The 57,671-nt window shown below is 64.8% G+C and carries 46 protein-coding genes and 7 pseudogenes (1 of these 53 cut by a window edge); 33 read left to right on the forward strand and 20 right to left on the reverse strand.

Annotation, left to right across the window (positions count from 1 at the left end):
* Positions 1-10 precede the first annotated feature (10 nt).
* Both ACVWW1_RS44020 and ACVWW1_RS44025 read right to left on the reverse strand, forming a co-directional pair.
* Entirely contained in the window at positions 11-1,261 is a 1,251-nt protein-coding gene (locus ACVWW1_RS44020; protein WP_456660198.1) for an allantoate amidohydrolase, read from the reverse strand.
* Between the two features lie 122 nt (positions 1,262-1,383).
* Positions 1,384-2,301: a LysR family transcriptional regulator gene (locus ACVWW1_RS44025; protein ID WP_176532654.1), complete on the reverse strand. Its 918-nt coding sequence runs from the start codon at positions 2,299-2,301 to the stop codon at positions 1,384-1,386.
* Positions 2,302-2,421: 120 nt separating this feature from the next.
* Between ACVWW1_RS44025 and ACVWW1_RS44030 the strand changes: the two genes are divergently transcribed.
* From ACVWW1_RS44030 to ACVWW1_RS44055, 6 genes are all read left to right on the forward strand, one after another.
* Positions 2,422-3,240 carry a putative hydro-lyase gene (locus ACVWW1_RS44030; protein ID WP_456660199.1) on the forward strand — a complete coding sequence of 273 codons (819 nt, stop codon included), beginning with the start codon at positions 2,422-2,424 and terminating at the stop codon, positions 3,238-3,240.
* 87 nt (positions 3,241-3,327) lie between these two features.
* The gene (locus ACVWW1_RS44035; protein ID WP_456660200.1) at positions 3,328-4,575 is read left to right on the forward strand and encodes an ABC transporter substrate-binding protein; all 1,248 of its coding nucleotides are present in this window, start codon (positions 3,328-3,330) and stop codon (positions 4,573-4,575) included.
* Between the two features lie 97 nt (positions 4,576-4,672).
* Positions 4,673-5,551, forward strand: a complete 879-nt coding sequence (locus ACVWW1_RS44040; protein WP_173641657.1) for a branched-chain amino acid ABC transporter permease — start codon at positions 4,673-4,675, stop codon at positions 5,549-5,551.
* Positions 5,551-6,537, forward strand: a complete 987-nt coding sequence (locus ACVWW1_RS44045) for a branched-chain amino acid ABC transporter permease (RefSeq protein ID WP_456660201.1) — start codon at positions 5,551-5,553, stop codon at positions 6,535-6,537. The genes ACVWW1_RS44040 and ACVWW1_RS44045 overlap by 1 nt, the downstream gene beginning before the upstream one ends.
* Positions 6,534-7,280 (forward strand): ABC transporter ATP-binding protein, encoded by a 747-nt coding sequence (locus tag ACVWW1_RS44050; protein WP_342710448.1) that lies wholly within the window; start codon positions 6,534-6,536, stop codon positions 7,278-7,280. The genes ACVWW1_RS44045 and ACVWW1_RS44050 overlap by 4 nt, the downstream gene beginning before the upstream one ends.
* Positions 7,264-7,968, forward strand: coding sequence for an ABC transporter ATP-binding protein (locus tag ACVWW1_RS44055; protein WP_456660202.1), 705 nt, complete (start codon positions 7,264-7,266; stop codon positions 7,966-7,968). Before ACVWW1_RS44050 ends, ACVWW1_RS44055 begins: the two co-directional genes overlap by 17 nt.
* A 185-nt stretch (positions 7,969-8,153) precedes the next feature.
* Here ACVWW1_RS44055 and ACVWW1_RS44060 read toward each other — a convergent pair whose 3' ends face one another.
* Positions 8,154-8,435, reverse strand: coding sequence for a hypothetical protein (locus ACVWW1_RS44060; protein WP_207836313.1), 282 nt, complete (start codon positions 8,433-8,435; stop codon positions 8,154-8,156).
* A gap of 33 nt (positions 8,436-8,468) precedes the next feature.
* Positions 8,469-9,125, reverse strand: a complete 657-nt coding sequence (otnC, locus tag ACVWW1_RS44065) for a 3-oxo-tetronate 4-phosphate decarboxylase (RefSeq protein ID WP_456660203.1) — start codon at positions 9,123-9,125, stop codon at positions 8,469-8,471.
* Positions 9,126-9,317: 192 nt separating this feature from the next.
* Between otnC and ltnD the strand changes: the two genes are divergently transcribed.
* The 7 genes from ltnD to ACVWW1_RS44100 all read left to right on the forward strand — a co-directional run bounded on the left by ltnD (position 9,318) and on the right by ACVWW1_RS44100 (position 19,103).
* A complete protein-coding gene (ltnD, locus tag ACVWW1_RS44070) occupies positions 9,318-10,229 on the forward strand; it encodes an L-threonate dehydrogenase (protein ID WP_456660204.1) in 912 nt (303 codons plus the stop codon).
* Positions 10,230-10,241: 12 nt separating this feature from the next.
* Positions 10,242-11,024, forward strand: a complete 783-nt coding sequence (otnI, locus tag ACVWW1_RS44075) for a 2-oxo-tetronate isomerase (RefSeq protein WP_456660205.1) — start codon at positions 10,242-10,244, stop codon at positions 11,022-11,024.
* Positions 11,021-12,298: a 3-oxo-tetronate kinase gene (otnK, locus tag ACVWW1_RS44080; RefSeq protein ID WP_456660206.1), complete on the forward strand. Its 1,278-nt coding sequence runs from the start codon at positions 11,021-11,023 to the stop codon at positions 12,296-12,298. The genes otnI and otnK overlap by 4 nt, the downstream gene beginning before the upstream one ends.
* Before the next feature lie 170 nt (positions 12,299-12,468).
* Positions 12,469-14,160: a methyl-accepting chemotaxis protein gene (locus ACVWW1_RS44085; RefSeq protein WP_456660207.1), complete on the forward strand. Its 1,692-nt coding sequence runs from the start codon at positions 12,469-12,471 to the stop codon at positions 14,158-14,160.
* A gap of 61 nt (positions 14,161-14,221) precedes the next feature.
* A complete protein-coding gene (locus ACVWW1_RS44090; RefSeq protein WP_456660208.1) occupies positions 14,222-14,344 on the forward strand; it encodes a hypothetical protein in 123 nt (40 codons plus the stop codon).
* Positions 14,345-14,731: 387 nt separating this feature from the next.
* Complete coding sequence (locus ACVWW1_RS44095) at positions 14,732-17,914, forward strand: efflux RND transporter permease subunit (protein WP_456660209.1); 3,183 nt, start codon at positions 14,732-14,734, stop codon at positions 17,912-17,914.
* Entirely contained in the window at positions 17,901-19,103 is a 1,203-nt protein-coding gene (locus tag ACVWW1_RS44100; protein WP_456660210.1) for an efflux RND transporter periplasmic adaptor subunit, read from the forward strand. The genes ACVWW1_RS44095 and ACVWW1_RS44100 overlap by 14 nt, the downstream gene beginning before the upstream one ends.
* Positions 19,104-19,275: 172 nt before the next feature.
* Here ACVWW1_RS44100 and ACVWW1_RS44105 read toward each other — a convergent pair.
* Together ACVWW1_RS44105 and ACVWW1_RS44110 are read right to left on the reverse strand one after the other, a co-directional pair.
* Positions 19,276-20,788: pseudogene (locus tag ACVWW1_RS44105) on the reverse strand (acetyl-CoA acetyltransferase).
* 145 nt (positions 20,789-20,933) lie between these two features.
* Entirely contained in the window at positions 20,934-22,067 is a 1,134-nt protein-coding gene (locus ACVWW1_RS44110; RefSeq protein WP_456660211.1) for a nitronate monooxygenase, read from the reverse strand.
* Positions 22,068-22,345: 278 nt separating this feature from the next.
* Here ACVWW1_RS44110 and yghU point away from each other — a divergent pair, with 278 nt between their 5' ends.
* A complete protein-coding gene (gene yghU, locus ACVWW1_RS44115) occupies positions 22,346-23,224 on the forward strand; it encodes a glutathione-dependent disulfide-bond oxidoreductase (RefSeq protein WP_456660212.1) in 879 nt (292 codons plus the stop codon).
* Between the two features lie 100 nt (positions 23,225-23,324).
* Here the strand turns inward: yghU and ACVWW1_RS44120 are convergent, their stop codons facing one another.
* The 4 genes from ACVWW1_RS44120 to ACVWW1_RS44135 form a co-directional block, all read right to left on the reverse strand.
* Positions 23,325-23,600 (reverse strand): GNAT family N-acetyltransferase, encoded by a 276-nt coding sequence (locus tag ACVWW1_RS44120; RefSeq protein ID WP_176532638.1) that lies wholly within the window; start codon positions 23,598-23,600, stop codon positions 23,325-23,327.
* A 9-nt stretch (positions 23,601-23,609) separates the two neighbouring features.
* Positions 23,610-24,227, reverse strand: coding sequence for a flavin reductase family protein (locus ACVWW1_RS44125; RefSeq protein WP_456660213.1), 618 nt, complete (start codon positions 24,225-24,227; stop codon positions 23,610-23,612).
* A gap of 144 nt (positions 24,228-24,371) precedes the next feature.
* Positions 24,372-25,646, reverse strand: a complete 1,275-nt coding sequence (locus tag ACVWW1_RS44130) for an acyl-CoA dehydrogenase family protein (protein ID WP_207836333.1) — start codon at positions 25,644-25,646, stop codon at positions 24,372-24,374.
* 175 nt (positions 25,647-25,821) lie between these two features.
* Positions 25,822-26,199 carry a VOC family protein gene (locus ACVWW1_RS44135; protein WP_207840799.1) on the reverse strand — a complete coding sequence of 126 codons (378 nt, stop codon included), beginning with the start codon at positions 26,197-26,199 and terminating at the stop codon, positions 25,822-25,824.
* Positions 26,200-26,693: 494 nt separating this feature from the next.
* On the opposite strand from ACVWW1_RS44135, the pseudogene ACVWW1_RS44140 reads away from it, so the two are divergent.
* Positions 26,694-27,735: pseudogene (locus tag ACVWW1_RS44140) on the forward strand (IS110 family RNA-guided transposase).
* Positions 27,736-28,047: 312 nt separating this feature from the next.
* On the opposite strand, the gene ACVWW1_RS44145 reads toward ACVWW1_RS44140, so the two are convergent.
* The gene (locus tag ACVWW1_RS44145) at positions 28,048-28,830 is read right to left on the reverse strand and encodes an SDR family NAD(P)-dependent oxidoreductase (protein ID WP_456660214.1); all 783 of its coding nucleotides are present in this window, start codon (positions 28,828-28,830) and stop codon (positions 28,048-28,050) included.
* A 163-nt stretch (positions 28,831-28,993) separates the two neighbouring features.
* Between ACVWW1_RS44145 and ACVWW1_RS44150 the strand changes: the two genes are divergently transcribed.
* Genes ACVWW1_RS44150 through ACVWW1_RS44160 form a run of 3 tightly spaced genes read left to right on the forward strand, consistent with a single transcriptional unit; the run spans position 28,994 to position 31,144 of the window.
* Entirely contained in the window at positions 28,994-29,788 is a 795-nt protein-coding gene (locus ACVWW1_RS44150; protein ID WP_207836337.1) for an enoyl-CoA hydratase/isomerase, read from the forward strand.
* A complete protein-coding gene (locus tag ACVWW1_RS44155; RefSeq protein ID WP_456660215.1) occupies positions 29,785-30,771 on the forward strand; it encodes a phosphotransferase family protein in 987 nt (328 codons plus the stop codon). The genes ACVWW1_RS44150 and ACVWW1_RS44155 overlap by 4 nt, the downstream gene beginning before the upstream one ends.
* 1 nt (position 30,772) lies before the next feature.
* Entirely contained in the window at positions 30,773-31,144 is a 372-nt protein-coding gene (locus ACVWW1_RS44160; protein ID WP_456660216.1) for a DUF6285 domain-containing protein, read from the forward strand.
* Positions 31,145-31,236: 92 nt separating this feature from the next.
* Here the strand turns inward: ACVWW1_RS44160 and ACVWW1_RS44165 are convergent, their stop codons facing one another.
* On the reverse strand, positions 31,237-32,016 hold the full coding sequence (locus ACVWW1_RS44165; RefSeq protein WP_097670526.1) for an enoyl-CoA hydratase-related protein: 780 nt from the start codon (positions 32,014-32,016) through the stop codon (positions 31,237-31,239).
* Between the two features lie 220 nt (positions 32,017-32,236).
* Here ACVWW1_RS44165 and ACVWW1_RS44170 point away from each other — a divergent pair, with 220 nt between their 5' ends.
* The gene (locus ACVWW1_RS44170) at positions 32,237-33,511 is read left to right on the forward strand and encodes an acyl-CoA dehydrogenase family protein (RefSeq protein WP_456660217.1); all 1,275 of its coding nucleotides are present in this window, start codon (positions 32,237-32,239) and stop codon (positions 33,509-33,511) included.
* 26 nt (positions 33,512-33,537) lie between these two features.
* Positions 33,538-34,011 carry a GFA family protein gene (locus ACVWW1_RS44175; protein ID WP_456660218.1) on the forward strand — a complete coding sequence of 158 codons (474 nt, stop codon included), beginning with the start codon at positions 33,538-33,540 and terminating at the stop codon, positions 34,009-34,011.
* 53 nt (positions 34,012-34,064) lie between these two features.
* On the opposite strand, the gene ACVWW1_RS44180 is transcribed toward ACVWW1_RS44175, so the two are convergent.
* Both ACVWW1_RS44180 and ACVWW1_RS44185 read right to left on the reverse strand, forming a co-directional pair.
* Positions 34,065-35,645 (reverse strand): fatty acid--CoA ligase, encoded by a 1,581-nt coding sequence (locus ACVWW1_RS44180; protein ID WP_456660219.1) that lies wholly within the window; start codon positions 35,643-35,645, stop codon positions 34,065-34,067.
* 243 nt (positions 35,646-35,888) lie between these two features.
* Positions 35,889-36,770: an SDR family oxidoreductase gene (locus tag ACVWW1_RS44185; protein WP_456660220.1), complete on the reverse strand. Its 882-nt coding sequence runs from the start codon at positions 36,768-36,770 to the stop codon at positions 35,889-35,891.
* 101 nt (positions 36,771-36,871) lie between these two features.
* On the opposite strand from ACVWW1_RS44185, the pseudogene ACVWW1_RS44190 reads away from it, so the two are divergent.
* The 3 genes and pseudogenes from ACVWW1_RS44190 (at position 36,872) to ppc (ending at position 42,400) form a co-directional block, all read left to right on the forward strand.
* Positions 36,872-37,685 (forward strand): annotated as a pseudogene (locus ACVWW1_RS44190) (crotonase/enoyl-CoA hydratase family protein).
* A gap of 124 nt (positions 37,686-37,809) precedes the next feature.
* Complete coding sequence (locus tag ACVWW1_RS44195; RefSeq protein WP_456660221.1) at positions 37,810-39,354, forward strand: acyl-CoA synthetase; 1,545 nt, start codon at positions 37,810-37,812, stop codon at positions 39,352-39,354.
* 238 nt (positions 39,355-39,592) lie between these two features.
* Complete coding sequence (ppc, locus tag ACVWW1_RS44200; RefSeq protein WP_456660222.1) at positions 39,593-42,400, forward strand: phosphoenolpyruvate carboxylase; 2,808 nt, start codon at positions 39,593-39,595, stop codon at positions 42,398-42,400.
* 45 nt (positions 42,401-42,445) lie between these two features.
* On the opposite strand, the gene ACVWW1_RS44205 is transcribed toward ppc, so the two are convergent.
* The 4 genes and pseudogenes from ACVWW1_RS44205 to ACVWW1_RS44220 all read right to left on the reverse strand — a co-directional run bounded on the left by ACVWW1_RS44205 (position 42,446) and on the right by ACVWW1_RS44220 (position 46,370).
* Positions 42,446-43,495: an SMP-30/gluconolactonase/LRE family protein gene (locus tag ACVWW1_RS44205; RefSeq protein WP_456660813.1), complete on the reverse strand. Its 1,050-nt coding sequence runs from the start codon at positions 43,493-43,495 to the stop codon at positions 42,446-42,448.
* A gap of 225 nt (positions 43,496-43,720) precedes the next feature.
* Positions 43,721-44,637 (reverse strand): annotated as a pseudogene (locus ACVWW1_RS44210) (SDR family oxidoreductase).
* Positions 44,638-44,812: 175 nt separating this feature from the next.
* Positions 44,813-45,952, reverse strand: a complete 1,140-nt coding sequence (locus tag ACVWW1_RS44215) for a thiolase C-terminal domain-containing protein (protein ID WP_456660223.1) — start codon at positions 45,950-45,952, stop codon at positions 44,813-44,815.
* Between the two features lie 4 nt (positions 45,953-45,956).
* The gene (locus tag ACVWW1_RS44220; protein ID WP_021079894.1) at positions 45,957-46,370 is read right to left on the reverse strand and encodes a Zn-ribbon domain-containing OB-fold protein; all 414 of its coding nucleotides are present in this window, start codon (positions 46,368-46,370) and stop codon (positions 45,957-45,959) included.
* Positions 46,371-46,614: 244 nt separating this feature from the next.
* On the opposite strand from ACVWW1_RS44220, the gene ACVWW1_RS44225 reads away from it, so the two are divergent.
* From ACVWW1_RS44225 to ACVWW1_RS44255, 7 genes and pseudogenes are all read left to right on the forward strand, one after another.
* A complete protein-coding gene (locus ACVWW1_RS44225; RefSeq protein ID WP_456660224.1) occupies positions 46,615-47,862 on the forward strand; it encodes an amino acid ABC transporter substrate-binding protein in 1,248 nt (415 codons plus the stop codon).
* Between the two features lie 45 nt (positions 47,863-47,907).
* Entirely contained in the window at positions 47,908-48,831 is a 924-nt protein-coding gene (locus ACVWW1_RS44230; protein ID WP_106319791.1) for a branched-chain amino acid ABC transporter permease, read from the forward strand.
* A complete protein-coding gene (locus ACVWW1_RS44235) occupies positions 48,824-49,744 on the forward strand; it encodes a branched-chain amino acid ABC transporter permease (protein WP_298369898.1) in 921 nt (306 codons plus the stop codon). Before ACVWW1_RS44230 ends, ACVWW1_RS44235 begins: the two co-directional genes overlap by 8 nt.
* The gene (locus tag ACVWW1_RS44240; RefSeq protein ID WP_456660225.1) at positions 49,734-50,465 is read left to right on the forward strand and encodes an ABC transporter ATP-binding protein; all 732 of its coding nucleotides are present in this window, start codon (positions 49,734-49,736) and stop codon (positions 50,463-50,465) included. Before ACVWW1_RS44235 ends, ACVWW1_RS44240 begins: the two co-directional genes overlap by 11 nt.
* A gap of 51 nt (positions 50,466-50,516) precedes the next feature.
* Positions 50,517-51,176 (forward strand): ABC transporter ATP-binding protein, encoded by a 660-nt coding sequence (locus ACVWW1_RS44245; protein ID WP_456660226.1) that lies wholly within the window; start codon positions 50,517-50,519, stop codon positions 51,174-51,176.
* 110 nt (positions 51,177-51,286) lie between these two features.
* Positions 51,287-52,637: pseudogene (locus ACVWW1_RS44250) on the forward strand (amidase).
* On the forward strand, positions 52,630-53,316 hold the full coding sequence (locus ACVWW1_RS44255; protein WP_456660227.1) for a DUF2848 domain-containing protein: 687 nt from the start codon (positions 52,630-52,632) through the stop codon (positions 53,314-53,316). Before ACVWW1_RS44250 ends, ACVWW1_RS44255 begins: the two are co-directional and overlap by 8 nt.
* Positions 53,317-53,396: 80 nt before the next feature.
* On the opposite strand, the pseudogene ACVWW1_RS44260 reads toward ACVWW1_RS44255, so the two are convergent.
* A pseudogene (locus ACVWW1_RS44260) lies at positions 53,397-54,401 on the reverse strand (IS30 family transposase).
* A gap of 221 nt (positions 54,402-54,622) precedes the next feature.
* On the opposite strand from ACVWW1_RS44260, the gene ACVWW1_RS44265 reads away from it, so the two are divergent.
* The 3 genes and pseudogenes from ACVWW1_RS44265 to ACVWW1_RS44275 all read left to right on the forward strand — a co-directional run bounded on the left by ACVWW1_RS44265 (position 54,623) and on the right by ACVWW1_RS44275 (position 57,291).
* The gene (locus tag ACVWW1_RS44265; RefSeq protein ID WP_456660228.1) at positions 54,623-55,366 is read left to right on the forward strand and encodes a 2OG-Fe(II) oxygenase; all 744 of its coding nucleotides are present in this window, start codon (positions 54,623-54,625) and stop codon (positions 55,364-55,366) included.
* A 13-nt stretch (positions 55,367-55,379) separates the two neighbouring features.
* Positions 55,380-56,034: pseudogene (gene alkB, locus ACVWW1_RS44270) on the forward strand (DNA oxidative demethylase AlkB).
* 42 nt (positions 56,035-56,076) lie between these two features.
* Positions 56,077-57,291, forward strand: coding sequence for an MFS transporter (locus ACVWW1_RS44275; protein ID WP_456660229.1), 1,215 nt, complete (start codon positions 56,077-56,079; stop codon positions 57,289-57,291).
* Between the two features lie 96 nt (positions 57,292-57,387).
* On the opposite strand, the gene ACVWW1_RS44280 is transcribed toward ACVWW1_RS44275, so the two are convergent.
* On the reverse strand, positions 57,388-57,671 hold the 3' portion of the coding sequence (locus ACVWW1_RS44280) for a thiamine pyrophosphate-dependent enzyme (RefSeq protein ID WP_456660230.1). The gene runs 1,345 nt beyond the window's last position; only the last 284 of its 1,629 coding nucleotides appear in the window; the start codon falls outside the window, past its right edge — the gene reads right to left on this strand; it ends in the stop codon at positions 57,388-57,390.

Below are 57,671 nucleotides of genomic sequence, written 5' to 3' on the forward strand. Positions count from 1 at the left end.
GATGTGATGATCAGGATGCGACGCCGGCGAGCGCCAGCACCGTATGCATCAGGACGTTGGCGCCGGCGGCGCAATCGGTCTGCGTGGCGTCTTCCAGCTCGTTATGGCTGATGCCGTCCTTGCAGGGCACGAACACCATTGCCGCCGGCATCACCGTGTTGAGGTTGCAGGCGTCGTGGCCGGCGCCGGAGGTGATGCGGCGGTGCGAATAGCCGAGCTGCTGGGCCGCGTTCTCCACGGCGTCGACCAGCTTCGGATCGAAATGCGTCGGCGCCTTGCGCCAGACCAAATCGAGCTGGACCTCTACCTTGCGCCGCGCGGCGATCTCGATAACGGCTGTACGCAGGTCGTGATCCAGCGCGTCCATGATCGCGGCGTCGGCGCTGCGGCAATCCACCGTGAAGGCGATCTCGCCGGGAATGACGTTGCGCGAGGGGCTCGCGATCACCGCCTCGCCGATGGTGCCGACCGCCTTCGGGCCATGCTTCCTGGCGATGCTTTCCATCGCCAGCACGATCTCCGACAGCGTCGCCAGCGCATCGCGGCGCAGCGGCATCGGGGTCGATCCGGCATGGCTCTCGAAGCCCGTGATCTTGCCGTCGTACCACAGCACGCCCTGGCCTGAATCGACCACGCCGATGGTCTTGCCCTCGGCTTCCAGGATCGGGCCCTGCTCGATATGCAGCTCGACGAAGCTGGTGAACTTCTGGCGGCCGACCGGGGCATCGCCGCGATAACCAATCGAGTCCAGCGCCTGCGCCACCGTGATGCCCTCGGCGTCCTTGCGCGACAGAATGTCGTCAGTGGTGAAGTCGCCGACATAAGCGGCCGAGGCCATCATCGCCGGCGCAAAGCGCGAGCCTTCCTCGTTGGTCCAGTTGCAGATGCAGATCGGCAGCTCGGTCTCGATGCCGGCATCGTTGAGCGTGCGCACCATCTCGAGCGCGGCCAGCGTGCCGAGGATACCGTCATATTTGCCGCCGGTCGGCTGGGTGTCGAGATGCGAGCCGACGCCGATCGGCGGCTTCGACATATCCCGCCCTTTCCGCAAGCCGAACATCGAGCCGAGCGCATCGACCTGCACCTCGAGGCCGGCGTTCTCGCACGCCTTGCGGAACCAGTCGCGCACCTGCTTGTCTTCGGCGCTGAGGGTCAGCCGCCGCACGCCGCCCTTTGGCGTTGCACCGAACTGCGCGGTTTCGTGAATGGTGCCCCAGAGGCGGGCGGAATCGATCTGCAGGTTGGTCGCGGCTCGGCTCATGTCATCAGTCCATTTCAGCTGTCTTTCCGGGGCGATGCGTCAGCATCGAACCCGGAATCTCGAGATTCCGGGTTCGGCTCTTCGAGCCGCCCCGGAATGACGTTTGATTATCCGGCACTGGTTCAATGGCGCGCCGCTTCCATCGCGTCAACCGCCACGCTCGCCTGCGCGATCTGCCTGGCGAGATGGGCGACACGCTCGATGGCGACCGCGTCGGGAGAGGCGAGCCAGCTCGCGGTGAAGGTGAGGGGCGGCAGCTTGAGGTCGGTATCGAGCAATTGCAAGCGGCCGTCGGCGAGTTCGTTCTCGACGATCGCCGACGGAATCACCGCAATGCCAAGGCCTTCATTGGCCATGTGGATCACGGTCGCGAGCGAGGTCGAGGCGTGCAGCCGGATCGGCGGCAGGTCAGGGGCGTTGAACAGCGCGCGCACGGTCTCATAGGGCTGGGTCTTGCGCGGAAATGTGATGATCGGAAACCGCGCCAGATCCCGCCGCGCCACCGGGCCGGAGCCGAGGCCTAGCGAGGGGCTCGCCAGGAAACCGATCGGGTAATCGCACAGCACATGATTGTGCGCGCCGGATGCCGAGACCGGTCCGAGCACGAAGGCGAGCTCGATCTCCTGCGCCAGCAGTCGCGGGGTCAGGTTCGGCGTGATGTCGACCTCGATCTCCAGCGACAGGTTCGGGTAGATCTCGTTGACGCTCTTGACCAGCCGCGGCAGCCAGGTGTGCACGATGGTCTCCGCGACACCGAGCCGCAGCGCGCCGCGCATCGCCGAACGGTCGCCGACCTCCGCCATCATCTCCGAGCGCAGGCCGATCAGCTTCTCGGCGTAGGTCATCATCAGCCGTCCGCTCGGCGTCGGCGAGGCCACCCGGTGATCGCGGTTCAACAGCTTGACGCCCATCTCGCGCTCGAGCTGGGCAATGCGCTGCGAGATCGCCGGCTGGGTGGTGTTGAGCCGCTGGGCGGCGCCGCGGAAGCTGCCGAGCTTGACGACCCAGAGGAACGTTTCGATCGAGCGGAAGTCCGTCATTGGAAGCATATCCCCGATCGATAAATTATATTTATCGATTTTGATTAGAAAGGACGATTAGACATTATATCACGCTTGGTGTTGGTTTGTCCTTGTCGAGATTATGGGCAGGAGAATCCCATGACTGTTTTTGCGGCAGTGCAGCGATCTCAGGGGGAGCCAGTGCTGGCGAGCGTCGAAGCGCGGCGCGCCTGTCGTAACGGCATGGCCACGGCCACCACGGCCGGGCTCGCCAACGGTTTCGTTCAGGGCAATCTGGCGATTCTGCCGGAGAAGCTCGCCGGCGCCTTCCACCGCTTCTGCCAGCTCAATCCGAAGCCGTGCCCGATCATCGGCATGTCCGACGTCGGCGATCCCAGAATCCCCGCGCTCGGCCTCGACCTCGACATCCGCACCGACGTGCCGCGTTACCGGGTCTGGCGCGACGGCGAGGTGGCCGACGAGCCGACCGACATCACCAAATACTGGCGCGACGATCTCGTCACCTTCGTGCTCGGCTGCTCCTATTCGTTCGAGGAGGCGCTGCTGGAGGACGGGCTGCCGATCCGTCACATCGAACGCAACCTGCGTGTGCCAATGTACCGGACCAACATCGCCTGCCAGCCGTCGGGGCCGTTCGCGGGACCGATGGTGGTGTCGATGCGCCCATTCAAGCCGGCGGATGCGATCCGCGCGGTGCAGATCACATCGCGTTTCCCGTCGGTGCATGGCGCACCGGTTCATCTCGGCCACCCGCATGCGATCGGCATCAAGGATATCGCCAAGCCCGACTATGGCGATCCGGTGCCGGTGGCCGATGACGAGATCCCGGTGTTCTGGGCCTGTGGCGTCACGCCGCAATCGGTGATCGCAAGTGCGAAGCTGCCGTTCGCGATCACGCATTCGCCGGGCCTGATGCTGGTGACCGATCTCAGGAACAAGCAGCTGGCTGTGCTCTGAATAGGCAATTCGTGCAATTCATTGAGGCTTTACTGCGCGCTACAAGCATCACATCGATAATAACAAGCTGACCTAAGGGGAATTTCGATGACGATCTCTCGCCGTAACGTGTTGCTGGGTGCCACTGCCGCCGCTGCGCTCGGTCCGATGGCCGCGCGCGCGCAGACAAGCGAAGTTGCAGTCGGCGTGATCTATCCGCTGTCCGGCTCCAGCGCCGCGATCGGCGTCGACGCGCAGCATGCCTTCAATACCGCGGCCGAGATCATCAACAAGAACTATGATTTCGCGCTGCCGCTCGCCAAGGGCGAAGGCCTCTCCGGCCTCGGCGGCGCCAAGGTTCGCCTCGTGTTCGCCGACCACCAGGCCGATCCGCAGAAGGGCCGCGCCGAGACCGAGCGCCTGATCACGCAGGAGAAGGTCTGTGCCGTCGTCGGCACCTATCAGAGCGCGGTTGCCGTCACCGTCAGTCAGACCTGCGAGCGCTACGGCGTCCCGTTCATCTCGGCCGACAACTCCTCGCCGAGCCTGCATCGCCGCGGTTTGAAATACTATTTCCGCGCCTCGCCGCACGACGAGATGTTCTCGGCGGCGATGTTCGACTTCTTCGATGCGATGAAGAAGAAGGGCCAGAAGATCGAGACCCTGGCGCTGTTCCACGAGGACACCATCTTCGGCACCGATTCGGCGAACGCGCAGACCAAGCTCGCCGGCGAGCGCGGCTACAAGATCGTGGCCGACATCAAGTACCGCGCCAACTCGCCGTCGCTGACCGCCGAGGTGCAGCAGCTCAAGGCCGCGAATGCCGACGTGCTGATGCCGTCGAGCTACACCACCGACTCGATCCTGCTGGTCAAGACCATGGCGGAGCTCGGCTACAAGCCGAAGAACATCATGGCGCAGGATGCCGGCTTCTCGGAGAAGGCGACCTATGATGCGGTCGGCGACAAGCTCGAGGGGGTGATCTCGCGCGGCAGCTTCTCGCTCGACCTGGCGCAGAAGCGGCCGATGGTCGGTCTCATCAACGAGATGTACCGCGCCAAGTCGGGCAAGGACTTCAACGACTACACCTCGCGCCAGTTCATGGGCCTGATCGTGATGGCCGACGCCATCAATCGCGCCAAGTCGACCGACGGCGAGAAGATCCGCGAGGCGCTGGTCGCCACCGACATGCCAGGCGACGTCACCATCATGCCGTGGCGGCGCGTGAAGTTCGACGAGATGGGGCAGAACAATTTCGCCGATCCGGTGCTGCTGCAATATACCGCGAAGAACTTCGTGACGATCTTCCCGGAACAGGCCGCCGTCTCCGAGGCGATCTGGCCGATGAACAGCTGATCGTTCGGGCACTTTCTCACCGTCGTCCCGGGCAAGCGAAGCGCGACCCGGGACCCATTACCACAGGCAGGCGTTTTGCGATGATTGGGGCGCAGCGGTGACAGCCGAGACCATTATCCAGAGTTTGGCGAGCGGCCTCCTGATGGGGCTGCTCTACGGACTGATCGCCGCCGGCCTCGCATTGATCTTCGGATTGATGGACGTCGTGAATTTCGCGCACGGCGAGTTCCTGATGATCGCGATGTACGCGACCTTCTTCCTGTTCGCGTTCTTCGCGATCGACCCCTTGCTTGCGGCGCCGTTGGTCGCCGCGGCATTGTTCGTGTTCGGCGCGGTGGTCTACCTCTTGGTGGTCCGCTTCGCGATGCGCGCCAAGGCCAATGCCGGCATGGTGCAGATTTTCTCCACCTTCGGCCTTGCGATCGTGATGCGGGGCCTCGCCCAGTTCTTCTTCACGCCCGACTACCGCAGCGTCACCAACTCCTGGGTCGGCGGCAAGACGATCTCGATCGCCGGCATCTATCTGCCGGAGCCGCAGCTGATCGGCGCGATGCTGTCGATCGCGGCCTTCGTCGCGCTCTACTTCTTCATCAATCGCACCGATTTCGGACGCGCGCTCGAGGCAACGCGCGAGGACGCCGGCGCGGTGGCGCTGGTCGGCATCGACAAGAACCGGGTGTTCGCGCTCGGCTGGGGCCTTGGTGCCGCGCTGGTCGGACTTGCCGGCGCCATCATGGCGATCTTCTTCTACGTCTATCCCGACGTCGGCGCGTCGTTTGCGCTGATCGCCTACGTCACCGTGGCGCTCGGCGGCTTCGGCAGCGTGTTCGGCGCCTTTGCCGGCGGCATCATCGTCGGCCTGGTCGAGGCGACCACCGCGCTGATCCTGCCGCCGTCGCTGAAATCGGTCGGCATCTACGCCGTCTATCTCCTGGTCGTCTTCATCCGCCCGCGTGGCCTGTTCGGATCGATGTGATGGACACCCACTTCGCCCAACGCCGCAGGCGTGACTTGATCGTGGCGGCCTGCCTTGCGGTGATCGCAGCGCTGGTGCCGCTGTTCGTCAAGGACGTCTACGTCCAGAACATCATGGTCCTGACCCTGATGTATGCCGCGCTGTCGCAAAGCTGGAACATCCTGTCCGGCTATTGCGGACAGATCTCGCTGGGACATGCGCTCTATTTCGGGCTTGGCGCCTACACCACCGCGCTGCTGTTCACCAAGTTCGGCGTGCTGCCGTGGTTCGGCATGCTGGCGGGCGGGGCGATCTCCGCCGTGATCGCGATGGCGCTCGGCTATCCCTGCTTCCGCCTGCGCGGGCATTATTTCGTGATCGCGACCATCGTGATCGCCGAGATCGCGCTGCTGCTGATCCAGAACTGGGATTGGGCCGGCGCCGCTCTCGGCATCGATATCCCGGTGCGCGGCGACAGCTGGCTGAAATTCCAGTTCACCCGCTCCAAGCTGCCGTACTTCTATTTCGCGCTGGTGCTGGCCTGCATTGCCTGGCTCGTCACCTGGTGGCTGGAAGATTCCAAATGGGGCTATTGGTGGCGGGCGGTGAAGGACAATCCGGATGCTGCCGAGAGCCTCGGCGTCGTCGTGTTCAATTCCAAGATGGGCGCGGCGGCGGTCTCCGCCTTCCTCGTCGCGGTCGGCGGCGGCTTCTACGCCCAGTTCGTCTCCTATATCGACCCCGAAAGCGTGATGGGCTTCCAGTTCTCGTTGTTGATGGCGCTGCCCGCGGTGTTAGGAGGCATCGGCACGCTGTGGGGGCCGGTGCTCGGCGCGGTGATCCTGATCCCGCTCACCGAACTGACGCGGTCCTTTGTCGGCGGTTCCGGCCGCGGCGTCGACCTCATCGTCTACGGCGCGCTGATCGTCGCGATCTCGCTGGCACTGCCGAAGGGGCTCGTCAGCGTGTTCAGCATGCTCTCCGGGCGCAAGGAGGCCGCGCGATGACGGCGCTCTTGGAGACCCCGCTCTTGGAAACCCGCGGCGTCTGGCAGCGCTTCGGCGGCCTCGTCGCCAACAGCGACGTCTCGATCTCGGTCGGCCGCGGCGAGATCGTCGGCCTGATCGGCCCGAACGGCGCCGGCAAATCGACGCTGTTCAATTTGATTGCGGGCGTGCTGCCTCCCACGCAAGGCTCGATCATGTTCGACGGCGAGGACGTGACAAAGCTGCCGGCGGCGGAGCGCTGCCAGCGCGGCGTCGGGCGCACCTTCCAGGTGGTCAAGAGCTTCGAGACCATGACCGTGATCGACAACGTCATCGTCGGCGCGCTGATCCGTAACACCAAGATGCGTATCGCGCGGCAGAAGGCCTATGAGGTCCTGGAGTTCTGCGGACTTGCGGCGCGCGCCGACAAGCTTGCCGCCGATCTCGTCCCGTCGGAGAAGCGCCGGCTCGAAGTCGCCCGTGCGCTCGCCACCGAACCGAAGCTGCTGCTGCTCGATGAAGTGCTGACCGGACTGACGCCGGTCGAGGCGCAGACCGGCGTCGAGCTGGTGCGCAAGGTGCGGGCCACCGGCGTCACCGTGCTGATGGTCGAGCATGTGATGGAGATCGTGATGCCGCTGGTCGACCGCGCCATCGTGCTCAATCTCGGCAAGGTGCTGGTCGAGGGCAAGCCGACCGAGGTCGTCCGCAATCCAGAAGTCATTTCTGCCTATCTCGGGGATCGTCATGCTGTCGGTGCGTGAAGTCACCACCGCCTATCAGGGCCTGGTTGCGATCTCTTCGGTGTCGATCGACGTCACCAAGGGCGAGATCGTCTGCGTCGCCGGCGCCAATGGTGCGGGCAAGTCGACGCTGCTGAAATCGATCGCCGGCGCCGAGCGGCCGCGCGCGGGCACCGTCACCTTCGACGGCAAGCGGATCGATGGCCAGCCGCAGCACGTCATCACTGCTGATGGCATCGCCTTCGTGCCGGAGAACCGCCGGCTGTTTCCGCGGCTCTCGGTGCGCGACAATCTGCGGCTCGGCAGCTATCTCTATCGCAGCAAGTCCGACCGCGACGCGCCGCTCGATCTGGTGTTCCAGCTGTTCCCGCGGCTCGGCGAGCGGCTCGAGCAGCGCGCGGAGACCTTGTCCGGCGGCGAGCAGCAGATGCTCGCGATCGGCCGCGCACTGATGACGCGACCGCGACTTCTGATGCTCGACGAGCCGTCGCAGGGCATCATGCCGAAACTGGTCGACGAGATCTTCCAGGCCGTGAAGCGCATCCGCGACGCCGGCATGACGGTCCTGATCGTCGAGCAGCGCATGGCCGAGTGCCTCGAGATCGCCGACCGCGCCTACATCCTGCAAACCGGCCGCGTGCTGATGCAGGGCACCGCCGCCGAGATCACCGGCAATCCCGACGTGCGCAAGGCGTATCTGGGGCTGTAGAAGCAGCAGTGGTTCTACTTGCGACGGCGTTATCCTGAGGTGCGAGCTCGGCGGCGCGGCGCGCCGCTGGCGAGCCTCGAAGGATGGGCCACAGGCGCTTGTGGCCATCCTTCGAGGCTCGCTCCGCTCGCACCTCAGCATGACGGCGGCGTGCGTGGCGCGCGACATCTAGCTCGTAGCCCGGACTACTTGTCCTTGCCCTCTTCGACCTTCTCGACCTTCGCGGCGAGATCCGGCACGCGGCTGACGCGGTAGGTCGCGTTGCTGCAGGTCAGCGTCCAGGCCTCGTTGTCGGGCTTCGAGAGCTTGTCGTCCCGTTCGGCCTTGAGCGGCTTGTCGCAGGCATAGCCTTGCGCGCGCAGCTGTACCGCCAGCAGGTCGGGCAGGGTCTGCTCGGCCTGTGCCGTCGATCCTGCCAGGCCGCCGACGAGCAGCGCAGTGAATGCCAATCCCGTGAACCTCATCATGACCGTTCTCCGCATATCTCACCTTTGCTTGATCTAGTGAGGGTGATCCGGCAGCACGAGCCCGAACGTCCTGGTTAAATCCGCCACCTGTTCGGGCGAGAGATAGCGCGGGTTCAGCCCGCGCAGCAGCAGATAGAGTTTGGCGGTTTCCTCCAGTTCCTCGGTCGCGAACACCGCCGCTTCCAGCGTGTCGCCGGAGACGACGGGGCCGTGATTGGCAAGCAGCACCGATGAATATTTCCCGGCCAGCCCCCTGATTGCATCGGCAACGGCGGGGTCGCCGGGGCGATAATAGGGCACCAGCGCGGTCTGGCCGCATTTCATGACGTAATAGGCCGTCATCGCCGGCAGCGCGGCGCGCGGGTCGATCTCGGGCAGCATCGAAAGCGCGACCGAATGGGTCGAGTGCAGATGCACCACCGCGCCGGCGCTGGCGCGGGTCTGGTAGAGTGCGGTGTGCAGCGGCACTTCCTTGGTCGGGGCATCGCCGGAGACGAGGCGGCCATTGCCGTCGAGCCGCGACATCTTCGCCGGATCGAGGAAACCGAGCGAAGCGTTGGTCGGCGTCACCAGCCAGCCGCCGTCGTCGAGCCGGACGCTGATATTGCCTGAGGAGCCCGGCGTCAGCCCGCGCTCGAACAGCGAGCGGCCGAAGCGGCAGATGTCCTCACGAAGCTTTGTATCGCTCACTTGGTTTCGCCCGCCTGATGTCGTCCACCTAGTTTCGTCCGCCTCATTTGGCCTTGGCGCTATCCGTTTTCCGCTTTGTCTCATGCTTTGGCAGCGCGGCCAAGCCGTGATAGGCAAGCTGTAAGCGCGCATGATCCGGAAAGATGGGAAACCGTTCTATGCGCAATCAAGTAAAAATTTGAGGATCGCCGCATGTCCAGTTCCGCAACACCGCACGTCGCCGTCATCGGGCTGGGCTCGATGGGATACGGCATGGCGACCTCGCTCAAGCGCGCCGGTTTGGTTGTGACCGGCTGCGACGTCTCGGCCGATGCCGTCGCGCGCTTCGCGGCCGACGGCGGCAAGGGCGCGAAAACGCCGGCCGAAGCGGCCAGGGATGCCGACATCGTCGTCAGCGTCGTCGTCAATGCGGCGCAGACCGAAGCCATCCTGTTCGGCAAGGACGGCGCCGCCGAGACCCTGGCCAAGGACGCGGTCTTCATATCGTCGGCGACCATGGACCCCGATATCGCGCGGCGCCTTGCGAAACAACTCGAGGCGACCGGCCGGCATTATCTCGATGCGCCGATCTCCGGCGGCGCGCAGCGCGCGGCGCAGGGTGAATTGACGATCCTCGCCTCCGGCAGCGCGGCGGCGTTCGCGAAGGCGCGGCCGGCGCTGGATGCGATGGCGGCAAAGCTCTACGAGCTCGGCGATGCCGCAGGGCAGGGCGCCGCGTTCAAGATGATCAACCAGCTGCTGGCCGGTGTGCATATTGCCGCTGCCTCCGAGGCGATCGCCTTTGCCGCCAAGCAGGGCCTCGACATCAGGAAGGTCTATGAGGTGATCACGGCCTCCGCCGGCAATTCCTGGATGTTCGAGAACCGCATGCCGCATGTGCTCGACGGCGATTATGCGCCGCGCAGCGCGGTCGAGATTTTCGTCAAGGACCTCGGCATCATCCAGGACATGGCGCGCAATGCGCGCTTCCCGGTGCCGATCTCGGCCGCGGCGCTGCAGATGTTCCTGATGACATCGGCCGCCGGCATGGGCCGCGACGACGATGCGTCGGTGGCGCGGATGTATGCGCAGGTCACCGGCACCAAGCTTCCCGGCGCGAAATAAGAGGATTCTGCCATGCCCCGCTTTGCCGCCAATCTCACCATGATGTTCAACGAGGTCCCGTTCCTCGACCGCTTCGAGGCGGCGGCGAAAGCGGGCTTCACCGCGGTCGAGTTCCTGTTTCCCTACGACCATCCGGCCGAGGAGGTCGGCAAGCGGCTGAAAGCCGCCGGGCTGACACAGGCACTGTTCAACCTGCCGCCGGGCGACTGGAACGCCGGCGAGAAGGGCTTTGCTGCGCTGCCGGATCGCTTCGCCGATTTGCAGCAGAGCCTGAAGACCGCGCTGCCCTATGCGCAAGCGACCGGCGTCAAGCGCGTGCATCTGATGGCCGGGATCGCCGACCGCAGTGATCGACGCGCAGTCGAAGCCTTCTACAAATCCGTCGCGAACGCCGCGGAGTTCTTCGCGCCGCACGACCTCGACGTCGTGATCGAGCCGATCAATCCGCGCAATGTGCCCGGCTATTTCCTCAATGATTTCAACTTCGCGTGCGACCTGATCAGCGAGCTGAAGATCCCGAACCTGAAATTGCAGTTCGACATCTATCACTGCCAGATCATCCATGGCGACGTCACGATGCGGCTGCGCGAGATGATGCCGATCATTGGCCACATCCAGATCGCCTCGATCCCCTCGCGCAACGAGCCCGACGGCGAGGAGCTGAACTATCCGTTCCTGTTCGACGAGCTCGACCGGCTCGGTTACGCCGGCTTCGTCGGCTGCGAATACAATCCGCGCGGCAAGACCACCGACGGTCTCGCCTGGTTCAAGCCCTATGCCGGAGTGAAGCCGTGACACTCGCACTCGGTTGCATCGCCGACGATTATACCGGCGCCTCCGACCTCGCCAACACGCTGACCCGTGCCGGCTTGCGCACGGTGCAGACCATCGGCGTGCCCGCCGACGATCTCGCGCTGCCGGAGGTCGACGCCGTCGTGGTGTCGCTGAAGAGTCGTTCGATCGAGGCCGGCCTTGCCGTGACGCGTTCGCGCGCCGCGGAGGCCTGGCTGCGCTACCGCGGCGCTCAGCATATCCTGTTCAAGATCTGCTCGACCTTCGATTCCACCGATGCCGGCAATATCGGTCCGGTGATGGACGCGCTGCGCGCCGATTCCGGGGACAGCATCGTGCTGGTGACGCCGGCGTTCCCGGAAACCGGCCGCACCGTCTATCAGGGCAATCTGTTCGTCGGCTCGGTGCCGCTGAACGAGAGCCCGCTGAAGGACCATCCGCTCAACCCGATGCATGATTCCAATCTGGTCCGCGTGCTGGCGCGCCAGAGCGCCACCAAGGTCGGCCTGGTCGATCTGGCGACGCTGAGCCGCGGCACCGAGGCCGTTCGGGCAAAGCTCGCCGAGCTTGCGCGCAGCGGCATCGGCGCTGCGATCGTCGACGCGGTGTTCGACCGCGACCTCGAAACCATTGGGCAGGCGGCGCTGGATCACGGTCTCTCGGTCGGCGCCTCCGGCATCGGGCTTGGATTGGCGCGGGCGCTGGTCGCCGCAGGCAAGGCCAAATCGGCTGCCGTGAATGCCGTGACCAGCGCAGCGATCGGCGGGCCGGCCGCCTGCCTCGCCGGCAGTTGCTCGCAGGCGACCCTGCGCCAGATCGCCAGCGCCGAGAAGGTGATGCCGGTCCTGCACTTGGACCCCGAGCGGGTGATCGCCGGCAAGGACGAGGCGCAGCGCGCGCTCGCCTGGGCCAAAGAGCGGCTCGGTACGGGTCCAATCCTGATCGCCAGCAGCTCGACTCCGGAGGAGGTGGCTGCTCTACAATCCCGTCATGGCCGTGGTGCAGCCGGACATGCGATCGAGCAGGCGATGGCCGACCTCGCGGAGGGGCTGGTGCGGTCGGGTGTGCACAGGCTGGTGGTCGCCGGTGGTGAAACTTCAGGCGCCGTGGTCGATCGCCTGGGTATCCCGGGATTCCTGGTCGGGGCGGAAATCGCTGCGGGCGTGCCGGTTCTGCGCGCGGTCGGCGCTGGAAAGGGCGAGATGGTGCTTGCCCTGAAATCAGGCAATTTCGGCGGGCCGGAGTTCTTCTCGGACGCGCTGGCATTGATGCCTTGATGCGCCTCTCGCGCACCATGTCAGTCTGATGACTGATATCTCCGTAGTTCAACGGTGAACCAAATTAACCCTACTTAAGGAGGGGGGCTGGCTTTGATGTCTACGGCGTTCCGCCGCGCCCCCAGCCATTCGATCGGGCCTCGCGAGCCCGATATCCAAGAGACCTCAAGATGTTCGCCAAATTCTCGATCCGCGCCAAGATCATTGCCGTGGTGTCCTTCCTGCTTGTCGCAATGGCGGGCATGGGCCTGCTGTCGGTCACGAGCATGCGGTCGATCAATGCCAACACGGTGGATATCACGAAGAACTGGCTGCCGAGCGTGCGTGCGCTTGGGGATCTGCGCGCCGGCGTCATCACCTACCGCAACGTGATCCGCGAGCACATGCTGGTCGAGACGCTGGAGGAGAAGCTCGCGCAGGAGAAGACCCTGGCGTCGGTGGTCGAAGCCAACACCAAGGTCCGCGCGATCTACGAGCCGATGATCACCTCGCCGGAAGAGCGGACGCTCTACAATCAATGGGTCGACACCTGGACTCGCTACAAGAAGGGCACCGAGGAGGTGATGGCGCTGTCGCGCAAGGAGGTCGGCAAGGTCCCGCACGAAGCGCATGAGCTGAACGCCAAGACCGTGAACAAGATCGGCCTCGAGGCGGACGAGATCCTGCGCAAGGATATCGACCTCAACAACGCCGGTGCCGACAAGGCGGCGCAGGACGCTGCGAACAGCTACGCATCGGCGTTCATGCTGCTTGCGATCATGCTCGGTGCCGTCATCATCGTGGGCGCCGGTATCGGCTTCCTGATGATCCGCGACGTGACGTCCGGCATCGCCTCGATCGTGAGCCCGATGCAGGCGCTCGGCCGCGGCGACCTCACCGCAATCGTGCCGCACCAGGGCGAGAAGACCGAGATCGGCGCGATGGCCGACACGCTGCAGGTGTTCAAGGAAGCCCTGGTTGCCAAGAAGGCCGCCGATGAGGCCGCGGCCGCCGATGCCGAGGCCAAGATCGAGCGCGGCCGCCGGGTCGATACCATCACCCGCAATTTCGAACAGATGATCGGTGAGATCGTGCAGACCGTGTCGTCGGCCTCGACCCAGCTCGAAGCCTCGGCCAGCACGCTGTCGTCGACCGCACGGCGGTCGCAGGAACTGACCACCTCGGTTGCCGCTGCGTCCGAGGAGGCCTCGACCAACGTGCAGTCGGTGGCGTCGGCGACCGAAGAGCTGTCGTCGTCGGTGACCGAGATCAGCCGCCAGGTCCAGGAGTCGGCGCGGATGGCGGGCGATGCCGTCGGCCAGGCGCGCACCACCAACGATCGGGTCAGCGAGCTGTCGAAGGCAGCCGCGCGGATCGGCGACGTTGTCGAACTGATCAACACGATTGCCGGTCAGACCAACCTGCTGGCGCTGAACGCCACCATCGAGGCGGCGCGCGCCGGTGAAGCCGGCCGTGGCTTCGCGGTCGTGGCCTCCGAGGTGAAGGCGCTGGCCGAGCAGACCGCGAAGGCGACCGGCGAGATCGGCCAGCAGATCGCCGGCATCCAGACCGCAACCCAGGAGTCGGTCGGCGCGATCAAGGAGATCTCGTCGACCATCGAGCGGCTGTCGGAGATCTCCTCAACCATCGCCGCCGCGGTCGAGGAGCAGGGCGCGGCGACGCAGGAGATTTCCCGCAACGTGCAGCAGGCGGCGCAGGGCACCCAGCAGGTCTCGGCCAACATCACCGACGTGCAGCACGGCGCCAACGAAACCGGCTCGGCTTCGACCCAGGTGCTCTCGGCGGCGCAGTCGCTCTCGGGTGACAGCAACCGCCTCAAGCTTGAGTTCGGCAAATTCCTCGACGCCGTTCGCGCGGCCTGAGGCCGGGCGCGCCTTTGATCATCGAAAATGCCCGGCCGACAGGCCGGGCATTTTTCTTTGCGTGGATACGGTGACCGGCTCGGCGTCGAGCCAGGTGCTGTCGGTGGCGCAGTCGCTCTCGGGCGACAGCAGCTGCCTCAAGCTCGAAGTCGGCAAGTTCCTCAACGCGGTTCGCGCCGCCTGATCCGGCGCCGCCGGTTCGGCCATACAGGCATCGTTGTCGGGGCAACCGATCCCGGTGTGGTGAGCCGGCCGGCTCACCACACTTTACATTTTCGCAGAGCAGCGATGCGCTAGCCTCGTGACGGCCGAAACAGCGTGCTCGGCCGGCGCATATTCGCAGCAGAGCCGTCTCTTTTTTGACGATGATACGAGCGCGATCGGCGGCACTGCGTCTGGCGTACCCGATCGGAGCGCACGGCTTCACGTACTATGCCAAGGAAGTGAAGGCCGCCGCGGCTCCGCAGGTTGGCGTTTTGCCCGTCATCGGGTAAATCGGCCGCTGCGGAACGGCTTTTGCAATGTCGATTCCTCTGCCCGGGGCGGGCTTCATTTCGGGAATGCTGCTTTTATGATCGCACTGGTCCGTATCGCGCTGAGCCGGCCATATACTTTCGTCGTGCTCGCGATCCTGCTCTTGATTATCGGACCGCTGGCCGCACTGCGCACGCCGACCGACATCTTTCCCGACATCCGTATCCCCGTGATCGGCGTGGTCTGGCAATACACCGGCTTGCCGCCCGACCAGATGGCCGGCCGCATCACTTCGCCGTTCCAGCGCGCGCTGACCACGACGGTCAACGACATCGAGCACATCACGGCCAACTCGTATAACGGGTTCGGCATCATCAAGATATTCTTCCAGCCCAATGTCGACATCCGCACCGCCAACGCGCAGGTCACCGCGATCTCGCAGACCCTGCTCAAGCAGATGCCGCCGGGCGCGACGCCGCCGCTGATCCTGAACTACAGCGCCTCGACGGTTCCGATCATCCAGGTCGCATTGTCGGGCGACGGCCTGACCGAGCAGAACCTCGCCGACATCGGCATCAACCAGCTGCGCACGCCGCTGGTCACGGTGCCTGGCGCTGCGATCCCGTATCCGTTCGGCGGCAAGCAGCGTCAGGTCCAGATCGATCTCAATTCGACCGCGCTGCAGGCGCGTGGCCTGTCCGGCCAGGACGTCGCCAACACGCTCGCGGCACAAAACCTCATCACGCCGGTCGGCACGCAGAAGATCGGCAATTTCGAATACACCGTAAACCTGAACAACTCGCCGCTCCGGATGGAGGAACTCGGCGACCTGCCGATCAAGCAGGTCAACGGCGCAATGGTCTATGTGCGTGACGTCGCCACCGTCCGCGACGGCAATCCGCCGCAGACCAACATCGTCCATGTCGACGGCAACCGCTCGGTGCTGATGATGGTGCTGAAAGCCGGCGCCACTTCGACGCTCGATATCATCTCCGGCATCAAGCAGAAGGTGATCGACGTCAAGGACCAGATGCCGGACGCGCTGAAGATCGGCTTCATCGGCGACCAGTCGGTATTCGTCCGCGGTGCAATCACCGGCGTCGCCTTCGAGGGCGTGATCGCCGCGCTGCTCACCAGTGTGATGATCCTGCTGTTCCTCGGCAGCTGGCGCTCGACCGTCATCATCGCGGTGTCGATCCCGCTGTCGGTGCTCGGGGCCATCATCATGCTGTCCCTGATCGGCGAGACGCTGAACATCATGACGCTCGGCGGCCTTGCGCTCGCGGTCGGCATCCTGGTCGACGACGCCACGGTGACGATCGAGAACATCAACTACCATCTCGAGCAGGGCAAACCGGTCGAGCAATCGATCCTGGACGGCGCCAACCAGATCGTGACGCCGGCCTTCGTCTCGCTGCTCTGTATCTGCATCGTGTTCGTGCCGATGTTCTTCCTGACCGGCGTCGCGCGCTTCCTGTTCGTGCCGATGGCCGAAGCGGTCATGTTCGCGATGATCTGGTCGTTCATCCTGTCGCGTACTTTGGTGCCGACCATGGCGAACTATTTGCTGCAGGCGCATGTCCATCACGAGGGCACGCCGCCGAAGTCGCGCAATCCGCTGGTCTGGTTCCAGCGCGGCTTCGAGGCGCGGTTCGAGGGCATCCGTGGCGGCTATCGCGGCCTGCTCGAGATGGCGCTCGGCCACCGCAAGGTGTTCGTCGGCGGCTTCCTCGCGGTGGTTGCCGCGTCGTTCGTGCTGGTGCCGTTTCTCGGCCGCAACTTCTTCCCGTCGGTCGATGCCGGCAACATCCTGATGCATGTCCGCACTCAGGTCGGTACCCGTGTCGAGGAGACCGCCAACCAGCTCGCCGACATCCAGAAGGCGATCCGCAAGCTGGTCCCTGGCGAGATCGAGACCATGACCGACAACATCGGCATGCCGATCTCCGGCATCAACATGACCTACAACAACACCGGCGTGATCGGTCCGCAGGACGGCGACATCCAGATCCGCCTCAAGGAAGGCCACAAGCCGACCGAGCAGCATGTTCGCGCGCTGCGTGAGCAGTTGCCGCGGCTGTTTCCGGGCACCAGCTTCGCGTTCCTGCCGGCCGACATCGTCAGCCAGATCCTGAACTTCGGCGCGCCGGCGCCGATCGACCTGCAGATCCGCGGCGCCAACCTCGACGCCAACTTCGCCTACGCCAACAAGCTATTGGCCAAGATCAAGCGCATCCCCGGCATTGCCGACGCGCGGATCCAGCAGTCGCCGAACAATCCGACCTTCAATATCGATGTCGATCGTACCCGCGCGCAATATGTCGGCCTGACCGAGCGCGACGTCACCAACTCGCTCGTCGTCAACCTTGCCGGCTCCTCGCAGGTCGCGCCGACCTACTATCTCAATCCCGACAACGGCGTGTCCTACTCGATCGTGATGCAGACGCCGCAATATCAGATCGACTCGCTGAGCGCGCTGCAGACGCTGCCGATCACCGCGACCGGCAACACCCAGGCGCCGATCCTCGGCGGCATCGCAGACATCAAGCGCGCAACCTCGAGCGCGGTGGTGTCGCAATACGACATCCAGTCGCTGGTGCAGATCTACGCCACGACGCAAGGCCGCGATCTCGGCGGCGTCGCAACCGACGTGCGCCAGCTCATTGCCGACACCGCAAAGGAAGTGCCGAAGGGCTCGTCAGTGGTGCTGCTCGGCCAGGTGCAGACCATGAACTCGGCCTTCACCGGCCTGCTGTTCGGCCTGCTCGGCGCGGTCGTGCTGATCTACTTCCTGATCGTGGTGAACTTCCAGTCCTGGTCGGACCCGTTCGTGATCATCACGGCGTTGCCCGCAGCTACACTCGCCGGCATCGTCTGGATGCTGTTCACGACCCAGACCACGCTGTCGGTTCCGGCGCTTACCGGCGCCATCATGTGCATGGGCGTTGCGACCGCCAACAGCGTGCTCGTGATCAGCTTTGCCCGCGAGCGCTATGAGGAACTTGGCGATCCCGTCGCGGCCGCGCTGGAGGCCGGATTTGTCCGCTTCCGCCCGGTGCTGATGACCGCGCTCGCCATGATCATCGGCATGGCACCGATGGCGCTGGGGCTTGGCGAGGGCGGCGAGCAGAACGCCCCGCTGGGCCGCGCCGTGATCGGCGGCCTGATCTTTGCAACCTTCGCGACGCTGATGTTTGTTCCCGTGGTATTCAGTATGGTACACAAGAAGCAAGGCGCCAAAGCCGCCGCCTCATCGGAGATTCCGCATGCAGCCCACTGAACAGCGCCCACCGGTGTCCGGCCGGAGATTGGGCATATTCGGCGTGGTTGCACTGGTCGGCGCGGGGCTGATCGTCGGCACCGGCATCCGCGCCCGCGAGGAGCAGGACACCAGGCTGAAGGAGTGGACCGACGACCAGGCCATTCCGACCGTCGCCGTGGCGCTGCCGAACGCCAAGGCGCTGAGCCCCACGATCGACCTGCCGGGCCGGCTCGAGGCCTATTCCCGCGCACCGATCTTCGCGCGGGTGTCCGGCTATCTCAAGAATTGGGACGCCGACATCGGCGCCCGCGTCAAGGCCGGCCAGGTGATCGCCGAGATCGAGGCGCCCGACCTTGACCAGCAATTGTTGCAGGCGCGCGCCGATCTCGCCAGCGCCCAGGCCTCAGCCAAGCTCTCCGAGGCGACGCTGACCCGGCGCAAGACGCTGGTCGCCTCGAACTTCGTCTCCGCCCAGGAGATCGACGAGCGCACCGCCGATCTCTCCAACAAGAACGGTGCGGTCAGGTCGGGCCAGGCCAATGTCGAGCGGCTGGAAGCGCTCGCCGGTTACAAGAAGATCACGGCGCCGTTCGACGGCGTGGTGACCTCGCGCGACACCGACGTCGGCGCGCTGATCAATGCCGGCGGCAACTCGGGTCCCGCGATGTTCACGATCTCGGACATCACCAAGCTGCGCGTCTACGTCAACGTGCCGCAGAACTACGTCCCGGCGATCAAGATCGGCGCCAAGGCCTCCTTGGTGTTGCCGGATTACCCGAACCGCACGTTCCAGGCGACGGTGGAAGCCTCCTCGCAGGCGGTCGATGTCGCCTCCGGCACCACGCGGATGCAACTCGGGCTCGACAACTCCTCCGGCGAGCTGATGCCGGGCAGTTATGCCAGCGTGAAGCTCAATTTGCAGCGCGAGGCCGCGCCGCTCAGCATTCCCGCCAGCGCGCTGATCTTCAACGGCAACGGCCTGCGGGTCGCGACCGTCAGCCCCGATGACAAGGTGCTGTTCAAGACCGTGAAGATCGGCCGCGACCTCGGCAAGGAGATCGAGATCGCCTCGGGCCTCGCCCCCGACGACCGCATCATCACCGCTCCGCCGGACGGCCTCGCCGACGGCGATCATGTGCGCGTGACCGGTGTCGGCGCCAAGGGCAAGCCGACGACGGCGTCTGAAAAGCAGGACGTGAAGGGGTAGGGCGCGCAGCGCTTCGCCTCTAACCCCGCCCCGCTTGCGGGGAGAGGTCGGATCGCATCGTCAGATGCGATCCGGGTGAGGGGGTACAGGTCTCACGGCGAGCAGAACTCGCGGAAGCGGCCCCTCACCCCAACCCTCTCCCCGCAAGAGCGGGGCGAGGGAGCTTAGAGGCCTAGCCCACCCGCCATTCCCGCACGCCGTCACTGGCCGTGACGATGTTGCCCGTGGTACCGACCGGCGTGCGGTCGAGGTTCTGCAGATACGTCAGCGTTGCCGTGTCGCTCGCCGGGACGCGGCCGAGCGTGCGGCGGCCGTCCTCGGTGCGCAGCATGGTGACGCCGTGCTCGACCTCGCCGTTGGCGCGATAGATCACGGTGAAGGCCTCGACCTCTGCCTTTTCCTGTCGCCTCGGCGGTGAAGTCGGGCACGTTGCGGCGGTTGCGGTCGGCTTCCGCCTGCACGCTGGTGTCCTGCTCGAGCGCGGCCTTCGGCGCGGCGCGCGACAGCACGAGGCCATGATGCTTGGTGACGAAGCCGCCCTGGCCGTAAAGCAGGCCGAGCGTGCCGCCGCCGCGCAGCTTGCGCACCATCGCGCAGGCCGAATGCGTCATGTAGGTGTTGAGCGGCGCGCCGAAGAACGTCAGCCCACCCGTCACGGTCGGCTGCACGTCGGCGCCGAGGCCGAGCGTCCGGCGCGCCATCTTCGGCACGCAGGGGAAGCAGCTATAGAGTTCGACCGCGTCGAACTTCCTGCCGTCGCCGCCGACGAGGTCCATCGCCGCCTTCAGCACCGCATTCTGTGCGTGGCTCTCGACAAACTGGTCGCGGATCAGATAGTCGCGCGGTTCTTCCGCCGAGGCGCCGCCGAGCGGATAGATCAGTTTGTCCCCGGGCACGCCGGCGGCGCGCGCTTTCGCCAGGCTGGTCAGGATCAGCGCGCCGCCCATGTTCACCGTCGGGTTTGCCACCATCAGTTTTGTATACGGCCAGGCGATCATCCGGTTATCGGGCGTCGCGGTGGTGATCTCGTCGCCGGTGAAGCGCTTCTTCAGCCAGGAGTTCGGATTATCGGCGGCAACCTGCGCATAGGTCGACCACAACTCGCCGGACTCCTTCAGCGCCTCGCGCGGCGTCTGGCCCCAATGCGCTGAGGTCGCGGACTCATAGAGCGGATAGACCGTGATCGGCCGGAACACGCCGAGCGCAACCGCAAGCGGCTTCTGGAATGCGGCGCCGCGCTTCGGCTCCTCCACGTCATGCGCGAACGGCGTCCACGGCAATGCGACGCCGGCGCGCTGCGCCTTGGTCGCGGTCGACTGCGCCTCCGCGCCACAGACCGCGGCAACGCTGCATTCGCCGCGCGCGATGCGCTGCGCCGCTTCGTGCAGGTACCGGATCGGGCTCTCGCCGCCGACCGGACCGTAATAGAGATGCGCCGGCGCGATGCCGAGCCGCTGCGCCAGCTGCTTCTCGGGATCGCGGTAGCGCCAGCTCAGGAAGTTGACGATGTCGAGCGACTGCACATCGGAGAGCAGTTTTGCGCCGCTGTCGGCCTCGGCGCGCTTCAGCGCCTCTTCCAGCAAAGTGAGCGGCTCGAGGCCGGCGGCGATGTCCTTTGGACGATCGACGATCTCGCCGACGCCGACGATGACGGGAATGCGGTCTTCGGGGATGCTGTTCGACATTCTTGTTGCTTCACTCTGGGATATTGGGCTCGATGGTTGTTCTAGGCGTCATTGCGAGCGAAGCGAAGCAATCCATGTCTCGACTCGGGGAATGGGTGGATTGCCTCGTCGCTCCGCTCCTCGCAATGACGGTTGTGCTCTTGTGCTACTCCGCCACCAGCGCGTTCATGTGCTCGACGGCCTCGACGAAACCTTCCTTGAACTCCTGCACCACGGCGCCGGCAGATTTGACGCTGTCGACCAGGCCGACACCCTGGCCGACGAAGTAGCTGACGAGATCGCGCGCCTTCTCGTTGCCGGCCGCAGCTGCGCGGTCGATCGCGTTGAACGCGTCGCGACTGATGATGCTTTGCAGCGGCATCGGCAGCGCGCCGGGGCTGTCCGGCGAGCGGTCCCAGGCGTCGGTCCACACCGAGCGGAGCTGCCGCGCCGGCTTGCCGGTTCGGCCCTTCGAGCGGATGGCGTCGCGCGAGGAGGCCGCGATCATCTTCTCGCGGAAGATCTCCGAGGTCTCCGACTCCACGGTGGCAAGCCACACCGAGCCGGTCCAGGCGCCGGCCGCGCCCATCGCCATGCAGGCCGCCATCTGGCTTCCGGTCATGATGCCGCCGGCGGCGAGCACCGGCACGTCGCGAATCTTCCTGACCGCCTTGATCACCTCGGGCACCAGCACCATGGTCGAGACTTCGCCGCAATGGCCGCCGGCCTCGGTGCCCTGCGCGACCAGGATATCGACCCCGGCTGCGACCTGGCGCAGTGCATGTTCCTTGGAGCCGACCAGTGCCGCCACCGGCACGCCGTGCTTGCGGCCCATCTCGATCATCGCCTTCGGCGGCACGCCGAGCGCGTTGGCGATCAGCCTGATCGGATGGCGGAACGAGACGTCAAGCAGTTGAAGCGCGGTCTCGGCATCGAACGGTTGCGGCTGGTTGTCGGCGACGTTCCGGCTGGTCAACTCGATGTCGTATTTCTTCAGCAAATTGCGGGTGAAGTCGCGATGCTCCTGCGAGACGCGCGCCTCGAGGCTCTTCCAGGTGACGTTCTTCTCGCCCGCGGTCGAAATGTTTTCCGGGATTAGCACGTCGATGCCGTAGGGCTTGCCGTCGACATGCGCGTCGATCCATTTCAGCTCCTGCTCCAGCGTCTCCGGCGAATGCGCGGTCGCGCCAAGCACGCCGAAGCCGCCGGCGCGGCTGACCGCCGCCACCACGTCGCGGCAATGGCTGAAGGCGAGCAGGGGGAAGTCGATTCCCAGCATGTCGCAGATCGGTGATTTCATGGACTGGTTCTCTCCCGGCGGCTGCTTGTTGTGCTTGTTGGCATCAGCCTCTGCGACGCTAGCGCATGACGGTCGGCGAAGCCAAGCGGGTTTCGGCTACGGCGATCTTGCGTGCAGGCGCTGCTCCGGCTGCATCCCTCGCGACGCATTCCGCAAGGTAGAAAATGCGATCGCGCGGGGTGGGCAAAGCGCAGTGTGCGCACCATCTAGTGCGGACATGGGATGGGCCCGGCGGCCGCCGCGCCACCTTGGAAGAACACGAACCGGGAGCCAACGACGTGACTGACACCTCTGCCTACGAGCCGCCGAAATTCTGGACCTGGAACAAGGAGAGCGGCGGACGCTTCGCCAGCATCAACCGGCCGATCGCGGGGCCCACCCACGACAAGGAGCTGCCGGTCGGCCGTCATCCGCTGCAGCTCTACTCGCTGGCGACACCGAACGGCGTCAAGGTCACCGTGATGCTGGAGGAGCTGCTTGCGGCGGGCCACAGGGGCGCGGAATACGACGCCTGGCTGATCAAGATCGACGGCAACCAGTTCGGCAGCGGCTTCGTTGCGGTCAATCCGAACTCGAAGATCCCGGCGCTGATGGACCGCAGCGGGCCCGAGCCGATCCGGGTGTTCGAGTCGGGGTCGATCCTGGTCTATCTCGCGGAAAAGTTCGGCGCGTTCCTGCCCACTGACGTGAAGACCCGCGCGGAAACCTTCTCGTGGTTGTTCTGGCAGATGGGCTCGGCGCCTTATCTCGGCGGCGGCTTCGGGCACTTCTATGCCTATGCGCCGACCAAGATCGAATACGCCATCGATCGTTTTGCGATGGAGGTGAAGCGCCAGCTCGACGTGCTCGACCGCAGGCTCGCCGACAACGAATATCTCGCGGGCGATGTCTACACCATCGCCGACATGGCGGTGTGGCCGTGGTACGGCAGCCTTGCCAAGGGCCTGCTCTATGGCGGCGGCGAATTCCTCTCGGTGCAGGATTACAAGAACGTGCAGCGCTGGACCGACGCGATCGCGGCACGGCCCGCGGTGAAGCGCGGCCGCATGGTCAACCGCACGTGGGGCGAGCCGTCGAGCCAGCTCCACGAGCGCCATGACGCCGGCGATTTCGAAACCAGGACGCAGGACAAGATCGGCGAGCCGGCGGCCTCGTAGCGCCGCAGCTTGTGGGGCGGATTACCCAAGCGTAATCCGCCGTCATGCCCCGACAGATCGGCGGGTTACGCTGCGCTAACCCGCTCTGCGCATCGGCGCGTCACCCCAGCAGATCGTCATACTCCGGATGCTTCTTCATGAAGCCCTGGATGAACTCGCACTTCACGACGAGCTTGATGCCCTGAGCGCGGACCGCATCGAGCGTCGCGCGGGCGAGTTTTGAGCCGATGCCGCGGCCGCCGAGCTCCGGGGGCACCTCGGTGTGAACCAGTGTGATCGTATCCGGCGTCTTGCGGTAGACCACGAAGGCGGTAGCGCCATCGACTTCGAGTTCGAACCGGCTCTGTGCCGGATTGTCGCGGAATGCTTCGCTCATTGTCTTGTCCTATTTGTTCTTTGCGCCCTCGGCCGCGGGAAACACCACGCGGTCGTCGGTGCGGCAGTAGCGGTCCGCGAACATGCGGCCGATCGGATGGTAGCGCTCCATGTGGACGCGCATCGCGTCACGGTCCCACAATTCGTCGCGGATGTGGAAATGGATGCCTTCGCCCATGATCAGCTGGCGATCGCCGTTGACGTCGATCAGCTTCCAGGTCTTGCACTCCATCGCGAAAGGCGCGTCGGCAAGCCGGGGCACCGCGATCCTGCTGGAGGGCGCGAGCTTCAGGCCGAGATAGTCGGGCTCGCCGATCTCGGGCGGGAAATCGCCCGAAGTCTCGTGCATCGCGCGCGCCAGTGGTTCGTCGGCGAGATTGACCACGAACTCGCCCAGGCGCTGGATATTGACCAGCGTGTCCTTCTCGCGGCCGTCGGGCCTTCGGTTGACCGCGAACATGCAGAGCGGCGGGTCCTCGCAGAACACGTTGAAGAACGAGAACGGCGCCGCGTTGACCACGCCTTCCGTGCCGAGGCTCGTCACCCAGGCGATCGGCCGCGGCAGCACGAAGGAGGTCAGCACCTTGTAGCGTTCGCGCTGGCTGAGGTCGCTTGGGGAATATTCCATGGGATGTCCGAAAACGTAGGGCGGGTTAGCGAAGCGTAATCCGCCGCGAGCGGACAAGAAAGTAAAAGGCGGGTTACGCTTGCGCTAACCCGCCTTACGATTTCACTTGTTCGTCTCCCCGCACGCGGGGAGGAGACGACAAGCTTACGTCATGCTCAGCTCGTGGCGGCCGACCACCATCCAGTGCACCTCGTCCGGACCGTCGGCGAAGCGCAGATGGCGGACGTCCTGGTACATTTCGCCGAGCGGGGACCATTGCGAGATGCCGGTGGCGCCGTGCATCTGGATCGCCTGGTCGATCACCTTGCAGGCGCGCTCGGGCACCATGGCCTTGACCATCGAGACCCAGACGCGGGCTTCCTTGTTGCCGAGCACGTCCATCGCCTTGGCGGCCTTCAGCACCATCAGCCGCATCGCCTCGATCTCGCAGCGCGCCTGGGCGATGATCTGCATGTTGCCGCCGAGATGGGCGATCTTCTTGCCGAACGCTTCGCGGGTGAGACCGCGCTGCACCATCATGTCGAGTGCCTTCTCGGCCTTGCCGATGGTGCGCATGCAGTGATGGATGCGGCCCGGGCCGAGGCGGACCTGCGAGATCTCGAAGCCGCGGCCTTCGCCGAGCAGCATGTTCTCCTTCGGCACCTTCACATTGTTGAAGCGCAGATGCATGTGGCCGCGCGGCGCGTGGTCATGGCCGAACACGTGCATCGGGCCCAGAATCTCGACGCCGGGGGTGTCGATCGGCACCAGGATCTGCGACTGCTGCTTGCTCGGCGCCGCGTCGGGATTGGTCTTCACCATCACGATCATGATCTTGCAGCGCGGATCGCCGGCGCCGGAGATGTAATACTTCTCGCCGTTGATCACCCACTCGTCGCCGACCAGCTTTGCGGTGGTCGAGATGTTCTTGGCATCGGAGGAGGCGACGTTCGGCTCGGTCATCGCATAGGCCGACCGGATCTCGCCGTTCAGCAGCGGCTTCAACCACTTCTCCTTCTGCGCCTTGGTGCCAACCCGCTCCAGCACCTCCATGTTGCCGGTGTCGGGCGCCGAGCAGTTCATGGTCTCGGAGGCCAGCGGGCTCTTGCCGAGCTCGGCGGCGATATAGGCGTAGTCGAGGTTGTTGAGGCCGTCGCCGGTTTCGGCGTCGGGCAGGAAGAAGTTCCAGAGACCGACTTCCTTCGCCTTGTCCTTGGCCTTCTGCAGGATCGCGAGCTGCTCGTCCGTGAAGCTCCAGCGGTCGGTCTTCTTCTCGCCGGCGCGATAGAACTCGACTGACATCGGGTCGACCGTGTCGCGGATGAACTGCTTCACATGGTCGTAGAGCGGACGGACCTTTTCCGACATGCGGAGGTCGTTGAGCTCGTCGCCAGGATTGAGCGTGTAGTTCGTGGTGCGCGGCACATAGGCATGCTTCATTGTCGTTTCTCCCGTCGCGAAGGCGCGTTTCGCGGCGGACAATAAACGCGTGCGACGCGAAGCGCGAGCACCGATTTTCCGATCATCCCTACCGCATCGCGGAATATCGCGACGGCGTTTCAAACGTTGTTTGAACGCCGCCGCGTACAGCGTGAAAGATTCCGGCGGATGCCGGTTAGGTCATCCGATGCATTGCGCAGATCTTGTTGCCGTCGAGGTCGCGCAGATAGGCGAGGTAGAGCTTGATGCCGCTGCCTTCCCGCACGCCCGGCGGGTCCTCGCAGGTCTTGCCGCCATTGGCGATGCCGGCCGCGTGCCAAGCCTCGACCTGCTCCGGCGAAGAGCAGGCAAAGCCGATCGTGCCGCCATTCGCGTGCGTCGCCGGTTCGCCGTTGATCGGCTTGGAAACCATGAAAATGCCGGCCTTGGTGAGGTACATAATGCGGTGACCGTCGACCCGGGCCGGCCGGACATCGAGCGTGCCGAGCAGCGCATCATAAAACGCCTTGGCCTTGTCCAGATCGTTGGTGCCAACCATCACGTGTGAAAACATCTGAAATATCCTCCCTGTTGTTGACCAAAGCCGCGTTGTTGCGTGCTTGCCGCTCGAACGCTTAGCAGCAGTTTTGCCGCGACGGAAGCGACGCTGCATCGCGCCGCGCACTCTCCTTTCGTCATTCCGGGGCGTGCGAAGCACGAGCCCGAAATCCATTCATCCACCTTTTGCTCGGGGCCCATGGGTGCGATCGGCGCCCGGCATTCCCTGCGCCCTCTGTTCAATCAGAGGAGTAAGTTAACGCAAGACTCGGACGCGCCAGTGCCGCGAGGATGCGGATGTATGATTCAATCTGGCACCACATATTCGATGTCGTCCCGGCAAGCGCAGCGCGACCCGGAGCCCATAACCACCGTTGCTCATTGCGTTACGACGCTGTGGCCCCAGCTTGCTTCAACAACGGCGTCCTGTGGTTGATGGTGTGGACGGCCCCCTACGGCATCAGTGTGCCAGAATGAGGTTGTTGTAAATCTCAGACAAGGAGACCGTCCGTGAGAGAGATTATCCGTATTGGGATGGATACGTCGAAGCATATTTTTGTGCTGCATGGAGTTGACGCGGCGGAACAGCCGGTGTTGCGCAAGAAGCTGTCGCGCAAGCAGGTGCTTGAGTTTTTTGCCAAGCTTCCGCCGACGGTGATCGGGATGGAGGCCTGCGGGGCGTCGCAATATTGGGCGCGCGAGCTTTCCAAGCTCGGTCACGAGGTGAAGCTGATGGCGCCGCAATTGGTTAAACCCTACGTGATGCGGAACAAGAATGACGGGCGTGATGCAGAAGGCCTGTGTGAGGCGGATGAGCCGGCCGAGCATGCGCTTTGTGCCGGTGAAGACGGCCGAGCAGCAGGCTGCGCTGATGCTGATGGGGGTCCGCGACGGACTGATCGCCCGGCGCACCCAATTGACCAACACGATCCGCGGCCATGCGGCGGAGTATGGCCTGATCGCGCCCAAGGGACTGGAGGCGATCGAACCACTGCTGGCGCGGATCGCGCAGGACGAGACGCTTCCCGCTCTGGCGCGCGAGCTGTTTGTCGTGCTGGGCCGGGAGTGCGTCAGGCTCGAGGGCGAGTTGGAGGTGGTTGAGGCCAGGCTGATGGCCTGGCACCGCGGCGATGCCACGGGCCGGCGCCTGGCTCAGATCCCCTCGGTCGGTCCGATCATTGCAACGATGCTGGTGATGAAGACACCTGATCCGGGCGCGTTCCGCTCCGGTCGTCACTTTGCGGCTTGGCTGGGATTGACACCCAAGGACCATTCCACCGCAGGCAAGACCAGGCTCGGCAAGATTACCCGGGCGGGCGATGAGGACCTGCGCCGTCTGCTGGTCGTCGGGGCCACGGCGGTGATCCAGCAGGCCAGGCGGGGGCGCGGTCATCACTCGCGCTGGCTGCTGGCGCTGATCAAGCGTAAGCCGCCGAAGCTTGCGGCCGTAGCGCTCGCCAACAAGGTGGCGCGCATCGTCTGGAAGCTGATGGTGACGGGTGAGAGTTATGACGCCGCACGGCTGAATGCCGCGACGACGGGTACCGCTTAACAGATTGGCCGGCTGGCGGGCTCGCTCGTCAGCCGACCCGGAGCTGCAAGAGCAGATGGAGCGATCGATCGAGCAACGATGCGAGACAATCCGTGGGACCCATCGGCCGTCAACAGGTCGCGTGGTTGTTTGGAACTCGCATCGCGCAAACCATCTTGGCCAGCGATCCATTCGATCGCACTCAACAGGCCGGACATATGGATGCAAGCGATCCGATCAATCCCAGAAAGCTCTTGTGCCACGGGGGCCGTCCACATATGGGTCCCGGCCTTTCGCCGGGACGACGGCGGTGAATGTGGCGGCCGCAGAAACTCAAAACGCCGTGTACCCGCCGTCGATCACGAAGCAGTCCGTCGTATGATAGGACGACGCCTTGCTCATGAGGTAGACGGCGATGCCGCCGAAATCGCTCGGCTCGCCGAAGCGGCGTACCGGGATGCGCGGCATCACATTGGCGACGAACTTGTCGTTGGCCATGATGCCGGCGGTCATGTCGCTCTTGATCCAGCCGGGCAGGATCGCATTCGCGGTGACGCCGTGGCGGGCAAGCTCGACGCCGAGTGCACGGCACAGCGCATTCAGCGCGGCCTTGGTGCCGGCATAGTGCTCGTTGCGGGCGGTGCCGAACAGCGAGGCAAGGCTCGAGGTCGCGACCAGCCTGCCGAACTTGTCGCCGGCCTCGGCGCGCTCCGTCATGTGGCGTGCCGCAGCCTGGAATACGTGAAACACGCCGTCGAGATTGGTCGCGAACATCTTGCGCCATTCCTCCTCGGTGCGGTCGATGAAGGAGCGGCGTCCGCCGCCGCCGATGCCGGCATTGGCGAAGCAGCCGTCGACGCGGCCGAAGGTGTCGAGCGTCGCCTTCATCGCGGTCTTGACCGAGCCGGGATCGGTGACGTCGCAGAATTGGGTTGCGACCTTGCCGGGCCCGGCCTTCATCGAGGCTGCGGCGTTGGCGTTTTTTTCCGCGTTGCGGCCCCAGATCGCGACGTTGCAGCCGGCGGCGTTCAGCGCCTGCGCGATGCCGAGGCCGATGCCGCCATTGCCGCCGGTGATGACAGCGACGCGGCCGGTGAGATCGAAGATGCCACTCATTGGGGTTTCCATTTGGTTTGGTGCGCGCTAATCACGCGTTCACGGATGGGCTTGCTGCCGACCATGGACAAGCCCGGCACAAAAATCAAATATGGGTCCAAATATAGGTCGACCCATCGACCTACTGCGGTACCAACCGCCGCAGCAACGTAAAGAGGAAACCATGCAGTTCAAGCACGTCACGCTCGACTTCGACGGATCGGTCGCGATCCTCAAGCTCGACCATCAGGAAGTCATGAACGCGGTCTCGATCGACATGCTGGGCGGCCTTGCCGAGGCGCTCGATGCGATCGACGACAAGCGCGACGAGGTGCGCTGCCTGGTGATCACCGGTGTGGGCCGCGCCTTCTGCACCGGCGCCAATCTGCAGGGCCGCAACCAGCAGCAGAAGCCCGGCAAGAGCAACGCCGGCGCAGCACTGGAGACCGCGTTCCACCCGTTCCTGCGCCGATTGCGTAAGCTGCACTGTCCGATCGTGACCGCGGTGAACGGTCCGGCCGCCGGCGCCGGCATGAGCTTCGCCTTGATGGGCGACCTCATCCTGTGCGCGCGCTCGTCCTATTTCCTGCAGGCTTTCCGCCGCATCGGCCTGGTGCCGGATTGCGGCTCGACCTGGCTGCTGCCGCGGCTGATCGGCAAGGCGCGCTCGGTCGAGCTGTCGCTACTCGGCGAGCGGCTGCCGGCCGAGAAGGCGCTGGAATGGGGTCTCGTCAACCGCGTCTATGACGATGGCGCGCTGATGGAGGAGACCATGAAGCTCGCGCACGATCTCGCCAATGGTCCGACGGTCGCGCTGTCGCTGATCCGCAAGCTCTATTGGGACAGTCCGGAAAACACCCTCGAGGATCAGCTCAATCTTGAATTCGAGTCGCAGCGGATCGCTGGCCGCGCCGAGGACTTCAAGGAAGGTGTCACCGCATTCCTCGAGAAGCGGCCGGCGAAGTTCAAGGGCAAATGATCGAGACCGAACTCACCCGCTGCGTTGCCGCGTTTCATCCGGGTGCGACCGGCGTCACCGGCGCCGCGAAGCTCTCCGGCGGCGCCAGCCAGGAGACCTGGACGTTCGACATCGTGCACCCGAACGGCACTATCGGCGCGATCCTGCGCCGCGCGCCGCCGGGTTACGGTGCCGCGCCGGGCCGCGCCGCCGGCCTCGATGCCGAGGCCACGCTGATGCAGCTCGCACATGACGCGGGCCTGCCGTCGCCGAAGGTGATGCATGTGCTGAGGCCGGAGGACGGCCTTGGCCGCGGCTTCATCATGGCTCGTGTCGAGGGCGAGACCATCGCGCGGAAAATTTTGCGCGACGAGGAATTTGCCAAGGCGCGGCCGATGCTGGCGCGCCAGCTCGGTCGCGTCATCGCCGGCATCCACAGCCTGCCGCAGGCCAAGCTGCCGAAGCTGCGCGGCCTGACGGCGACCAGGGAAATCGAGGATCTCGCCCGCGAGTATCACAGCTTCAACTGGCCGCGGCCGGTGTTCGAGCTGGCGCTGCGCTGGCTGCGCGATCACGATCCCGGTCCGTCGTCCGAGATGACGCTGGTGCATGGCGATTTTCGCCACGGCAATCTGATCATCGGCCCCGACGGGGTGCGCGCGGTGCTCGACTGGGAGCTTGCGCATACCGGCGATCCCATGGAGGATCTCGGCTGGATCTGCGTCAACTCGTGGCGCTTCGGCGAGATCGACAAGCCGGTCGGCGGCTTCGGCTCTCGCGAAGACCTGTTCGCTGGCTATGAAGATGCCGGCCGCAAGGCCGACCCCGACCGCGTGATGTTCTGGGAAGTGATGGGCACGCTGCGCTGGGGCGTGATGTGCTGCGGCATGATGCAGCGCTTCCGTCTGGGCCCGGATCACTCGATGGAGCGCGCGATGATCGGGCGGCGCGCATCGGAGACCGAAATCGATCTGCTTAGGCTGCTTGCTCCGCGAGGAAAGTGAGATGCAGGACGAACCGACACCCACCGAACTGATCAAGGCCGTCGCCGATTTCCTGCGCAACGAGATCGCACCCGCGATCAAGGGGCACAACAGCTTCAAGCTGCGCGTCGGCATCAATGCGCTCGATCTGGTGACGCGGCAGCTCGCGCTCGCCGAGGCAGGCGATGCGACCGAGGCCGCGCGGCTGAAGGCGCTGCTCGACACGGATGGCACGCTGATGGAGCTAAACCGCGCGCTGTCGGAGAAGATCGCAAGCGGCGAGGTTGATCTGAAGACACCCGGGCTATCCGAGCATCTCTGGCAGACCACGATGGACAAGCTCGCCGTCGATCAGCCGAACTACGCGTCGTATAAGAGGGAACTCGGAAAGTAGGATGGGTTTCGCTGCGCTCTACCCATCCTAGCCACTGTCATTCCGGGGCGCCGCAAAGCGGCGAGCCCGGAATGACGGGAGAGGGGATTAGCTTACCGTCCCAGCCACTTCGGCGGACGCTTCTCCGAAAACGCCTTCGGGCCCTCGATGTAATCCTGCGAGGCGGCCATCGCCTTCACCGCCGGATACTCGCGCTGCTCGGCCAGCGCCTGCTCCAGCGAGACTTCGAGGCCCTTCTGGATCGCCTGCTTGGAGGCGCGGATCGACATCGGCGAGTTCTTGGCGATGGTCTCGGCCCAGCGCTCGGCGGCGGCCAGCGCCTCGCCCTGCGGCACCACTTCATTGACGAAGCCGAGCTCGAGACCCTCCTTGGCGCTGACATGGCGCGCGGTCAGGATCATGCCCATGGCGCGCTTCAGCCCGATCTGGCGCGGCAAGCGGTGGACTCCGCCAGCGAGTGCCGCAAGGCCGACGCGCGGCTCGGGCAGGGCGAAGGTCGCATTCTCGGAGGCGATGATCAGGTCGCAGGCCAGCGCGATCTCGAACCCGCCGCCCATCGCGACGCCATTGACGGCGGCGATGATCGGCTTGTCGCAGTCGAAGCGGCTGGTCAGCCCGGCGAAGCCGCCCTTGTCCCAGCCGCGCTTGCCGCCGGCGGCCTGCCATTTCAGGTCGTTGCCGGCGCAGAACGCCTTGTCGCCGGCGCCGGTGACGATCGCGACCCACTGCTCGGGATCGGCGGAGAAGTCGTCGAACACCTTGTTGAGCTCGAAATGCGCGTCGATATGCAGCGCATTGTAAACCTCGGGCCGCGACAGCGTCACGATGGTGATGGGACCCTTGCGCGTCACCTTGGAGAATTTCAGATCCATGTTTGCTCCCGTCGATTTTCTGCGGCGAAGAATATGGCTGATATCCTACCGCCTGCACCTCGTTCCGCGCCATCCAATTACGCAACGCGACCGCGCGTGCAAGCCTCGTCGGCCTGCTTGACTTGGCGGCGTGCTTCTCACCTTAATCGATCCGAACGCGCCTGTGCGATAGCGCCTAAACGCAAAACCAGAATCAACAATATCTTCGGGAGTGACCGCCTTGGATTTCAACCTGCCGGCTGACCTGACAGCCTATCTCGCCGAGCTCGATCGCTTCATCGAACGCGAGGTCAAGCCGCTGGAAGCGGCTGACGACAACATCCGCTTCTTCGACCATCGTCGCGAATGGGCGCGCACCGATTTCGACAAGGGCGGCCTGCCGCGCCATGAATGGGAATTGCTGCTGCGCAAGGTCAAGAACCTGGCCGATGCAGCGGGTCATCTGCGCTTCGCGATCCCGAAGCGTTACGGCGGCAAGGACGGCTCCAATCTCTGGATGGCTGTGATCCGCGAGCATTTTGCCTCGAAAGGTCTCGGCCTGCACAACGACCTGCAGAACGAGCACTCGATCGTCGGCAATCTTCCGCTGGTCACCATGCTCGATCGCTATGGAACCGACGAGCAGAAGGCGATGATCGACGGCTCGATCACCGGCAAGTACCGCATCACGTTTGGTCTTACGGAACCCGAGCACGGCTCCGACGCCACGCACATGGAGACCAGGGCGGTGCAGGCCACCCGCGACAACGTCAAGGGCTGGATCATCAATGGCGAGAAGATGTGGACCACCGGCATGCATGTCGCCACCCACTGCGCGCTGTTTGCCCGCACCTCCGGTAATGACGGCGACGCCCGCGGCATCAGCTGCTTCCTGGTGCCGGCGAAATCGCCGGGCGTGAAGGTCGAGGAGTACATGTGGACCTTCAACATGCCGACCGATCATCCGCGCGTCAGCTTCACTGACGTGTTCGTGCCAGAGGATGCGCAGTTCGGCGAGGTCGGCCGCGGCCTGTCGCTGGCGCAATGCTTCGTGCACGAGAACCGCATCCGCCAGGCGGCAAGCTCGCTCGGCGCTGCGGTCTATTGCATTAATGAAAGTGTGAAGTATGCCCGCGAGCGAAAACCGTTCGGCAAGGCGCTCGCCGAGAACCAGGCGATCCAGTGGCCGCTGGTCGAGCTCGCGACCCAGGCCGAGATGCTGCGGCTGTTGATCCGCAAGACCGCCTGGGAAATGGACCAGCTCACCCAGGCGCAGGTCGAGCACACGCTGTCGGACCGGGTCTCGATGTGCAATTTCTGGGCGAACCGTCTGTGCTGCGAAGCCGCCGACCGCGCGATGCAGGTGCATGGCGGCATGGGCTATTCGCGTCACAAGCCGTTCGAGCACATCTACCGCCACCACCGCCGCTATCGCATCACCGAAGGCAGCGAGGAGATCCAGAAGCGCAAGGTGGCGGGCTTCCTGTTCGGCTACATGGGCGCCGGCAAGCATTGAGGCAATAACCGGGGAGGCGGCACGACATGGAAGGTGGATGCACCTGCAGAAACATCCGCTACCGCCTCATCGGCAGGCCGTTGATCGTGCATGCCTGCCATTGCACATGGTGCCAGCGGGAGACCGGCACCGTGCACGCGCTCAATGCGATGTACGAGGCCGAGCGGGTCGAGCACCTCGCGGCCGAGCCCGACATCGTGGACACGCCGTCGGCGAGCGGCAAGGGGCAGAAGATCGCCCGCTGCCCGCGCTGCAAGGTCGCGGTCTGGAGCAATTATCCGGGCGCTGGGCCGGCGGTGCGGTTCGTCCGCGTCGGCACGCTGGATGATCCGAGCCTGTGCCCGCCTGATGTCCACATCTTCACGTCGTCCAAGCAGCCCTGGGTCACATTCCCGCCGGGCGCCAAGGTGTTCGCCGAATATTACGATCGGAGAGACATCTGGCCGGAGGAAGCGCAGGAGCGCTGGCGCGTCCTGCAGGAGAGGATGAAGAAAGGTTGAAGAGCGCTTCTCTTTCGTCGTCGTCCCGGCCTTCGCCGGGACGGCAGGGGAGGTTAGTTCACCTGCCGGTCCTTGCCCGCCCAATACGGTTCACGCAGGCTCCGCCGCAGGATCTTGCCAGACGGGTTGCGCGGCAGCGCGGGGATGAAGTCGACCGATTTCGGCGTCTTGTAGCCGGCGATCCGCTCACGGGTGAAGTGGATGATGTCGGTCGCGGTCGCGCTCTTGCCCGGCTTCATCACCACCACCGCCTTCACCGCCTCGCCCCATTTGTCGTCGGGGATACCGATCACGGCGGCCTCAGCCACGTCAGGGTGGTCGCACAGCGCGCTCTCGACTTCGGCCGGGTAGATGTTCTCGCCGCCGGAGATGATCATGTCCTTGATGCGGTCGTGGATGTAGAGATAGCCGTCACTGTCCATGTAGCCGGCATCGCCGGTGCGCAGCCAGCCGTCGCTATCGATGGTCCGCGCGGTGGCCTCGGGCAGATTCCAGTAGCCGGCCATATTGGAGCCGGAGCGGGTGGCGATCTCGCCGACTTGGCCCGGCGGCAGCGGCTTGCCATCCGGATCGAGGATCGCAAGCTCGATGCCGGGCAGCGCCTTGCCGGCGGAGCGCATGCGGTCGAGCCCCTCGACATGATCCTCTGGCGGCAGCGCGACGATGGTCCCGGTGGTCTCGGTCATGCCGTACATCTGCACGAAGCCGCATTTGAAGACTTCAATGCACTCCTTCAGCAGCGCCGCCGGGATCGGGGAGGCGCCATAGAGCATGTATTTCAGGCGCGAGAAGTCGACCTGCCGCGCGCGCGGCTGCCGCACCACGAATTGCATCGCGGCCGGCACCATGAACAGCTTGGTGATGCCGGACTGCTCGAAGAAGTCGAGCACCTTGGTTGGGTCGAACTCGCGGGCGATCACGCCGCGGGCGCCATGATAGAGCCCCATCACGCCCCAGCCGGAGCCGCCGATGTGGAAGATCGGCATCGCGACCAGCGAAACGTCGTCGGTGGTCCACCGGTTCCATTCCGGCTTTTCGGCCTCGTTGCCGCTCTGCACCAGATTGAGGAAGTTGGCGTGCGACAGCATCGCGCCCTTCGGCTTGCCCGTGGTGCCCGAGGTATAGAGCTGGATCGCGATGTCTTTCGGCTCGATCGCGATGCGTGGGTCGTCGCCGCTCTGCGCGTCGCGCCAGGCGAGATAGTCGGGCCATTCCGGCGCCCCGCCCTCGGTGGTGATGACGGTGCGGACGCTGGGCAGCTTGTCCCTGATGCTGCGCGCCTGCGTGATGAATTCGGGGCCGACGAACAGGACCGGTGCCTTGCAGTCGTCGACGATGAAGGCGACCTCGGGGCCTGCGAGGCGCCAGTTCACCGGCGCCATCACCACGCCGGCTTTCATCGCACCCATCAGCAGTTCGAAATAGAAGTCGCTGTTCTTGCCGAGATAGGCGATCCGCTCGCCCTTCTTGATGCCCATCGCGAGCAGCGCGTTGGCGACGCGGTTGGTCTTGATGTCGAACTCGGCGAAGGAGGTCTGCCGGCCCTCGAACTCATAGGCCAGCGCATCGCCGCGGCTTGTCGCGCGGTCGCGCACCATGTCGGCGAGGTTGCTCAGTTTCGGCGCGTCGGACATGTTTCCCCCGTGACGTCTTGCTTTGGTTGCGCGGAGTTTGGCGGCATCGCGCGGGAAAAACAATACGGAGGAAGTGGCCGCGCTATTTCAACATCGTCGTCCCGGCGAAGGCCGGGACCCATACCCACGAATGCAATTGTGGCGCGACGCTGGGACCCCAGCGAGCTCAACGGTGCGGAGCGATGGCTATGGGTCCCGGCCTTCGCCGGGACGACTATGGTGGTTGAGGCGCAAACGCGGGCTTCAGCCCCGCGCCGCGCGATCCTTCTCGTTCTGGGCCTTGATCGACTCGCGCGCCTTGGTCCAGTCGTCGTCGCTCCAGTCACGCAGCTGATAGAAATTGCCATTGCCGCCCATTGCGAGCGCCTGCGCGCCGTCCATGGCGATCGTCTCGCCGTTGATCCAGTCGCAGCCGCCGGAGATCAGGAACACCGCAAGGTTCTGCAACTCCTCCATGGTGCCGACCCGGCCCATCGGGTTCATCGCCTTGGTCCGCGCGCCGGCCTCGTCGCCGGGCTTGATGCGCTTGCTCATGCCCTCGGTCGGGATCTCGCCAGGCGCGATGGTGTTGAGGCGGATGCCGTGGCGGCCCCATTCGACCGCAAGCGACATGGTCATGGCATGGATCGCCGACTTGCTCATCGCCGACGGTACCACGTAAGGCGAGCCGTTGCGCACCCAGGTCACGGTGATCGACACCACATTGCCGCGATGCCCGCCGGCGATCCAGCGCCGGCCCACCGCGTGCGTCACATAGAAGGTGCCGTGCATCACGATGTTAGCCACTGCATCGAACCCTCGCGCGGAGAGCTCTTCCGAGCGCGAGATGAAGTTGCCGGCAGCGTTGTTGATAAGATCGGTGAGGGGACCGCTGGTGGTCCAGATCGCCTCGATCATCTCGTCGACCGCCATCGCATTGCGGATATCGACGCCGTGGCTGACCACGCGCCCGCCATGCTCGGCCATCAACTCGGTGGCGGTTTCGTCGCAGACGCTCTTGCGGCGGCCGCAGATATGCACCTCGGCCCCGAGCTGCAGGAACCGCGAGGCCATGGCCTTGCCGAGGCCGGTGCCACCACCGGTTACCAGCATGCGCCGCCCGGCAAGAAGCTGATCAGAGAACATCGTTTCCTCCACGGGGGTTGTCAGTTAATTGGTCGATTGACTAAAAGCGGACAACGGCCTTTGTGTAAAGCGCCAACTCAGGGAACAAAGCGGAGGGAATGATGGAAGATCGCGTTTCGATATCGATTTCAGACGGTATCGCCGATGTCCGCCTGGTGCGGGCGGACAAGATGAACGCGCTCGATGCCGCGATGTTCGAGGCATTGGTCGGCGCAACCGACCGGCTTTCCAAGGAAAAAGCCGTCCGGGTGGTCGTGCTCTCCGGCGAGGGACGGGCCTTCTGCGCCGGCCTGGACATGGGCCGGTTCGCTGCCATGAAGGACGGCGGTAACGGAGTGCCGGGCGGTGAAAGCCGCGATCTCACCATCCGCACCCATGGCAAAGCCAATTTCGCGCAGCAAGCGGTCTGGGGCTGGCGCCAGCTTCCGGTGCCCGTGATCGCCGCGGTCCATGGCGTCGCGTTCGGCGGCGGCTTCCAGCTCGCGCTCGGCGCCGACATGCGCTTCCTGTCGCCGGATGCGCGGATGTCGATCATGGAGATCAAATGGGGCCTCGTCCCCGACATGGCCGGCACGCCGATCCTCGCGAGCCTCGTGCGCGACGATATCCTGCGCGAGCTCACCTTTACCGGCCGGATCTTCTCGGCGCAGGAAGCCCAGAGCTACGGCCTCGCCACCCGAGTCTGCGACGATCCGCGCGCCGCCGCGCTCGAGGTCGCGCGGCGAGATCGCCGGCAAGAGCCCGGATGCGATCCGTGCCGCGAAGCGGATGCTGAACAATCTGTCGGTCGATCCGGCCGCCGCGCTGCTTGCGGAATCCGTCGAGCAGCAGAAGTTGCTCGGCAGTCCGAACCAGACCGAATCCGTGCGCGCCAATCTGGAGAAGCGCGCGCCGAGGTTTGCGGATGCGGGGTAGCGACCGCCGCGTCATTCCGGGGCGATGTGCGGCATCGAACCCGGAATCTCGAGATTCCGGGTCTGGTCCTTCGGACCATCCCGGAATGACCACGTAACCCGACGAGAGATCGGATCAAGACAAAATGGAAACGTCCCAGCCCTTCCTTGGCATTATCAGCAGCGGTCGCCGTCGCGATCACGCTGCGGTCGCCGAGCGCACCGATCGCATTGCGAGCGGCCTGAACAAGTTCGGTGTCAAGCCGGGCGACAGCGTCTGCATGCTGATGCGCAACGACATCGCCTTCATCGAGGCGGCCTACGCGGCGATGCGGCTCGGCGCCTATGGCGTGCCGATCAACTGGCATTTCAAGCCGGAGGAGATCAACTACGTGCTGACGGATTCCGGCACGCGCGTCCTGATCGGCCATGCCGACATGCTGCATCCGCTGCGCGGCGCGATCCCGCCCTATGTCATCGTGCTCAGCGTGCCGACGCCCCCGGAAATCCTCGCCAACTACAAGATCAATCCCGATCACCTCGCGACGCCCGACTTCGCGATCGATTTCGAATCCTGGCTGGCGCAGTTCCCGCGCTATGACGGCCCTGTGGTGCCGCAGCCGCAGAACATGATCTACACCTCGGGCACGACAGGCCATCCGAAGGGCGTGCGCCGCTTCGCGCCGACGCCGGAGCAGACCGCCAATGCGGAAGCGATGCGCGGGATGATCTACGGCCTGAGGCCGGGAGCACGAGCGATCCTGCCGGGACCGCTCTACCATTCGGCGCCCAATTCCTTTGGGCTGCGTTCCGGCAAGCTCGGCGGCGCGCTGGTGCTGATGCCGCGTTTCGACGCGGAGGAATTTCTACAGCTGATCGAGCGCGAGAAGATCGACACTATCTTCATGGTGCCGACGATGTTCATCCGCCTGATGAAGCTGCCGGAGGAGGTGCGCCGGAAGTACGACATGTCGTCGCTGCGCCACATCATCCATGCCGCCGCGCCCTGTCCGCCCGACGTCAAGCGCGCCATGATCGAATGGTGGGGACCGGTGATCTACGAATTCTACGGCTCGACCGAGTCAGGTGCGGTGACGTTCGCTAATTCCGAGGACGCGCTGAAGAAGCCCGGCACGGTCGGAAAGATCTCGCCCGGCGCCGAGCTTCGCTTCATCGGCGACGACGGCAAGGAGGTGCCGCAGGGGCAGATCGGCGAGATCTACTCGCGGATCGCGGGCAATCCCGATTTCACCTATCACAACAAGTCCGAGAAACGCGCCGAGATCGACCGGCAGGGATTCATCACCTCGGGCGACGTCGGCTATATCGACGCGGACGGCTACGTCTTCATCTGCGACCGCAAGCGCGACATGGTGATATCAGGCGGCGTCAACATCTATCCGGCCGAGATCGAGGCCGTGCTGCATGCGGTGCCCGGCGTACATGATTGTGCGGTGTTCGGCATTCCCGACGCCGAGTTCGGCGAAGCGCTGATGGCGGTGGTCGAGCCGCAGCCCGGCGTCACGCTCGACATCGCCTCCGTCCGCGCCCAGCTCAAGACCGCGCTCGCCGACTACAAGGTGCCCAAGCACATCGAGATCCAGACCAATTTGCCGCGGGAGGATTCCGGAAAAATCTTCAAGCGCCGGCTGCGCGATCCGTATTGGGAACGGGCGGGGCGGAGGATCTAGGGCCGCAAACTTGCTGTCGTCCCGGGCAAGCGAAGCGCGACCCGTTACCTATAACCACCGATTTCCCCGTTGCGCGAGCTGCGGCCCCGTCTGATGCCAACCTCGGATATCGGTGGTTATGGTTCCCTGCTTTCGCAGGGACGACGGCCGAGTGTGCACCGCTTCCAAGTTCATCTTGCGCTGCGGAAAAAAAAGCGCACACTCCCGAGGAACCCGGCAGCCTCTGGAGTAGCCCGCCATGTCACCCCAGACCATGCCTTCCGACACCGACATCGGTGCCAGGAGTGCCGCAGAAGCCAGTCTCCTTGAGAAGGCGGCACAAGAGGAGGATGCACGGCTCCGGAACGACATCCGGCTCCTGGGGCGCGTGCTGGGCGACACCGTGCGCGACCAGGAAGGGACCGACGTGTTCGACCTGGTCGAGCGCATCCGCCAGACCTCGGTCCGGTTCCATCGCGACGAGGACAAGCTGGCGCGGCGGGAGCTGGAAGGCATCCTCGACGGCATGTCGATTGCCGAGACGCTGCAGATCGTCCGCGCCTTCAGCTATTTCTCCCACCTCGCCAACATTGCCGAGGACCAGAACAACATTCGCCAGATGCGCAGCCGCGGCCCCAGCGGGGCGCCGCGGCCGAGCACGCTGGAGCAGACGCTGGTCCATGCCCGCCAGGCCGGCATCAGCCCGGCCGACCTGCGCAGCTTCTTCAAGAACGCGCTGGTCAGCCCGGTATTGACCGCGCATCCGACCGAGGTGCGCCGCAAGAGCACGATGGACCGCGAGATGGAGATCGCCCACCTGCTCGACCGCCGCGAGCGGCTGCAGATGACGCCGGAGGAGAGCGAAGCCAGCGATGAGCAGCTGCGCCGCGCGGTCGTGACGCTGTGGCAGACCAATCTGCTCCGCCGGACCAAGCTGACCGTGCTCGACGAGGTCGCCAACGGCCTGTCGTTCTACGATTACACCTTCCTGCAGGAAGTCCCGCGCGTGCATTGCGCACTGGAGGACCGCCTGATCAACGAAGGCGGCGAGGCGGGCGAACTCGCCTCGTTCCTCCGGATGGGAAGCTGGATCGGCGGCGACCGCGACGGCAATCCGTTCGTCACTGCGGAGGTGATGCGCGGCACGCTGCGGCTGCAGTCGAGCCGGGTCCTCAGCTTCTATCTCGAACAGCTGCATACGCTCGGCGCCGAGCTGTCGCTCGCGGCACATCTCGCCGACATCTCGGACGAATTGCGCATCCTCGCCGAGCGCTCGCCCGACACCTCTCCGCATCGGAGCGGCGAGCCGTATCGTCTGGCGGTATCCGGCATCTATGCGCGGCTCGCGGCGACCGCCATGCGGCTCGAGGTCGAGACCACGCGGCCGCCGGTCGGCAAGGCCGAACCCTATGCGAGCGTGAATGAGTTCCAGGCCGATCTCGACGTGCTCAATCGCTCGCTGATCGCGAACAATTCGGGCGTGATCGCGCGCGGCCGGCTGCGGCAGTTGCGGCGCGCGGTGGATTGCTTCGGCTTCCATCTGGCGCGGCTCGACATCCGCCAGAACTCGGCGGTGCATGAACGCACCATCGCCGAGCTGCTCGACACCGCAAATCCCGGCATGTCCTATCTGGCGCTCGGCGAGGACGCGCGCGTCAGCCTGCTGCTCGGCGAATTGCGCAACGCGCGGCCGCTGGCCTCGCCCTTCGTCAAATATTCCGAGGAGACCCAGAGCGAGCTCGCCGTGTTTCGCGCCGCGGCCGAGGCGCATGCCAAGTTCGGCCCGGAGGTGATCCCCCAGTGCATCATCTCGATGTGCAAGGGCATGTCCGACATGCTCGAGGTGGCGGTGCTGCTGAAGGAGGTCGGGCTGGTCAATCCGTCCGGCCGCAGCGCCATCAACATCGTGCCGCTGTTCGAGACCATCGAGGATCTGCAGGCCTCGAGCGGCATCATGGACCGCATGCTGGTGCTGCACGACTATCGCAAGCTCGTCGACAGCCTCGGCAGCGTGCAGGAGGTGATGCTCGGCTATTCCGACAGCAACAAGGATGGCGGCTTCGTCACCTCGGGCTGGGAGCTCTACAAGGCCGAGATCGGCCTCGTCGAGGTGTTCGAGCGCCACGGCGTGCGGCTGCGCCTGTTCCACGGCCGCGGCGGTTCGGTTGGCCGCGGCGGCGGCCCGAGCTATGATGCGATCATCGCGCAGCCCGGCGGCGCGGTGAACGGCCAGATCCGCATCACCGAGCAGGGCGAGATCATCTCCTCGAAATATTCCAATGCCGAGGTCGGCCGCAGCAATCTGGAGATTCTCGCGGCGGCAACGCTCGAGACCAGCCTGTTGCAGCCGCGGCAGAGCGCGCCACGCCGCGAATATCTCAAGGCGATGGAGGAAATTTCCGCGCTCGCGTTCAAGGCCTATCGCGGTCTCGTCTATGAGACCGAAGGCTTCGCCGACTATTTCTGGGGCTCGACCGTCATCAACGAGATCGCGACCTTGAACATCGGCAGCCGTCCGGCCTCGCGCAAGAAGACCCGCGAGATCGAGGACCTGCGCGCCATTCCCTGGGTGTTCTCCTGGGCGCAATGCCGGCTGATGCTGCCGGGCTGGTATGGCTTCGGCAGCGCCGTCGAGACCTGGATTGCCGAGCATCCCGAGCAAGGCATGCCGTTCCTGCAGGAGCTCTACAGGCAATGGCCGTTCTTCCGGACGCTGCTCTCCAACATGGACATGGTGCTGGCGAAGAGCTCGATCGCGATCGCCTCGCGCTATGCTGAGCTGGTGCCCGACGTCGCGCTGCGCGAGAAGATCTTCGGCCAGATCCGCCGCGAGTGGCATCTTGCGATCGAGACGCTGCTCGACATCATGGGCCACGACCGGCTGCTGCAGGGCAACCCGCTGCTGGAACGCGGCATTCGCAACCGCTTCCCCTATCTCGACCCGCTCAACCACGTGCAGGTGGAGCTGTTGAAGGAGCACCGCGCGCAGAACCCGGACGAGCAGGTGCTGCGCGGGATTCAGATCACGATCAACGGGATCTCGGCCGGGTTGCGGAATAGCGGCTAGCCACAGTGTCGTCCCGGCGAAAGCAGGGACGACAGCGTGTTTACCTCAGCAATTATGCGCGCCTCTGGTCTCGACATAGACCGCGTAGAGCGACTGGCTTGCGGTCATGAACAGGCGGTTGCGCTTCTTGCCGCCGAAGGTGAGGTTGGCGCAGGTCTCCGGCAGCAGGATCTGGCCGATGCGCGCACCGTCGGGCGCGAACACCTGCACGCCGTCATAGCCCGGTCCGACCCAGCCGGCGCCGACCCAGATGTTGCCGTCGATGTCGACACGCATGCCGTCGGGGAAGCCTGACTTGCCGTCCAGCGTCATGTCGATCAGCGTGCGCGGGTTGGAGAGCTTGTCGCCGTTGAGGTCGTACTGCCAGACGATGTTCTTGGCGTTCGGATAGTGCGTGATGCCGGTGTCGCAGACATAGACCTTCTTGTAGTCGTGGCTGAAGGCGATGCCGTTCGGCTTGAACGGTTCGTCGGCAACCTTGGCGATCTGTCCGGTCGCGGCGTCGATGCGGTAGACAGCCTCCTTCTGGTAGGGCTGGTTCGAGCCGGTGTTGGCGCGCTGGCCCTCGTAGATCGAGATCGCGCCATAGCCGGGATCGGTGAACCAGATCGACTTGTCGTTGGGATGCACGACCATGTCGTTCGGCCCGTTGAGCTGCTTGCCGTTGGCCTGTTCCGCCAACGAGGTGACGGTTCCATCGTGCTCGTAGCGCACCAGCCGCGTGCGTTCGGCGGTGATCTGGCGGCCTTCGAAATCGAAGGTCGAGCCGTTGGCTTCGTTCGACGGCTTGTGGAACTGCTCGGAGATATGGCCGTCATCGTCGAGATAGCGCAACTGCCGGTTGGCCGGGATATCGCTCCACACCAGATACTGGCCCTGCGCGTTCCACGCCGGGCCTTCCGCCCAGAGGCAGCCGGTGTACAGCCGCTTGATCGCGGTGTTGCCGACCTTGGCCTTGAAGCGCTTGTCGTCGATCACGACGATATCCGGATCGGGATAACGCTGCGGCTCCGCATTGGGGCCGAAGTCGCGCGCGGCAGCATCGGATGCAGCCATCGCAGTTGCAGCAAGCGCAGTTGCGCCGCGCAAAATCATGGTTCGACGGTCGAACGCCTTCGCGCCGTCGCTCTCGTGTTTCGCTGTGTTGCTTGGATTTGTCACGAAAGTCCTCCCAGGCTTTTTGTTATCGGGAGAACGATCATGCGCCCGCAATTCGGGCACAATGCGGGCGCGCTATGAAGAAACAACCAAAGAGTGTGTCACCCCGGCCTCGTGCGCGATTGCGCACGGCGTTCGCCGAGGCGACTTTTCATAAAACTGTCAGATCGGATCCCAGGTGAAGACGTCGGCCGAGCGGTCGAGCTTGGCGAACGATCCCTTCAGCGCCGGCATGCCGTGCTCCGCGATGGTCTCGGGCGTCCAGCCTTCGCCGCGATGAACCGAGCGCACCGGACGATGCTGGCCGAACAGGAATATCTCGTTCATGCGCACGCCGAAGATCTGCCCGGTGACGTCCTTGGCGGCGTCGGAGAGCAGATAGGCGCAGACCGGCGCGATCTTCTCCGGGCCCATCTGCTTGATCTTCTCGACGAGCGCGCCTTCTCGGCGTCGGTCTCGGTCGGGATGGTGCCGATCATGCGGGTCCAGGCGAACGGCGACACGCAGTTCGAGCGCACGTTGAAGCGGCCCATGTCGAGCGCGATCGATTTCGACAGGCCTACGATGCCGAGCTTGGCGGCGGCGTAGTTGGCCTGGCCGTAATTGCCGATCAGGCCGGAGGTCGAGGTGAAGTGCACGAACGAGCCCGACTCCTGCTCGCGGTAGATGCGCGCAGCGGCGTGGCTGACGTAGAACGAGCCCATCAGATGCACCTTGATGACGGCCTCGAAGGCTTCCACGCTCATCTTGTGGAAGATCATGTCGCGCAGGATGCCGGCATTGTTGACGACGCCGTCGAGCCGGCCGAAATGATCGGTCGCGGTCTTCACGATCTTGCTGGCCGGGATCGCTTCCGCCACCGACTCGAAATTGGCGACGGCGGTGCCGCCGCGCTTCTTGATCTCCTCGACCACTTCCTCGGCGGGCGCAGCGCTCGAGCCGCCACCGTCGGCCGCGCCGCCGGGATCGTTGACCACGACCTTGGCGCCTTCCGCGGCGCAGAGCAGCGCGATCTCGCGGCCGATGCCGCGGCCCGCGCCGGTGACGATGATGACTTTATCCTGCAGTGATTTTGCCATGTGGGTTCTCCTGTGTTTTGTTGACCTCGCCCCGCTTGCGGGGGAGAGGTCGGATCGCATCGCAGAAGCGATCCGGGTGAGGGGGACTCTCCGCGAGTCCGAGTGTGTGGAAGCAGCCTCTCACCCCAACCCCCTCCCCGTAAGAACGGGGAGAGGGAGGAGGCGAGCAACTCGCTCATTTCTCGTTCGTAAAGATGATCGTGCCTGATGCGGCGAACATGCCGCCGACGCCGTGGCAGACCGAGATCTTCGCGTCCGGCACCTGCGCCGGCGCGATGCCGCGCATCTGCCGCACGCTCTCCTGCAATGCGTACATGCCGTACATGCCGGAGTGCATGTAGCTCAGCCCGCCGCCATTGGTGTTGAGCGGCAGCTTGCCGCCGGGGCGGGTGTTGCCGTCGGCGATGAACTTGCCGGTTTCCTCATGCGGCATGAAGCCGAGGTCGCCGAGGCCGTAGAGCGGCAAATGCGCGAAGGCGTCGTAGATCATCAGATGATCGACGTCCTTGTGGGCGATGCCGGCCTCCTTGAAGGCGAGCGGGCCCGCCACCTTGAAGGCGCGCGACGAGTCGAAGGTCTTCATCTGGCTGACCATCGGCGTTTCCACGCTCTCGCCGGTGCCGAGGATGTACACCGGCTTTTGCGGGAAATCCTTGGCGCGATCGGCCGAGGTCAGGATCAGCGCGCCGCCGCCGTCGGTGACGAGGCAGCATTGCAGCAGCCGGAACGGATAGGCGATCATCCGCGAGTTCAAAACGTCCGCGACTGTGATCGGATCCTTCATGGTCGCGCGCGGGTTCTTCGCCGCCCATTCGCGCTGCACGACGGCGACCATCGCCAACTGCTCATGCGTGATGCCGTGCGTCTTCATGAAACGCAGCACCGGAATCGGGAACATGCTCGGCGGCCCGTAGACGCCGAACGGCGATTCGAACTGGCCGTTCAGGCTGTCGGGTGCGGTGAAGCGCGGCTGCTTGCCGATCATCGACTTGCCGCTCTCGGCATGCGTGATCAGCACGGTCTTGCAGAGGCCGGCCTCGATCGCCGCAGCGGCGTGGCGGACATGCAGCATGAAGGAGCAGCCGCCGACCGAGGTGCCGTCGACCCAGGTCGGCGTGATGCCGAGATAGTGCGCCATCTGCTGCGGGGTCTCGACCGCGGTGGCGAAGCCGTCGATGTCGGACAGCTTCAGGCCGGCGTCCGCGATCGCATTCAGCGCCGCGTCCGCGTGCAGCTGGATCTGCGACATGTTCGGGATGACCCCGAGTTCTGTGGTTTCGGCCGCACCGACGACGGCAACCTGGTTCCTGCGCATTGCGTTACCCCTTTGCCGGGCGGAACAAAGGAAGGGTGATCTTGTCGTCGAGTGCCTCGAAGGCGACCTCGAGCGGCATGTCGAGCTCGAGCGCTTCCGGCGTCTGCGGACAATCGATGATGTTGCTCATCATGCGCGGACCTTCGTCGAGTTCGACGATGGCGATCGCATAAGGCGGCGTGAAGCCGGGTGCGGCGGGACGATGATTGATGACGTAGCTGTAGAGCTTGCCCTTGCCGCTGGCCTTGAAGACGGAGACCTTGCGCGAGGCACAGGAGGGGCAGAACGGCCGCGGCGGGAAGTAGACATTGGCGCAGGCGTCACAGCGCTGCAGGCGCAGCTCGCCGGCCTTGGTGCCGTCCCAGAAATGCTGGGTCTCAGGTGTCGGTTTTGGTTTCGCGCGCGCGGGCTCGGCCATGTCTGATGTCTCCTCCCGAAATCGTTACAGTCTTGATGCGCCATCGGACCAACGGCCGTCAACGGTCCATCCATGCCCCGCGCAGCGGCCTGTGTCCCGCGCATGCCGCATATTCCGCCCCTCGCACAATTGCTAAGGCCGCGATGCTTGTGTCGCTCCGGTCCGGCGCGTAGAAGGGCCGCGGTCCAAGATGCGTCGAAGACCGGTCCACAAGACGTCCAAGATACCCGGGAGGAATAATATCATGCTGAGGATCATCGGCGCGGCACTCGCTGCCAGCCTCGCATTTGCCACGCAGGCAATGGCCGCCGACGCACCGTCGGAGATCAAGATCGGCACGCTCTATGCGTCCTCGGGGCGCTACGCCTCGATCTCGATGCCGGTCTACAGCTCGCTCAAATTGTGGGTCGAGCAGAAGAACGCCGAGGGCGGCGTCTTCGTGAAGGCGTTCGACAAGAAGATCCCGATCAAGCTCGTCTCCTATGACGACCAGAGCAACACCGCGACCGCGTCGACGCTTTATAATCAGCTCGTCACCCAGGATAAGGTCGACCTCTTGGTCGCCGATTCCGGATCGGTGCTGACCGCGCCCGCGGTCGCAATCGCGCGCGACCACAAGATGTTCCTGTTCGACCAGACCGGCACCGGCGCGAGCTTCTTCTCCAAGGACAATCCCTACATCGCGCTGATGGCCGACCCGGTGTCGACGGTCTGGCCGAAGCCGGTGGCGGACTTCATCAGCCATGATGGCCCGGGCCTCGGCATCAAGAAGATCGCCATCCTCTACGCGACCAACGAGTTCACCGGCACCCAGGCCAACGCGTTCCGGAAGTTCGTCAAGGAGTCCGGCGCGCCGATCGAGATCGTCTACGACCAGGGCGTTCCGACCGAGACCACCAATTACAACGTCATCATCAACAACATCAGCAACACCAATCCCGACGCGGTGATCCATTTCGGCTACGCGCCGAACGACATCGCCTTCCTGCGCAACGTCCAGGACGTCGGCACCAAGTTCAAGATGCTGTTCGCGATCTATGCCGGTCTCGAGACCGAGCTGCTCGAGAAGAACGTCGGCGCCAAGGGCCTTGAGCACGTCTGGACCTATGTGCCGCCGTCCGAGCTGGACTACCCCGTCAATTTCGGGATGACCATGAAGGATTTCCGCGCCGCCTGGCTGAAGAAGTACAATGACGGCAAGATGGAGTTCGGCTTCAACGCGGTGGCGGGCTACACCACTGCGCTGGTGATCGAGAAGACGCTGTCGGTTGCGACCAGCCTCGAGCAGATGGAGCTGCGCCGGGCGGTGTTCTCGCTCAGCGGCCAGCTCAAGACCCTGGACGGCACCTTCGCGCTGGATGAGACCGGCGGCCAGATCGGCGAGTTGACGCCGCTCGGCCAGCTCACGGTCGACGAGCACGATCACATCAAGTTCGTCTCGATCTATCCGCACGAGACCGCCACCGGCAAGCCGATCTATCCGGCGCCGTGATGCAGGTGAGTGCGGCAGGCGTAACCTTCGGCGGCGAGCGATAGCATGACCTATGCGCTCGTTGCCGGCGTGCTGTTCGGGCTGTATTTCAGCCTGGTCGGCATCGGCCTCAACCTCGTGTTCGGCGTCATGCGCATCGTCAACCTTGCGCATGGCGACATCCTGATGCTCGGCGCCTTCATCGCGCTCGGCGTGGTCGGCATTGCCGGCATCGACCCGCTGTTCGCGGTGCCGCTCGCCTTTGTCGTGTTCGTGCTCGCCGGCGTGCTGCTGTACTGGGTGCTGGTGCCGCGGCTGCAGGGCTCGGCCAATCCGGAAATGCTGTCGATCATCCTGTTCTTCGGCCTGTCGCAGGTGATTGAAGCCGTCACCACGATCTTCGCCGGCACCAGCGAGCGCTCGATCCAGAGCCGGCTGCTTGGCACCGTGTTCACGACCATCAAGGTCAAGTGGTTCGGCGGCAAGGCCGGGGGGGCAGGGCCGATCCAGATCTTCGGCCAGGGCTTTCCCGCGCCCTGGGTGATCGCGGCCATCACCAGCCTCGTCGCGATCGCGCTGGTCTACCTCTATCTCTACCACACAAGACTCGGCACCCTGACCCGCGCGGTGATGTCACGCCGCGACGAGGCCTTGGCGACCGGCATCGACGTCGATCGTGTCTCGGCGGCAGCGTTCGGCATCGGGCTCGGAATCGCGGCAGTCGCCGGCGTGTTCGCGCCCTTCATGTTCGGCTCGGTGACCCCGGCCTTCGGCGCCGATGCGACGGTGACATCGTTTGCGATCGTCGTGCTCGGCTCGCTCGGCAACCCGTTGGGCACCGCGCTCGGCGGCGTCGTCTACGGCCTGTGCTACATGCTGGTGCAAACCTATCTCAGTTCCTGGGCCGACCTCTTGCCCTATGTGTTGTTGATTGTGATCCTGTTGTTGCGTCCGAGCGGTCTGCTCGGAAGGCGGGTGCGCGTTGCATAACGCCTCGAAACACTTGCTGTTCATCCTGGCGCCGCTAGTGGTGGTGTTCGCACTGCTGCCCGGCGTCTATCAAAACCATCTGCTGCTGTTCAACTTCGTGATCTTCCTGATCCTCGCGCAAGGCGTGAACATCATCTATGGCTTCACCGGCTATCTGCCGTTCGGCTATGTCGGCTTCTTCGGAGCCGGTGCCTATGGCTTTGCCATCATGGTGATGCATCTGCAGACGCCGGCGCCGTTGGCGGTGCTGGTCGGCGGCGCCGTCGCGGTTGCGCTCGGCCTGTTACTGACGCCGCTGCTGCGGCTGTCGGGTGCGTATTTCGCGATCGCCAATCTCGCAGCCTCGCTCGCCGTGCTGCACTTCGTCGCCAACCCGGCGCTGGAGGGGATCACCAAGGGCCCGTACGGCGTGTCGCTCACCGGCACGTTCAACCCGACCCATGCCTATTATGCGGCTGTCGTCGTAATGGCGCTGACTGTCGGCGCGGTGATCTATCTCAAAAACTCGCCATTCGGCCTTGCGCTGCAGGCTGTGCGCGAGGATGCAGTGTCGGCCTCGATGGCCGGCGTCAACATCATCAAGATGCGGGTGATTGCCTGGCTCGCCTCGGCGCTGGTCGCCGGCCTCGCCGGCGGCATCTACGCCTGGTACGTCTCGGTGTTCTATCCGGACAACGTGTTCTCCGGCGAGTTCAGCATCTTCGCGATCGTGTTCGCGCTGTTCGGTGGCGTCGCCACCATCACCGGACCGATCGTCGGCGTGCTGATCCTGTACGGCATCTACAATCTGATCGGCTTCACCACGCCGCAATATTTCCAGCTGATCTACGGCCTCCTGATCATGGGACTGGTTTTGTTCCTGCCTGCAGGCCTGGTGTCGCTGGCAACGCGCAGGGGGTGGCATGTCCCCTGAGCAAAACTCCATCCTCAAGGTCTCGAAGCTGGTCAAGCGCTTCGGCGGCTTCCACGCGCTCGATGGCCTGAGCTTTCATGTCGTGCCGGGCGAGATCCTCGGCCTCGTTGGTCCTAACGGCTCCGGCAAGACCACGGCGATCAACGTGATCTCCGGCCTTTATGCGCCTGACGGCGGTGAGGTCGTGTTCGACGGCGCGTCCTCCGGCGGCGTCGCCTCGCACAAGCTGGTTCACCGCGGCATCAATCGCACCTTCCAGGTGCCGAAGCCGTTCCTGTCGCTCACGGTGCGCGAGAACATCCAGGTGGCGCTGGCCTATGGCGGCGCGACCGGCACGCCGCCGTCGATCGCCGAACTGCTCGACGAATACCGGCTCAAGGAAGTCGCCGACCGTCCGGCAGCCGATCTCAACAGCGCGCAGCAGAAGATGCTCGATCTGACCCGCGCGCTCGCGACGCGGCCGCGCTTGTTGCTGCTCGACGAACTCGCCGCCGGTCTCAACCCGGCGGAGCTCGACTGGATTGCCGGCCGCATCAAGGCCTTGGCTGCAACCGGCATCGCGATCATCGTGGTCGAGCATCTGATGGGCTTCATCGAGCAGATCACCGACCGCGTCATTGTGCTCAATGCGGGCAAGGAGATCTTCGAAGGCACGCTCGCGACCGCGGTGCGCGAGCCGCAGGTGATCGAGGTGTTCCTGGGAGGCGAGCATGCCCACTGACGCAGTGTCGCTTCTGGACGCCAAGGGCGCGTCGATGCCGGCTACGGCACCATGCAGGTGTTGTGGGGCGTCGATCTCGACGTCCGCCCCGGCGAGACCGTGCTGCTGCTCGGGGCCAATGGCGCGGGCAAGACCACCTTCCTGAAGTCGCTGGTCGGCCTGATCGAAGCCCGCAGCGGCCACATCAAACTCGGCGGCGAAGACATCACCAAGATGCGATCTTCGGATCGCATGAAGCGCGGCATGACCTACATGTCGGAGCTCGCGGTATTCCCCGATCTGTCGATCGAGGAGAACATCCGTGTCGGCGCGCAGGCGCTCGGCCATGCCAATCCGGGCGCGCGGGTCGACGAACTGTACGGCCTATTTCCGGTGCTGCGCGACAAGCGCCGCGACCCGGCCTCCAGCCTGTCCGGCGGTCAACGCAAGATGCTGGGCATCGCCAAGGCGCTGTCGGCCGAGCCGAAGCTGCTGGTCATGGACGAGCCTTCGGCCGGGCTGTCGCCGCTGTTCGTCAAGGAGGTGCTTCGCGCCTTGTCGAGCCTGCAGGGCCGCGGCTTGGCGCTCTTGATCGCCGAGCAAAATATCGGTTTCCTAGAGATTGCCACCCGCGTATTCGTGCTGGAAGGCGGGCGGATCCGCTTTTCAGGCACGGTTGCCGAGATGAGCGGCAATGAAGAGCTGCACCGGGCCTATTTCGGGCTGAAGTGATGCCGGCGCATCGGTCTGGAAATCGGCGCCGGTTCGCGCGACAATCAGCTGCAACACCTTTTGAATTGCCAGCCAGCAAGCCGTGAAGTGCAAGCCGTAAAGTGAAAGCCATGCCCAAAAATCCGACACTCGCCTCCCTTGCCGCCGACCTCGCCAGCGGGGCGACCTCCGCCCGCAAGCTCGTCGAGCAATGCATCGCCAGGATCGCCGATCCGGCGGGCGAGGGCCAGCGCACCTTCATCCATGTCGACCGCGACGCCGCGCTGGAAGCCGCCGACGCGATGGACCGGCTGCGCAAGGCCAACGCCGCGCCGTCGCCCTTTGCCGGCATTCCGGTCTCGATCAAGGACCTGTTCGACATCAAGGGGCAGGTGACGCGCGCAGGCTCCCGGGCGCTGGATGATTCCGCGCCGGCGGATGCCGATGCGCCCGCGGTGGCGCGGCTCAAGCGCGCCGGCTTCATCGTGATCGGCCGCACCAACATGACCGAGTTCGCCTATTCCGGCATCGGCATCAATCCGCATTACGGCACGCCGAAGAGCGCCTGGAACCGGAGCGTCGGCCATGTGCCCGGCGGCTCGTCCTCGGGCGCAGCGGTCTCGATCGCCGACGGCATGGCGTTCGGCGCGCTCGGCACCGACACCGGCGGCTCTTGCCGGATTCCGGCCGCCTTCAACGGCATCGTCGGCTACAAGCCGACGCAGCGCCGGATTCCGCTCGATGGCGGCGTGCCGCTGTCGTTCACGCTCGACAGCTATGGCCCGCTGGCGAATTCAGTCGCCTGCTGCGCCGTGCTCGATGCTGTGCTGGCCGACGAGGCCGGTGACGCCGGTCACCCCGCGGCCGGTGAAGGGCATGCGGCTCGCGGTGCCGACCACGGTTGTGCTCGATGACCTCGACGATGCCGTCGCAAAGACCTTCGAGCGCGCGCTGGCGTCGCTGTCGCGCGCGGGCGCCTTGATCGAGCGTATCGAGGTGCCGGAATTGCTCGATGTCGGCGTGATGAACACCAAGGGCGGCTTTTCCGCGGCCGAGAGCTATGCCTGGCACCGCTTCCTGCTGGCCAGCAAGGGCGACATCTACGATCCCCGCGTCGCGGTGCGGATCCAGCGCGGCGAGGGTTTTCTTGCCGCCGACTATATCGACATTATCAACGCGCGGCGGTCGTTCATCGCCCGGACCGAGGCGCGCATCGCGCCCTATGACGCAATGGTGCTGCCGACCACGGCGAACCTGCCGCCGACCATCGCCAGCCTCGCCGACGACAAGGCGTTCGCGACGGAGAATTTGCGCGCGCTGCGCAATCCCTCGCTGATCAACGTGCTCGACGGCTGCGCCATCTCGCTGCCGGCGCATCGCGAGGGCGAGGCGCCGGTCGGCCTGATGCTCGCCGCCGCGGGCGGTTCGGATCGCCGCATCTTCGAGCTTGCGGCCGGAATGGAGACCGTCATCCGTGTTTGATCTCACCTTCAATGTCGATGACAAGGGCGTCGCGACGCCGCTCACGCTCGAAATCAAACAGGCCGTGATCGCCGGCTGGACCGGCCGCGATCCGGTGGCGCGCGACAAGCATATCGCCGAGCTCGAAGCGCTCGGCATTGCACGGCCCGCGACGACGCCGATCTATTACCGCTGCTCGGCGCGTCGGCTCACCTTCGCCGACACGATCGAGGTCTGCGGCGAGGACTCCAGCGGCGAGGTCGAGTTCGTGCTGATCGGCTGGCAGGGCCGCACCTTCGTCGGCTGCGGCTCCGATCATACCGACCGCAAGGTCGAGAGCTACAGCGTCACGGTGTCGAAGCAGATGTGCGACAAGCCTGTCGCCTCCGAGCTGTGGGAACTCGAGGACGTCATCGATCATTGGGACCAGCTCATCCTGCGGTCCTGGGCCACAATCGGCGGCCAGCGCGTGCTCTACCAGGAAGGCACGCTCGATCACATGCTGCCGGTGAAGGACCTGATCGCCCGCGGCTTCGACCAGGGCGCGCTGCCCGACGGCTGCGCGATGTTCGGCGGCACCTTCGCGGCCAAGGGCGGCATCCGCCCCGCCACCCGCTTCGAGTTCGAGCTGAAAGACCCGGTGCTGAAGCGGAAGATCAGCCATGGCTACGACGTGGTGACGCTGCCGGTCAGGGGCTGATTTCCTTCCGCGCATGATCCTGTCGAAAGCTAGTCGGCACTTCCTCCACACGTCGTCCCTGCGAAAGCAGGGAGGTGGAGTCACGTTTGAAGTGCAACGATTGATTTGAGTTTGGAGAATGCCTCGGCGGGGGTCTTGAAGTCGAGGCATTTGCGTGGGGTATCGTTGAGGCGCTGAGCGAGCCGCCTGAGGGCGGCTGCCGTGATGAACCTGAGGTCAGTTTTGCGTGGCAGAGAGCGTCGTAAGCGCCCGATGGAGTTTTCCACGCCGCCTTTTTGCCAGGGACTATGGGGATCGCAGAAGAAGGTTTGGACGCCGAGGGCGTTGTGAAGCCTGTGATGCTCGGCGAACTCGGTTCCGTTGTCGAAGCTGATGGTTTTACGGATCGCCTGTGGAAGCTTGCCGAGTTGACGGGCGATGGTCCGAGCGTGAGGACAGCTTTCCGATCGCGTGGATGCAGCACGATGCTGAAGCGGGTTTGTCGCTCGTGGAGAACCAGCAATCCTTGGCCATATCGCGCGAACAGCATGAAGTCGGCTTCCCAATGACCCGGCGTCCCGCGGCCTTCGACCTCGGAGGGTCGTTCATCGATCGAGCGCCGTTGTTTAATGAAGCTGGCAGGGCTGCCGCCTGGGCGTCGCCGGCGCCCTCGTCTGAGTTTATGGCGCGGCAGCAGGCGGGTGCCAGTAATCCTTCTGGGCCGTACGATGATAGATGAAACGATAGATTGACTCGTGGCTGATCATGACGCGACCATGTTCTCGCGCCAGTCGACCAGCGATCTGCTCCGGCGAATGTCCCATCGCAAGGCTTTTGCCGACGCAGTCCCGCAGGGCCGGCTGGCGCGCCAGCTTGAAGCGGCCATCCTGCCGTCGCCGACGTTCGGCCAATTGTTGAGCCCGGACCGGTTCGTAACCGCCCTTCCAGACCTTGGTAGGCCGCGAGTTGCGCTTCAGCTCCCGACTTATCGTCGACGTCGCGCGGTCAAGCGCAGACGCAATATCGTTTTGAGATTTACCGCCTGCATGCAGGCGGTAAATCTCAACGCGCTCTTCAAGGCTGAGCTGGCCATAACATTGTCCCATCGCCACAACACCCTAGCAGGTGTTGCACTTGTGTCGTGAACCCAAGGGACCCATACGCCGCGGCTTTCGCAAAGGGTACGCGGCCAGACGGCCTTCTCACAACTAGCACCTGTGGGTCCCTGCTTTCGCAGGGACGACGCTGTGATTGTGGCGGCGTTCTCGGCATATTTGGATCGGAAATCGGGTGGCGCCAGCCGCGCTCAAGGGCCAGATTCCCCCGCATGACAGCAACAGCCAAAACCATCACTCGCCCGACCACCAGCATTCCCGCCCGCGTTGACATGCTCCACTGGGACCTGATCACCACCGACCTCGACGGACAGGGCTGCGCCGTCCTTGGCGGCCTCCTGACGCCGGAGGAATGCGATGACGTCGCCGCGCTCTATCCCGACGACAGCCGGTTCCGCAGCCGGGTCGTGATGGGCCGCCACGGCTTCGGCCGCGGAGAGTACAAGTACTTCTCCTATCCGCTGCCGGACCTGATCGCGGAGCTGCGGCCGGCGCTGTATGCGCGGCTGACCGCGACCGCCAATCGCTGGAACGAGACGATGGGGATCGAGATCAGCTACCCCGCGTCGCACGCGGCGTTCCTGAAGCGCTGCCATGATGCCGGGCAGACCCGGCCGACGCCGCTGCTGCTGCAATATGGCGAGGGCGATTACAATTGCCTCCACCAGGATCTCTATGGCGAGCACGTGTTTCCGATCCAGGTCGCGATCCTGCTGTCGCAGCCGGGGCGCGATTTCACCGGCGGCGAGTTCGTGCTGACAGAGCAGCGGCCGCGGATGCAGTCGCGGCCCGAGGTGGTGCCGCTGACCAAGGGCGATGCGGTGGCGTTTGCCGTGCATCATCGTCCGGTGCAGGGGACGCGCGGGCCTTATCGTGTCAATCTGCGCCATGGCGTTAGCCGGATCAGGTCCGGCCATCGCCACACCGTTGGCGTGATCTTCCACGACGCAAAGTGAGTGCGAGAGAGGCGTGGCTGCTGATTTGTTCGAGACCATTGGCGATGCCCGGCCGCTGCGCGAGACGATCGCGGACGGCGCGGTGCTGTTGCGCGGCTTTGTCCGGCCGTTCGAGGCCGAGCTGATCCCGGCCTTGCGCATCATCGTCAGGCAGGCGCCGTTCCGGCATCTGATCACGCCGGGTGGCCACCGGATGTCGGTCGCGATGACCAATTGCGGCAGCGTCGGCTGGGTCTCCGACGCGAGCGGCTATCGCTATGATCCGATCGATCCGGACTCGGGACAACCCTGGCCGGCGATGCCGGAGGTGTTGCGCGGGCTCGCCGCCGACGCCGCCGCCGAGGCCGGCTTCAACGGCTTCGCGCCAGAGGCCTGCCTGATCAATCGCTATGTCCCCGGCGCAAAATTGTCGCTGCATCAGGACAAGGACGAGCTCGACTACGGCGCACCGATCGTTTCGATTTCGCTCGGGCTGCCGGCGATCTTCCTGTTCGGTGGCCTCAAGCGCAGCGACACGCCGCGCCGCTACCGGCTCGAACATGGCGACGTTGCGGTGTGGGGCGGGCCGTCACGGCTATTTTATCACGGCGTCGCGGCGCTCGCTGATGGTGAGCACAGCGTGCTCGGCCGGCCAGCGCATCAATTTGACCTTCCGCAAGGTTCGTTGACGCCCCCTCCCGCAACCGGGTGAGGTGGTCTAAACTCGGATCATGACCACCAAGGCCGATCGCGCGGTCAACCGCACCGGCGTCTATCTCGCCGTGCTGCAGCTCGTGTTCACGCTGGGCTGGACCACCTACCTGATCTATCTGCCCAGGCTGTGCGCCGATGTCGGCATCGCGCCGTCGACCGTCATCCTGATCCTGATGATGGACCAGGGCATCTTCACCGTCACCGACACCGCGATGGGCATGGCCGCCGACAGGATTGCGAGCCTGGTCGGCCGTCTCGGCCTGTTCGTCGGCGTTCTCGCCGCGATCTCCTGCGCCGCCTTCGTCGCGCTGCCCTATGTGGCCGGCACCGGGCAGGGCGCGAAATTCTGGCTGGTCGTGTTGATCGTGATCTGGTCGGTCACATCGTCGGCGTTGCGCGCGCCGCCACTGACGCTGCTCGGCAAGTATCGCGCGCAACCCTCCGTCCCGTTCCTCGCCGCGCTGGCGATGCTGGGCTACGGCGTCGCGGGTGCGGTCTCGCCCTATCTCGCCGTCGTGCTGCGCGATCATGATGCGCGGCTGCCATTCGTGCTGTCCGGTGCCGTGCTACTGCTGACCGCGCTCGCGTTCTCAGGGATCGAGCGCCGTGTCGCCGAGGAGGTGCAACCCGAGCGGCTTGCGGTACCGGCCAAGCGGCTCGGGGCGGTGCCGATGTTCCTGATCGCGTCGATGGTGCTGCTCTCGCTCGGCTATCAGCTGCACTTCAACATCAACAGCGCCCCGTTCTATTTGCGCTTTGCCAGGCCGGACAGTCTGCAATGGCTGATGCCGGTGTTCTGGATCGGCTTCAACATCGCGATGTTTCCGGCGAGCATTGTCGTCAAGCATCGCGGCGGGCTGATCGTGATGGGTGCGGCGGGATTGCTCGGCGCATTCGCCATCGTCGCCGCGGAGATTGCGGGCAGCCTCAACGTCCTGATCGTGGCGCAGTTCATGGCGGGAGCGGCCTGGGGCTGCATGCTGATGAGCGCGGTGTCCGCAGCGCTTGCGATCGGCGAGACCGGCGCCGAAGGCAAGGTCACGGGCCTTGTGTTCTCGGCGCTGGCGCTCGCGACCTTTGCGCGGATGGCGGCGGTCGCCGGCGGCCTGCAGAAAATACCGGACTATGCGCCGCTGGTGCACTGGGCGCCGGTCGCCTGCTGGTCGGTCGCCGGCGCCGGCCTGCTGGTGATCGCCGCGTCGCGGCTGCAACGCGGCTTGAAGAGCGCCTAGAGCTTTGGTTCTGATTGAATCAGAACCAAAGCTCTAGATTCTTGTTTTGACTCGTTTTCTTCACGCGAACCGGTGTCCACTTCGCTCGAAAACGCTCTAGTTGTTCCTCGCCGGGTGGATGAACGCCCAGGGACTGACTTCCGAATCCGTCGGCACTTCCACCGAGATCACATAGGGGCCGCCATCGGCCAGCGCCTTCTCCAGCACGGGGCGGAAATGACCCGGCGAGGTGACGCGCGCAGCGCCGACACCGAAGGACTCCGCAAGCTTGACGAAATCGGGGTTGACCAGGTCGGAGGCAACGACACGGCCGTCGAAGCGCTCGCGCTGGTCGCGGCGGACATTGCCATAGGCGTTGTTGTTGAACACCAGCGTCACCA

Source organism: Bradyrhizobium sp. JR3.5 (genome assembly GCF_054057015.1).

Coding starts and splice junctions, on each gene's coding strand:
- otnI (WP_456660205.1), top strand. CDS start 10,242: ATGCCCCGCTTTGCCGCCAATCTCACCATGATGTTCAACGAGGTCCCG.
- ACVWW1_RS44195 (WP_456660221.1), top strand. CDS start 37,810: ATGGAAACGTCCCAGCCCTTCCTTGGCATTATCAGCAGCGGTCGCCGT.
- ACVWW1_RS44205 (WP_456660813.1), bottom strand. CDS start 43,495: ATGATTTTGCGCGGCGCAACTGCGCTTGCTGCAACTGCGATGGCTGCA.
- ACVWW1_RS44225 (WP_456660224.1), top strand. CDS start 46,615: ATGCTGAGGATCATCGGCGCGGCACTCGCTGCCAGCCTCGCATTTGCC.
- ACVWW1_RS44165 (WP_097670526.1), bottom strand. CDS start 32,016: ATGGATCTGAAATTCTCCAAGGTGACGCGCAAGGGTCCCATCACCATC.
- ACVWW1_RS44100 (WP_456660210.1), top strand. CDS start 17,901: ATGCAGCCCACTGAACAGCGCCCACCGGTGTCCGGCCGGAGATTGGGC.
- ACVWW1_RS44275 (WP_456660229.1), top strand. CDS start 56,077: ATGACCACCAAGGCCGATCGCGCGGTCAACCGCACCGGCGTCTATCTC.
- ACVWW1_RS44230 (WP_106319791.1), top strand. CDS start 47,908: ATGACCTATGCGCTCGTTGCCGGCGTGCTGTTCGGGCTGTATTTCAGC.
- ACVWW1_RS44055 (WP_456660202.1), top strand. CDS start 7,264: ATGCTGTCGGTGCGTGAAGTCACCACCGCCTATCAGGGCCTGGTTGCG.
- ACVWW1_RS44060 (WP_207836313.1), bottom strand. CDS start 8,435: ATGATGAGGTTCACGGGATTGGCATTCACTGCGCTGCTCGTCGGCGGC.
- ltnD (WP_456660204.1), top strand. CDS start 9,318: ATGTCCAGTTCCGCAACACCGCACGTCGCCGTCATCGGGCTGGGCTCG.
- ACVWW1_RS44030 (WP_456660199.1), top strand. CDS start 2,422: ATGACTGTTTTTGCGGCAGTGCAGCGATCTCAGGGGGAGCCAGTGCTG.
- ACVWW1_RS44240 (WP_456660225.1), top strand. CDS start 49,734: ATGTCCCCTGAGCAAAACTCCATCCTCAAGGTCTCGAAGCTGGTCAAG.
- ACVWW1_RS44045 (WP_456660201.1), top strand. CDS start 5,551: ATGGACACCCACTTCGCCCAACGCCGCAGGCGTGACTTGATCGTGGCG.
- ACVWW1_RS44120 (WP_176532638.1), bottom strand. CDS start 23,600: ATGAGCGAAGCATTCCGCGACAATCCGGCACAGAGCCGGTTCGAACTC.
- ACVWW1_RS44050 (WP_342710448.1), top strand. CDS start 6,534: ATGACGGCGCTCTTGGAGACCCCGCTCTTGGAAACCCGCGGCGTCTGG.
- ACVWW1_RS44145 (WP_456660214.1), bottom strand. CDS start 28,830: ATGAGTGGCATCTTCGATCTCACCGGCCGCGTCGCTGTCATCACCGGC.
- ACVWW1_RS44035 (WP_456660200.1), top strand. CDS start 3,328: ATGACGATCTCTCGCCGTAACGTGTTGCTGGGTGCCACTGCCGCCGCT.
- ACVWW1_RS44125 (WP_456660213.1), bottom strand. CDS start 24,227: ATGGAATATTCCCCAAGCGACCTCAGCCAGCGCGAACGCTACAAGGTG.
- ppc (WP_456660222.1), top strand. CDS start 39,593: ATGTCACCCCAGACCATGCCTTCCGACACCGACATCGGTGCCAGGAGT.
- ACVWW1_RS44160 (WP_456660216.1), top strand. CDS start 30,773: ATGCAGGACGAACCGACACCCACCGAACTGATCAAGGCCGTCGCCGAT.
- ACVWW1_RS44095 (WP_456660209.1), top strand. CDS start 14,732: ATGATCGCACTGGTCCGTATCGCGCTGAGCCGGCCATATACTTTCGTC.
- ACVWW1_RS44215 (WP_456660223.1), bottom strand. CDS start 45,952: ATGCGCAGGAACCAGGTTGCCGTCGTCGGTGCGGCCGAAACCACAGAA.
- ACVWW1_RS44150 (WP_207836337.1), top strand. CDS start 28,994: ATGCAGTTCAAGCACGTCACGCTCGACTTCGACGGATCGGTCGCGATC.
- ACVWW1_RS44130 (WP_207836333.1), bottom strand. CDS start 25,646: ATGAAGCATGCCTATGTGCCGCGCACCACGAACTACACGCTCAATCCT.
- ACVWW1_RS44220 (WP_021079894.1), bottom strand. CDS start 46,370: ATGGCCGAGCCCGCGCGCGCGAAACCAAAACCGACACCTGAGACCCAG.
- ACVWW1_RS44245 (WP_456660226.1), top strand. CDS start 50,517: ATGCAGGTGTTGTGGGGCGTCGATCTCGACGTCCGCCCCGGCGAGACC.
- ACVWW1_RS44085 (WP_456660207.1), top strand. CDS start 12,469: ATGTTCGCCAAATTCTCGATCCGCGCCAAGATCATTGCCGTGGTGTCC.
- ACVWW1_RS44020 (WP_456660198.1), bottom strand. CDS start 1,261: ATGAGCCGAGCCGCGACCAACCTGCAGATCGATTCCGCCCGCCTCTGG.
- ACVWW1_RS44155 (WP_456660215.1), top strand. CDS start 29,785: ATGATCGAGACCGAACTCACCCGCTGCGTTGCCGCGTTTCATCCGGGT.
- ACVWW1_RS44265 (WP_456660228.1), top strand. CDS start 54,623: ATGACAGCAACAGCCAAAACCATCACTCGCCCGACCACCAGCATTCCC.
- ACVWW1_RS44025 (WP_176532654.1), bottom strand. CDS start 2,301: ATGACGGACTTCCGCTCGATCGAAACGTTCCTCTGGGTCGTCAAGCTC.
- ACVWW1_RS44185 (WP_456660220.1), bottom strand. CDS start 36,770: ATGTTCTCTGATCAGCTTCTTGCCGGGCGGCGCATGCTGGTAACCGGT.
- ACVWW1_RS44180 (WP_456660219.1), bottom strand. CDS start 35,645: ATGTCCGACGCGCCGAAACTGAGCAACCTCGCCGACATGGTGCGCGAC.
- ACVWW1_RS44135 (WP_207840799.1), bottom strand. CDS start 26,199: ATGTTTTCACACGTGATGGTTGGCACCAACGATCTGGACAAGGCCAAG.
- ACVWW1_RS44110 (WP_456660211.1), bottom strand. CDS start 22,067: ATGAAATCACCGATCTGCGACATGCTGGGAATCGACTTCCCCCTGCTC.
- ACVWW1_RS44175 (WP_456660218.1), top strand. CDS start 33,538: ATGGAAGGTGGATGCACCTGCAGAAACATCCGCTACCGCCTCATCGGC.